This window comes from Pantoea wallisii, assembly GCF_002095485.1.
In the GTDB taxonomy this organism is placed as follows: domain Bacteria; phylum Pseudomonadota; class Gammaproteobacteria; order Enterobacterales; family Enterobacteriaceae; genus Pantoea; species Pantoea wallisii.
Genome location: NZ_MLFS01000007.1, coordinates 56,665 through 111,358 on the forward strand (window position 1 = coordinate 56,665; position 54,694 = coordinate 111,358).

Here is a 54,694-nt window from a genome sequence, read left to right on the forward strand (position 1 = left end):
CCACGTCGCAACCTTTGGCCATCTGTTTGGCCGGTTGTCTACGGTATTTGGCGTGAAAGTGGAGCTGCGCAAACCGGCCGAAGCGGCGCACTATGGCAACGCGATCTATATCGCTAACCATCAGAATAATTTCGATATGATCACGGCAGCGAAGATCGTGCAGCCAACCACCGTCACCGTGGGCAAGAAAAGCCTGCTGTGGATTCCGTTTTTCGGCCAGCTCTACTGGCTGACCGGAAACCTGCTGATCGATCGTGACAATCGCGCCAAAGCGCACGGCACTATTGGTGAGCTGGTAGGGCAGTTTAAAAAGAAGAAGATCTCATTCTGGATGTTCCCGGAAGGGACGCGCAGCCGTGGCCGCGGCCTGCTGCCGTTTAAAACCGGCGCATTCCACGCCGCCGTTGCCGCCGGTGTGCCAATCATTCCGATCGTGGTCTCCAATACCCACGGCAAAATCAAGCTCAACCGCTGGAATAATGGTCTGGTGATTGTGGAGATGCTGCCGCCGGTGGATACCTCACAGTTTGAAACCACGTCGGTGCGTAAGCTGGCAACCCACTGCCGCGAATTAATGTCTGCTAAGCTGGAAGAGTTGAACGCCGAAGTCGCCGAACGCGAAAAAAACGGTAAACTCTGAGCGGCCAAAACCCGTACGCAGGCCGCAGAATCTGTAGGGTGCGCCTTCAGGCGCACCAGGCCAAAAAATGTACAAAACGCGCATGCATGCGCACCGAATAGTAACCAGACACACAGCAGCCCATCCCGGGCGCTTCACACGATTAAAAAAACAACATGGACACGGCGTCTCTACGCCACGCTCAAAAGGTCTGAAGTTTTATGTCTTGCAGCAGACGTCAGTTTATTCAGCTTTCTGCCGGTGTTGCACTGGCTTCCAGTGCTATGCCTTATGCCGCCCGCGCCGCCGCGCCTTTGGGCGATGTGCCTCTGCCGGTACCGCCGCTGATTGAATCGCGTCGCGGCCAGCCGCTGTTTCTCACCCTGCAACGCAGCCACTGGTCCTTCAGCGGTACCGGCAGCAAAGTACCGGTATGGGGCATCAACGGCCTCTATCTTGGCCCGACGGTGCGCGTCTACAGCGGTGACGATGTCAAACTCATCTACAGCAACCGCCTGAACGAACCGGTTTCAATGACCGTCAGCGGCCTTCAGGTGCCGGGCGCACTGATGGGCGGCGCACCGCGCATGATGTCAGCGGGCGTTGACTGGGCGCCGGTGTTGCCGATTCGCCAGGGGGCCTCCACGCTCTGGTATCACGCCAACACGCCTAACCGCATGGCACCGCACGTCTATAACGGACTGGCCGGCATGTGGTTAATCGAGGATGAGATCAGCAAGGCGCTGCCGCTGCCGAAACACTACGGCGTGGATGATTTCCCGCTGATTATTCAGGATAAGCGCCTCGATAACTTCGCCACGCCGGTCTACAACCCGCCTTCTGCAGGCGCTTCCTCGGCGATACGCTGCTGGTCAACGGCGTGCAGAACCCGTTCGTTGAAGTCTCACGCGGCTGGGTGCGTCTACGTCTGCTCAACGCCTCCAACGCGCGCCGCTTCGATCTCAGCTTCTCCGATAACCGGCCATTCACGGTTATCGCCAGCGATCAGGGCTTCCTGCCGGCACCGGTTGCCGTGCAGACGCTGTCACTGGCGCCAGGTGAGCGTCGCGAAGTGCTGGTGGATATGTCACAGGGCGATGAAGTCTCGATCACGGCAGGCACGGCAGCAGGGATTATGGATCGCCTGCGCGGCCTGTTTGAGCCCTCATCGATTCTGACCAACACGCTGGTGCTGACGCTGCGGCCGACCGGGCTGCTGCCGCTGGTCACCGACAACCTGCCGATGCGCCTGCTGGCGGACCAGATTCTGGATGGCGTAGCGGTGCGCACGCGGGAGTTCCGCTTGGGCGATAGCGATCCGGGCATTAACGGTGCGGTGTGGGACATGAGTCGCATCGACACCACGGTACAGCAGGGCACCTTCGAGCGCTGGATTATTCACGCCGATCGCCCGCAAGCGCTGCACATTCAGGGCGTCATGTTCCTGATTAAGAGCGTAAACGGTGCGCAGTCGATGGGTGAGGATCGCGGCTGGAAAGACACGGTGTGGGTAGATGGCACTGTTGAACTACTGGTAAGTTTCCCGCAGAGCTCGTCGGATCACTTCCCGTTCATGTACTACAGCCAGACGCTGGAGCTGGCCGATCGCGGTACGGCAGGGCAGATGGTGGTCAATCCGGTTTCATAAGTAAAGGGTGCGCATTAATGCGCACCCTACGGCCCAACGGCGCTGATACCTGTAGGGTCGCCATTCATGGCGACCGCTGACACGCCGCGTTATCCGTTAAACTCTTCCGGATTTGGGCCCAACCGCTTGCCCTGATCCAGCTTCGCAATCTCGCTCACTTCGGCTTTATCCAGGCGGAAATCGAACACCTGGAAGTTCTCGTGAATTCGCGCTGGCGTAACGGACTTCGGAATCACCACCAGGCCGCTATCCAGATGCCAGCGAATCACAATCTGCGCCGGCGTCTTGCTGTACTTCTTCGCCAGCTGCTTGATCACATCCTGATCAAACACCCCTTCACCGCCTTGCGCCAGCGGGCTCCAGGATTCAGTCTGGATCTGGTGCAGCGCATTCCACGCGTGCAGCGTACGCTGTTGCAGCATCGGGTGCAGCTCAATCTGATTGACCACAGGCGTCACGCCGGTTTCATCAATCAGGCGCTTAAGGTGCACCTCATGGAAGTTACACACGCCGATGCTCTTGGCTAAGCCCTGCTGCTGCAGCTCAATCATCTTCTTCCAGGCATCCACGTAGGTATCTTTCTCCGGGCACGGCCAGTGCATCAGATAGAGATCCACCTGCTCCAGCTGGAGTTTCTTCAGGCTGGTTTCAATCGCCTGCTGCCCGTTCTGCTGGTCATCATTCCACAGTTTGGTGGTGATAAAGATATCGTCGCGCGCCACGTCAGTTTCCTGCAGCGCCTGACCGACCGCTTCCTCATTCTTGTAGATAGCGGCGGTATCGATGGAGCGGTAGCCGACCTTCAGCGCCTCAACAATCGCGTTGCGTGCATCGTCAATGCTCGCCTGCCAGACGCCAAGACCCAGCTGCGGCATCATATTGCCGTCGTGCAATTTAATAATCGGTTGATCTGCCATAGTTGCTCCTTATCTTTCGCAGTGACTTACCGTAGAAACGATGTGCTTAAGTCTAGACAACAAATGTAACCCACGGATCATTGTGGCAACCTCGTCGCCATTTTGCCTGCGTGATTTCTGCCGGAATCTTGCCTGATTCTCCTGGATGATGGAGATTCGCACAGCGATGCGGCACACTGTCTGCTTTGCCGCCGGGGAGAAAACCATGCCGCACGATGCCCTCTGTCGCCAGCTGGCGCAGCGCGTGATTGCGCTGATGAGCAGCACACATAAGCCGCTATGCGCGGTGGAGAATGTCAGGCTGATTTATGCCTGTGAAACGCTGCCGCGCACGCCGATGATGTATCAGCCCGGCATCGTGATCCTGTTTCAGGGGCGTAAAACCGGCTACCTCGGCAGTACGGTATTCCATTACGACGCTACCAAATATCTGATGCTGACCGTGCCGCTGCCGGTGGAGTGTGAAACCGATGCGACGCCGGAGGCACCGCTGGCAGGGATGTGCGTCAACGTGGATACCGCCAGCCTGCAGGATCTGCTGATGAGCATTGGCGATGACGATCAGTTCCAGCCGCAGCCGCAGACTTCCGGTATTCATTCGGCCTTTCTCAGCGAAGAGATGCTGTGCGCCGCTGAGCGCCTGCTGGATGTGATGGATTCGCCGCGGGATGCGCGCGTGCTGGGGCCACAGCTAGTGCGGGAGATTATTTACTATGTGCTGACCGGCCCGATTGGCGGCGCGCTGCTGTCGCTGGTGAATCGCCAGACGCAGTTCAGCCAGATTGCCCGCGCACTGCGCCGCATTGAGAATCACTTTGCAGAGAGTTTGAGCGTGGAGATGCTGGCCGCGGAAGTGAACATGAGCGTGTCGGCGTTTCATCACAACTTCAAAGCGGTGACGCAGACATCGCCGTTGCAGTATCTCAAGCGTTATCGTCTGCATCAGGCCCGGCTGATGATGCTGCAGGATGGCATGAAGGCCAGCACCGCCGCCGTACGAGTAGGCTATGAGAGCCCGTCGCAGTTTTCACGTGAATTTAAGCGCTATTTTGGCGTGACGCCGGGCGAAGAGGTCAACCGCGCCCGCCAGGCGGTGCCGCTGTTGCCGTTCGATGCCGCGTAAAAGATTGCGTCTGACGATCCGTCCGTGCTACGTATTTGGTAGTGGCGACCCGTCAGGGCCGCCAGGTATGCAGCGCCATCACGCCTTCTGGCGGCGCTTCTTCCAGATCACCACAATGCTCCCCGCCAGACCGGCAAACAGCAGCACGATCGGCAGCACCATCAGAATCGCCATCATCTGATCTTCATGCCGCTTAATAAACGGCACCTGGCTAATGCCGTATCCCATCGTCACCACAATCCCGACCCACAGCACGCCGCTCAGCCAGTTAAACAGCTGAAAACGGCCGTTCTGCAGACCGGAGATCCCCGCCATGGTCGGCAGCAGGGTGCGCACGAAGGCGAGAAAACGCCCAACCAGCAGCGCCATCAGACCGTGGCGGTTAAACAGGTGCCACGCGCGCTGGTGATACTGGGCGGGCAGGTGCATCAGCCAGCTCTTCACCAGTTTGGTATTGCCGAGCCAGCGCCCCTGCAGATAACTCAGCCAGCAGCCAAGGCTGGCGGCGGTGGTCAGGATCACCATCGTCGGCACGAAATCCATCACGCCTTTCGCGACCATCGCCCCCGCTAACAGCAGCAGGCTATCGCCCGGCAGAAATGAGGCGGGCAGCAAACCGTTTTCCAGGAACAGCGTCAGAAACATCACGCCGTAGACAATCCACACGACTTCCGGATTGGCCAGCGCGGCAAAATCCTGATGCCACAGCGCCTGGACAATCTCATGTAAAACACCCATCAGCTATCCCATCGAGTCACAAGGCTTCTATGTTAACCCTCTGGCGCGGCGTATTCGTTGATCTGCGATCGCCCGCGCCAGATGGTTTATGTTTTGTTTATTATTTTACGCTTTCAGGCGCGCAAAGCCCGCTTTCAGGTCATCCAGCAGGTCATCGACATGCTCCAGACCAATGTGTAAGCGCACCAGCGTGCCGTCAAAATCGACGCCGCCGGCCGGACGAATCGCCGCCAGCTCCTCCGGCTGGTTTGCCAGAATCAGCGACTCATAGCCGCCCCACGAGTACGCCATACTGAAATGGTGGAAGTGATCGAGATAATTTGCCAGCTGCTCGCGGCTAAGTTTTTCGTGCAGGATAAACGAGAACAGCCCGCTGCTGCCGCTGAAATCGCGCTGCCAGAAGCTGTGCCCTTTGCACTGCGCCAGGGCCGGATGGTTAACGCGCGCCACTTCCGGCTGCGCGGCCAGCCACTCTGCCACCTGCAGGCCGCTCTCTTCGTGCTGGCGTAAACGCGTGCTCAGCGTACGCAGGCCGCGGCTTGCCATATAGGCGGTATCGGCATCCACCATCTGGCCCATCAGGTAGGAGTTTTCACGCAGCTGTGGCCAGCAGCGCTCATTGGCAACGGCTGTACCAATCATCGCATCGCTATGGCCGATGATGTACTTGGTGCCGGCCTGAATAGAGATATCAATGCCGTGCGCCAGCGCGTTAAACAGCACGCCCGCCGCCCAGGTATTATCCAGCATGATGATCGCGTCCGGCGCCTTAGCGCGCACGGCGGCGACGATCGCCGGAATGTCCTGCACTTCCATGGTGATAGAGGCGGGCGATTCAAGAAAGACCACGCGGGTGTTGGGCTGCACCAGCTCGCCAATTTCGCTGCCGATGCAGTGATCGAAATATGTGGTGGTGACATTGAGTTTACTGAGGATTTTGCTGCAGAAGTCCTGCGTCGGTTCGTACACCGCGCCGCTCACCAGGATGTGATCGCCAGCCTCAACGAACGCCAGAATGGCATTAGAGACCGCCGCCGCACCGCACGGGTAGAGCGCACAGCCCGCGCCGCCTTCCAGTTCTGTCATGGCGTCCTGCAGCGAGAAGTGGGTGAGCGTACCGCGACGACCATAAAACAGCTCACCGCGCGCACGTCCGGCGGTGGCGCGTTTTTTATCCGCAACGGTATCAAAAACCAGTGACGATGCGCGCTGAATCACGCTATTAACGGAGCCCTGAGTGTAACGTTTGCTGCGTCCCGCGCTGACCAGCGTAGTATCAATTTTTTTCGTTGCCATCACTGCCTTTCCTGACACGTCTCACAAAGCAACCAACTTACCATGAATCGCGGCGCGGGGTTGAGCCTGTTTGCCGAATATCAGAGTGGCCCCAGGTCGCCATGAATGGCGACCCTACAGGTGCGAGAACGGGTTGGCCCTTCCAGGGTGCGCATTCATGCGCACCAGGCTACTTTGTAAATAGTAATGAGAACCACTATCACTTCGCTCACTTTTTTTGCTATGATCCGCCCTTCAATCGTGAACTGTGCAACAGAAGTTGGAGACGCAGCGTGGTAGCCAGTGACTTGATGCAAACGGACCTCTCCGTTTGGGGCATGTATCAGCATGCCGATATCGTGGTAAAGATTGTGATGATTGGCCTGTTGCTGGCTTCGGTCGTCACCTGGGCAATTTTCTTCGGTAAATTCGCTGAGCTGAGCGGGGCGAAACGTCGCCTGAAGCGCGAACAGCAGGCGCTGGGCGAAGCCCGCTCGTTAAACGATGCGTACCGCGCGGCCGAAAGCTTCAAATCCGGCAGCCATAGCGCTGTCCTGCTTGCCGATGCGCGCAACGAGCTGGAGCTCTCCGCCGGCACTGACGATCTGGCGGGCATTAAAGATCGCACCAGCTTCCGTCTCGATCGCCGCGTCGCCGCCTTCAGCCGTCACGCCGGTCGCGGTAACGGTTTCCTTGCCACCATCGGTTCCGTGGCGCCGTTTGTCGGCCTGTTCGGCACGGTATGGGGCATCATGAACAGCTTTATCGGCATCGCCAAAACCCAGACCACCAACCTTGCCGTTGTTGCACCGGGCATCGCCGAAGCGCTGCTGGCTACGGCTATCGGCCTGGTGGCGGCGATCCCTGCCGTGGTGATCTACAACGTCTTCGCCCGCATGATCGCCAGCTACAAAGCCTCGCTGGGTGATGTGGCCGCGCAGGTGATGCTGCTGCAGAGCCGCGATCTGGATCTCGGCAACGTTGATACCGCTAAAGAAGCCAACCGTCCGGCGGCGGCACAGAAACTGCGCGTAGGGTAAGTATTATGGCGATGCGTTTAAACGATGACTCGGTAGGCGATGGCGAAATGCATGAGATCAACGTGACGCCGTTTATCGACGTCATGCTGGTTCTGCTGATCATCTTTATGGTCGCCGCGCCGTTAGCCACGGTGGATGTCCGCGTTAATCTGCCCGCCTCGACCAGCGCGCCACAGCCGCGTCCGGAGAAGCCGGTTTATCTGTCGATCAAAGCGGATAAGCAGATCTACATCGGCAACGATGCGGTAACCAAAGAGACGCTGGTCAATGCGCTGACCGCGCAAACCGAAGGCAACAAAGAGACCACCATCTTCTTCCAGGCCGACAAATCCGTTGATTACGAAACGCTGATGTCTGTAATGGATCAGCTGCGTGAAGCCGGTTACCTGAAGATTGGTTTGATGGGCATGGAGACGGTGAAGAAATAGTTTCGCCGGCGTAAACCCAGCCACTTTATCCGCAAGGTCGTCATTTATGACGACCTTTTTTATTGCGGCGGCCAGAGCAGGCCGCCATCTTACGATGCGGTGCCGAACCGCAGTTAGACCAGATTCACCGTTACACCGTCCTGCACCAGTAGCTCCGCGTCACCGTGGCTGAACACATGATACAGGTTGCCAGCGATGGTTACGGTGCCCGCCAGCTGCGTCCAGCCGCTGACCGCGTCGTCTTCCGGCAGGATGTGGCTGAGTTGCACGCTGTCGCCGACCTGGCCGCTGACGCACAGCTGGATTTTGCCATCGTCAATGAACAGGCCTTTGCTGCCTTCGCTCAGCAGCTGGTGCAGCGAAAGCGCGTCTGGCTGGGCTTCATCCTGTACTTGCTGATCGAATGCGACGTCAGGGCTGACGTCGAGCACAAATTTGCTGCTCCAGTTGCTCTTCATCTCGCCGGTTGAGGCGCGCGCCTGATATTCCCACACGCCAGGCTGATGCAAATACGGAGAGGTGAAGCTCCACTTGCCGTCGGCATCGACCAGCACACTGCCGGCGTGGCGCAGGCCTTCGCCCTGCACGCCAAACTTGATCTCAATCACCTGGCCCGGTGTGCCGCTGCCGTGCAGCGTGGGCGTGGTGTCATCGGTTGAACCCTGCTGATAAACCGGCCCCTGCAGCGGGCCCGCGTTGTCCCAGGCGTAGTCGATGGTCGGTTCCAGCGGCGCGCCAGGGATCACCAGCAGCTCGAACTTATCGCTCCACGCACTGGCCTTGCCATCCGCAACGCCGCGTGAGCGGAAACCCCATTCGCCAAAATAGGTCAGTTCAAAGCCGGCGAACTGCCAGTTGCCCTGGGCATCGACCACCACGCTGCCCGCGCTGTGCCAGCCGCTGTTACTCAGGTTGTACTCAATCTCAACGATGCTGCCCGGCGCACCGCGACCCTCCAGCACCGGCGTTTTATCGTCGGTGGTGCCGCGATGGTACACCTGGCCGGTATGGGCACCGGTATTGTCACGCGCAAAGTCGATAGCCGGACGCAGATTTTCCAGCGCCGACAGGTTAAGGCTGAAATCCGGGCGGTAGTCGTCTTTGCTGTTCTCGTAGGAGGCATGGAAGGTGTAGATGCCGTCACCGCTGATCATCGCGCGCGACTGAATCATCCAGTCGCCGTTGGCATCGGTTTTAACGCTGCCTTTATAGCCGATGCCGCCGTGATCGTTCTGTGCGAACAGATAAACGATGCTATTCGGCTCCGCGCGGCCCACGATCAGCGGCGAGAAGTCGTCGGTAGTGGAACCGTTGGCGAGCTGGCCCTGCACGGTGCCGACATCGTCAATGGCGTAGCTGATGGTCGGCGGTACCGGTCCGCTCTCCACCACAGTGATGTCGAAGTGTTCAGAAGGTTCGCTGACGCGGCCAAACTCGTCGGTCGCAGTGACGGTTAGCTGATGCCTGCCCGCACTCAGCAGCGGCTCCAGCGACCATTCGCCGCTTTTACTGACTACGGTGCTGCCAATCAGCTTGCTGTGATCGTACAGCCGCACCGTGCTGCCCGGCTGCGCATAGCCCTGCACGTTGGGCGTGGTGTCATCAATGGTGTGGCCGCGTCCGACCGGGCCGGTTTCGCTGCCGACGTCATCAAACAGCGCGGTGATCGCTGGTTTGTCCGGTGCCGAGAGCGCGACGTCTACAGAGAACGGATGCGGTTCGCCGCTATCGCCGATGCGCGCCACCATGTCATGGCTGCCTTCGCTCAGCGAGAACGGCGGCTGAAATGACCAGCTGCCGTCGGCAGCTATTCTCGTACTGTAGCGGTGATCGTTGATAAGGAATGCAATGATTTCATCGGCCTGCGCTGGCAGGCTGCCGCTCAGCACGGGATAAGGTGTTCCCACTCGTAAGGTATTAATGGATGAAAAGGGGTCAAAGCTGAAAGGTGTTAGCACAAGTATTCTCCACCAAAATCAGCAACGGCGTGATTACCGTTGCCAGCCCAGCATAACGGGGGAGAGGATGGCACCATGTACCAGAATCGTCTCGTTTCTAAGACTGATCTTAATAAGTTCTGCTAATTAAAAAGAGATTAAAAACAGCAAGATAATGCTCATGGCATTTCTCGATGAGGCTTTATGTAGCTGAAGTTATGCCACTGGAAAGGTCGATAGCTGTCCCGCAGCGGCAACCGGAAAAGCCCAGTATAATTAACTTTTCTCATAAGCTGATTGGATTAGTCATGTTAATCTTTTGTTACTTTTGGTATTGCGATTGTAAAGTGCAATGGTGATTGCGATCACATCTATTCTTGGCATGGCAGGCTACAACTGCTCAAAAACCTGGAAGGATACTATGAGCACCCATTCATCTTTACAAAAGCCGGCCAGAAGTGGGGCCAAAACCATCTTTAGCGTTACCAGCGGTAACTTCCTTGAGATGTACGATTTCATGGTGTTTGGCTATTACGCCACGGCGATAGCCAAAACCTTTTTCCCCGGTGACGATCCCTTTGCCTCGTTAATGCTCACGCTGATGACCTTCGGCGCGGGCTTCCTGATGCGTCCGCTTGGCGCCATCATTCTGGGCGCCTATATCGATCATCACGGTCGCCGCAAAGGCCTGCTGCTGACGCTCGGCCTGATGGCGCTGGGCACGCTGACCATCGCCCTGGTACCGGGCTATGCCACGCTGGGTGCCGCAGCGCCGATTCTGATTCTGCTTGGCCGTCTGCTGCAGGGCTTCTCCGCCGGCGTGGAGCTGGGTGGCGTCTCGGTTTATCTCGCTGAAGTGGCGCCAAAAGGGCGCAAAGGCTTCTACGTTAGCTGGCAGTCCGGCAGCCAGCAGGTGGCGGTGATCTTCGCAGCACTGCTCGGCCTGGCCCTGAACCATCTGCTGGCGAAGGATGCCGTTACCGAGTGGGGCTGGCGTATTCCGTTTGTGGTCGGCTGCCTGATTGTGCCGTTCCTGTTCTGGATCCGCCGCATGCTGGAGGAGACCGAAGCCTTCAGCCAGCGCAAATCACACCCGTCAATGGGGCAGATTGTACGTTCGGTCGGGCAGAACTGGGCGCTGGTGCTGGCCGGGATGCTGATGGTGGTGACCACCACCGTGATGTTCTACATGATTACCGCGTTTACGCCGACGTTCGGTAAGACGGTGCTGCTGATGAGCGATAAGCAGAGCTTCCTTGTGACGCTGTTTGTCGGCATCTCCAACCTGTTCTGGCTGCCGGTGATGGGCGCGCTGTCGGATCGCATCGGCCGTCGTCCGCTGCTGATCGTCTTTACCATTTTGATGATCCTGACCACCTGGCCGGTGCTGCACGGGCTGGTGGGATCGCCCACCTTTGCGCATCTGGTAGAGGCCGAGCTGTGGCTGTCGTTCCTGTACGCCAGCTATAACGGCGCGATGGTGGTGTATCTGGCGGAGATCATGCCAGCGGAGGTGCGGGCATCAGGTTTTTCGCTGGCGTATAGCCTGGCAACGGCGCTGTTTGGCGGTTTTACCCCGGCCATCTCCAGTTATCTGATTCACGCCACAGGGGATAAAGCGATGCCGGGCGTTTGGCTGTCGTTTGCCGCGGTGTGCGGCCTGGCAGGGACGTTGTTGATCGGCCGGATGGTGAAGCAGTATCAGGCGCAGCACACCGCAGCGCCGGTCGGTGCTCCGCTGTAAATCCAGGTGCGCATGAATGCGCACCCTACAGGTATGTGCCTGTTACATGCCAGGTGCGCACCCTGGAATTGACCGTGCACGACCCGGCCCGCCACCTAAAACGCCACATCCACCACCACGTTATCGGTGTAATTCCCGGCGGCGGGCGTGTTCTGCGTGGTCAGAATGCGCGCCGTATAGGTAAAATTGCGCGTCACGGTATCGGCGTTCAGCGAGGTCGAGGTGCTGCTGCTCCAGCGGTCGGTGCCGGTCGGTCCCCAGCGTGTTGTCGTGGTGGTGCCCTTATAGATATCGTATGCCAGACGGTTGGTGCCGCTCGCCATCTGGCGCGTGGTGCCGCTGTAATAACTGCCGTTGCTCAGCCCCACCGTATAGGTGCTGCCTTTTGAACACACCACATTGATGGTCTGCTGCACGGTGGAAAAACTGCCGACCAGTGGCGCGCTGCCAAAGCTCACGTTGGGCGCGGTGATGGTGGTGCAATCATTGGTAATCACCATATTCACCGTAATCGGCATCGCGGTGCCGGTGCTGCTCTGCACCGTTCCCACGCACAAACCCGCCACGTTCAATCCGGCACAGACGTTATAACTCACCGTCAACGTAATGGTGGTGGTATAGGTTCCGGCGGCGATCACCTGGCCCGGCACGGTGCGGAAATAGAGCGGAATATTAAAATTAAGGCTATTGCCCAGCCCCAGCAGGCGGATGAGTTCCAGCGATAGCTGCCGCCCTGCTGCAGCTCGGTGGCGCAGGCGCTGTCAATACAGAGCTCAATCGGCACGTTATCGGTACCGGCCGCTGTGGCCTTCATGGTGGCGCGCGTGCCGGTCAGATAGCTGGCGGTGGTAAAGGCGTAAGCGATGTAATCCGTGCCCAGCAGGTTAAGCGTGCCGGTGCCGCAGTTCACGTTGGTCGTACTGGAGGTCGGGACCACCGTAGACTGCACATAAAAGGTGGTCTGCGGGCCAAAACTGGCGGCGGGCGCAGAGAGCGAGCATAGCGCATAGCTGCTGCCGGGCAGCAAAATCAGCAGCAATAACAGAATTTTTCTCATGGTGAGATCCCTGACTGTGAAGAGGTTGCGCCGGGCGTTGCCGCGCCAGGCGGCGCCGGTGGCAGCGGGCAGGTGAGCGGTCCATAGGTCTGCAGGGCTTTTGGCTGGCCATTCTCAATCGCCAGCGTGGTTTCGCACTGGCGTCCGTCCGGCGTCACCACGCGTATCGGGTTACTGGCGCCCAGATCCTCCATCCACACGATGCCGTCCCAGCCGACGTATTCAGTGGCCCGATCCGGCCGCAGCACCTGGCTGGAGACCGGTAGCGGCTGGCCGTCGCTGTCGTGCAGCACCACGCTGGCGGCGCGCAGTCGCTCCACCGGGAAATTGAGCAGATAGCCGCTCTTGCGCTTCACCGCAAAGCGCTGCTCCACTTTCGGTGCGGTCATATCGGCGGGCAGATCGAGCGTATCGATATCGTACTTCGCGCCGTAATAGCTGCTGATCGAGGGCACCAGCAGATAACCGTCGTTGTCCGTGCGGCCCATTGACTGGTTCTCATAACGCACCGTCACATCCGGATAGTGGGTTTTCACCACCACAAATGCATCGTTGATGTCGTTCGCAGCAAATACGCGGTCATCCATCAGCACCAGCGCACCGGTGAAGTCGGCCCACTGCGTGGTGTTGTCATCATCCCCGTAAAAACCGGCGGAAGTGTCGATTTTGTTGTTGCGATAGCGCAGGCTGCCCTGGCGATAGTCGCCGCTGTCACCGCCCTGGCGGGCCCATGAAGCGTCATAAGCAAAGCCGCCGTCGGTTGGCATGGCGCGCGACACGTACAGGCGCTGATTGTTGCGGCCCTGCTGGTCGCGTTCAATGCTGACGGAGGCGCTGCTCTGCTCGCCAAACGGGATGATCAGTGAGATCGCGCCGCTCCAGTCGCCCTGTTCCCGATCGCGGCTGGCGGAGATATAGAGGCTGCTGTTGCCCCACAGGTTTTTGCTCCACGAGAGGTTCCACAGCCGGGTGCGATCGCCGGCGCTTCCGGCGATATCCAGATACGCCAGGCCAAGACTGCCGTAGCGATCAAGCGAGACGCTGGCGGTGTACTGGGCGCTGCGGCGCGCCAGCGAGTAGCTGGTATTGGCGCTATCGCCGCGGCTGCTCACCAGCGCGAGGTTAGCGAAATCGGCGCTACGCAGCGTGTGCTGCGTGCCCAGGCTGAACCAGCTGTTGTTGTACTGATAGCCCCAGCTGTACTGCGTGCCGGGCTTGCCCGCCATCTGGCTCTGCGCCAGTGCACCGTTCACTACGCCCAGGCTACCCATCTTCACCAGCCCGCCGGCCCCGCCCATCGCCACGTCGTTGCTGCCTTCGGCGTGTGACTCCAGCGTCAGCCAGTCATTCACGCCGTAACGCCAGGATCCGCTGGCAGCGGCGGCGCCATAATCGAAGTTCTTCACGCCGTAGTTTTCACGAATCGCCCCGGCGGAGAAGGCGTAATCAGAGAGCCCTTGCTTCAGCAGGCTGCTGGAGACGTAGAACGGCAGGGTGGTGGTCACGCGGCGACCTACCGCATCGGTGGTGGTGATCACCGCATCGCCGGCGCCGTTAACGAACGGCACATTGGTCAGCGACCACGGCCCCGGCTGCACATCGGCCTGGGCGCTGCGGTAGCCGTTAATAAACAGATCGACAGAGGAGGGCACCGCCGCCTGGCCATTAAAGGCGGGCAGCGGATAGGTGACCAGATCGGGCCGTACGCTGAAGTCACGCGCAATCTGCACGCCGCCAAGGCGCACGCTGTTGCTCCAGCCCAGCGCATCGGTAATCACATCCCCGGCGCGCCAGCTCAGCGCCGCGTTTTCGTTCTCATTGCTCAGCCAGGTATCGTAACGGATATAGCCCTCCTGCTGGCCGCTGGCGCCCCCCTCCAGCTGCTGCGTATAGACGCCGTTGGTAGAGAACTGCCCGGCCGGGCCAAACAGGCGCAGCTCGTTCCAGCTGGAGAGGCGCGAGCCGGCGTTATCGGTGCGCGTGGCGTAGAAGTCGTAGTTGAGCAGCGCACCGTTGCTGGCGCGGCCGGGATAGCGCGGACACTCTGCGCCTGGCCGATGGTCTGCTCCGGCAGCCAGGCCGGCGGCACCGTCAGCAACAGGCGCTGGCGCCGCTCGTCATACTCCACTTTCACGCCGCTCAGCTGGCTCACCGCAATCTGCTGGCCCTGCAGCTTCTCCGCCGGAATACCGGCGCGCTGCAGATCGCCGCTGCGCAGCCAGAAGTCGCCGTTCTTACGCTCCACCGGCACGATGTTGCCGCGCTCGCCCTGATTCACCACCAGCTCCAGCATATATTGCTGACCGCTGGCGCTGTTCTGCAGCGCAGGCGGGGGCGGCAGCTCGGAGAAGGTCTCCGCGCTGCTGCTAAAGGGGAAGAGTGACAGCGCGCTGGCAATCGCCAGCGCACACGGATGCGGCGTGCGTTTCATCAGCGCGCGGCAGCGCTGCGCCAGTGGCCTTTGTTAACGTCGGCCGCTAGCTCACCGCTCACGTTGCTGGTCAGCGGCCAGCGGTAACGGCTGTTGGCCAGCACGTAGCCAAACAGGCCGTTGCCAAGTGCGCGCCCGCCTACCGTCACATTGCTCAGGCGTGCATGCCCGTTGCCGCGGTTGGTCAGCTCCAGCCAGCGTTTGCCGTCGCTGTTCACGGTTTGCCAGCTCAGATCGGCTTTGGCGCTCGCTTTGGTTAAGCCGTTGCCGTAGACAAACAGCGGCACTGAGTAGCGCATCTGGAAGGTCAGCCCGGCCTGATTATCGCCCGGCGTGCGCGGCGTCGGGATCTCATCCAGCACCACGCGATACGCCATCTCGCGCCCGGCTTCTGGTGGCGTCTGCTTGATTAAACGCACCAGCTGCTTCTGCCCGGGTTCCAGCCGCACCATGGGCGGGCTCGCCACCACCTGCTGTTGGGTTTGATACTGCTCCTGGCCGTTCACCTGCTGCCAGTTAAAGATGCGCACCTGCATGATGGTGGACGCATTGCCCCGGTTCTCCAGCCACAGCTCGCTGGCTTTCTCTTCCGGATCAATCGCCGGATCGATCGGCCAGATCATCAGCGAGTTGGCGGCGTGGACGGCGGGCGTCAGGGCCAGCAGAAACAACAGACACAGGGCGCGCAGGCTCATCATCATTCATCCTTTTTAAGTACCACCGTCACCAGCTCAGCGTGACGGTTAATGTATCGGTATAGGTCCCGGCGCGCGTCGGGCCGGGCAGGGTTAACAGGCCGTAGATCGGCAACACGATGTTATTGGCATTGGTGTAGCTCAGCGCCACGGGCGAGTTCACGGGAATCGCCGTGGTGTGCGCCGCGTTGGTATAGAGGCTATACGCCACGGTATTAGTGTTACTGGTGTGCTTGAGGTTGCGGCTGGAGGCGTAATTAGCACCGCCGTTGATGCTCATGCTCACGGCGGTGCCTGGCGTACAGGCGAGGTTGATGGTGGTGCTCTGCACGTAGCTGGCGCTGACGCTGCTCCTGGAGACGCCAGACTGCGTACCGAAATTAAGCGTGCCGAATACCCCGGTATTGGTACCGGAGACAACACAGCCTGCCACCACTGACGCAGAGACCTGGAAGGATGCCGTTGGCAATCCCCAGGCAGAGACGCTCCCTATCAGCAGGGCGAGGCCGCCTGCGCGGTGCACCCAACATTGCACTGCGGCCACCCTGATTACCTTAAAGCTGGCCTCAGTAGTTCACCGCCACGTTGATGACATCCGTGTAGGTGCCGGCCGGTATCAGCGGGTTAAAGCCGCCGCCCACCACGCGACCATAGATGGCGTAGTTGGTGCCGAGCGTAGGGTCCGTAGTGCCGCTGGCGGCGATGTTGGTATTGTTGGCGATCGCGGTCGTAAAGGCATTGTCGCTGTAGAGGGTGTACGCGATGCTTGGGTGTTATCGGAGCCTAGCACCAGATAGCGCGGCTGGCCGCTTACCGTACCGTAGACCGTGGCCGGCGCCGTGTTGCTGCTGGTCACCTGCACGTTAAAGGTCTGTCCGGTGGTGCAGCGCACGAAGATACCGTTCCCGGCGGCGCCCACTAAGGTGGCGTTTAGCGTGTCAAACGTGGCCGCGCTGCTACCAAAGTTCAGGGTACCGAAGTTAACGCCGGTGGTGGCAGACTGACCGTTCACCAGGCAGCCGGTGGTTAAGGTCAGCGTGGCATTGATGGTTCCCGTTGTGGTGGCAGCAAAAGCAGCAACCGGGGCGAGCGCGGCGCTCAGGCTGGAAGCCAAAAGAAAAAGCTTGAATTTCATAATCATTCCTTACTGATTATAGGGAGTCAGTGCTTTTTCACCTGGTAGTTTATTTATGAAATGAACCCAAAAGTACGAAGGTGCCGCGAACGGCCAACAAACGTAATGCCCCGCCCGTAAAGAGAATCACCGGAGCTGGAGTTAGTGATTTATATCAGTTTTCTTTACTATAGAACACCATTTTGCCGGTTGTGCAGTTGGGCGCGGATTTTTCACTAATCAATTCACACTTTTTGCCGATAACGCAGTAACAACAAGGGCTAACGAGCTGTTAAAAAAACTAAACGGCGAGTGATTTCACCCTCTACCGCGGCCAGCGGTTCAATGCTATGTTCATGCATTAATCAGATAACATTAATTTTCCGGCCGCGAAAGACGATGAAAATAACAGTACGCCGTGCCGCGTCACGCATGGTCATTACGCTTTGATCGCTATTTTTCCCTGTTTATTTGACGATACAGCACCTGCTCCGCAGCGGGTTGAGTTGAGGAGCGCACATGTTGCTGGTTACCTGGGATAGCGTTCTGATTGCCGTTTCGCTTATCGTCGTGTTTATTGCCGCCTTTACCGCCCTGGATACTGCCGGGCGCGTCGCCGTCTCACGTGGGCTGCTGGCAAAACTGTGGCTGGTGGGCGGCGGCACGGCAATGGGCATTGGCGTCTGGGCGATGCACTTTATCGGCATGCTGGCGATGATGATGCCGATGTCCATGCGCTACGACATCCCGCTGACCTCGCTCTCGCTGCTGGTGGCGATTGTCACCAGCATTATGGCCTTTGCACAAGCCGTGCAGGGCAGCCATCTGACCCGCCGCCGGCTGGTGCGCGGCACGCTGATTCTGGGCAGCGGCGTGGTCGCCATGCACTACATCGGCATGAATGCACTACTGATTGAGCCTGCCATCGGCTGGAACAGGTCGCTGGTGGCGCTCTCGGTGTTCATCGCCTATGCGGCGTCCGGCGCGGCATTGTGGCTGGCGTTTCACCTGCGCCAGGGCGAAAACCTGCTGCTGATGCGCGCCTGCGCCGCGCTGGTGATGGGCATTGCCATCGCCGGCATGCACTACACCGGCATGGCGGCGGCGCAGTTCACTATGCCGGGCAGTATGCAGCATCACGGCGTCAGCAGGATGGGCTGGCGGTATGGGTGACCATCATCACGCTCTCTATCCTTGGGCTCACGCTGCTGATCTCGATGCTGGATGCGCAGCTGCGCGCCGCGCGGCTGGCGGCGAAGCTGCGACACGCCAACAGCGAACTGCGCCAGCTGGCGATGCACGATAACCTCACCACCTTGCCGAATCGCGTCATGCTGGAGCAGCAGCTCCAGGCGCAGATCAAACACGCCACGCTGCACAACGAAACCTTCGCGCTGATGTTTATGGATCTTGACGGCTTCAAGGCGGTCAATGACACCTGGGGCCATCACGTGGGCGATCGCCTGCTGATTGCGGTGGCCGAACGGCTGCGCAGCCAGCTGGACCCGGAGATTCTGCTGGCGCGCCTCGGCGGCGATGAGTTTGTTATGCTCTGCCCGCACTACATCACCCAGCAGGCCGAAGCGCTGGCGCAGCGGCTGGTGCACGCCATTGATGCCGCCTTTGAGCTGGACCGCTACTCGCTGCGCGTGTCGCTCAGCATCGGTATTGTGATCTTCCCGGAGCACGGGCGCAGCCAGCAGGAGATGATGTTCAACGCTGACTCCGCCATGTACCACACCAAACACTGCGGACGTAACGGCTTTAGCCTGTTTGAGCCGACGATGAGCGCCGTGGCGCAGCATCAGCTGGCGCTGGCGAACGATCTGTGGAACGCGCTGGAGTTCCACGAGATGCGCCTGTTCTATCAGCCCAAATTCCGCGCCGGCGGCACAGTGCTGATGGGCTTTGAGGCGCTTCTGCGCTGGCAGCATCCGCGTCGTGGCCTGCTGATGCCGGATATGTTCCTGCCGCGCGCCGAAAAGACCGGCCAGATTGTGGCGCTGGGCAACTGGGTAATCAACGAAGCCTGCCGCCAGCTGCGCCAGTGGCACGACGAAGGCCACCTGTCGTTGAGCGTCTCGGTCAACTTGTCCGCCCTGCAGTTTCATCAACGCGATCTCATCGAAACGTTGCGCCAGGCGCTACAGCGCCATCAGCTGCCGGAAGCGTCGCTGATGCTGGAGATCAGCGAGGTTATCGCCATGCGCGATCCGCAGTTCAGCCAGCGGCGCATCGCCGAGCTGCACCAGCTGGGCGTGCGCGTGGCGATCGATAAATTTGGTATCGGCTACGCCAATCTGCTGCACCTTAAACATCTGGAAGCCAGCGAGCTGAAGATCGATCGCGCCTTTATCAACAGCCTGCGCGCCGACAGCGAAGATGCCACGGTGGTGACCGCCATGCTGACGCTGGCGCAGAGCCTTAACCTGCGCATGGTGGCCGAAGGCGTGGAGACGGAAGAGCAGCAGCGGCTGCTGACCGGCCTGGGCTTTGATACCCTGCAGGGCTATCTGCTGGGTAAACCTACGCCGGCTGAGCGCATCGGCGAGTTCACCGCGCCGCCGCTGACCGGGCATTTTCCAGACAGTGCCTTACCGCTGACCAGCGCGTGACCAGCAATTTTAATATTCCTCCGCATCGGAAGCTTTCATCGTTCAGTGACTCACATCGGCAGCGCGTCTGCCGATAATTTCCACTACAAAACCAATAACACTCCGTTAAATCTCACAACACCACAGCTGACGTAACACAGCTTTTATATGGGAAATCACTATGTTAGTGACTTCGTACGATTCGTTTACCGTTATCGTCTCGATTTTGGTAGCGATGCTGGCCTCCTTTACCGCGCTGGATATGGCGGGGCGCGTGGCCTCGTCCACTGGCCGGGTGGCATTGGCCTGGCTGTTCGGTGGCGGCTTTGCCATGGGCGTGGGCATCTGGGCGATGCACTTCATCGGCATGCTCTCAATGAGCCTGGAGATGGTGATGAGCTACGATCCGCTGCTTACCGCCATCTCAATGATTGTCGCGATCTCCGCCTCGATTTTTGCTTTGTGGCTGGTCTGCTCCTCCACCCATTTATCGTGGCGGCGGCTGCTGGGCGGCGCGCTGATATTGGGCTCCGGCGTGGTGGCGATGCACTACACCGGCATGGCGGCGCTGGTGTTTACGCCGGGCATCAGCTGGAACTGGGGCTGGGTGGCGGTCTCGGTGCTGATTGCGCTGGTGGCCTCCTGCGCGGCGCTGTGGCTGGCGTTTCATCTGCGCGAAGGGCAGGGGCGCGTCACGCTGTTGCGCCTGGGCGCCTCGGTGATCATGGGCTGCGCCATCGCCGGCATGCACTACACCGGCATGGTGGCGGCGAACTTTCCGATGCACAGCCACGGCGCACACAGCGGCGTCAACAGCGAGTGGCTGGCGATTCTGGTGACCGTGGTCACGCTGGCGATCCTCGGCATTACGCTGCTGGTCTCCATGCTGGATGCGCGCATGCAGGCGCGCACCACCATTCTGGCGCACTCGCTGGCGGAGGCGAACCGCGAGCTGGCGCAGCTGGCGCTGCACGACAACCTGACGCGACTGCCGAACCGCATCCTGCTGGAGGACCGCCTGGAGCAGGCGATCAACAAATCCAACCGGGAGAAGTCTCAGTTTGCGCTGATGTTTATGGATCTCGACGGCTTCAAAGCGGTCAACGACGCCTTTGGTCACCACGTGGGCGACAACCTGCTGATTGCGGTAACAGAGCGCATGACCGGCATGATGAAAGGGCACTACACGCTGGCGCGCATGGGCGGCGACGAGTTTGTGCTGCTGATTGAGATTGGTGACCCGAACGATGCCGCAGCGGTAGCGGATATGCTGGTGAAGGCGGTGGATCGCCCGTTTAATATCTCCCGCTATGAGCTGATGGTGTCACTGAGTATCGGCATCGCGGTCTATCCTGGCGACGGCAACGATGAGCGCGAACTGATGTTCAACGCCGATGCCGCCATGTACCACACCAAGAACAATGGCCGTAACGGCTACAACTTCTTCCAGCCCTCAATGAACACGCTGGCGCAGTCGCAGCTGCAGCTGAATAACGACCTGTGGCAGGCGCTGGACAATCAGGAGCTGCGCCTGTTCTACCAGCCAAAGTACTGCGCGCCGAGCGGGCCGATTCTTGGCTTTGAGGCGCTGCTGCGCTGGCAGCACCCGACGCGCGGCCTGCTGGCCCCGGACATCTTCCTGCCGATTGCCGAGAAGACCGGCATGATCGTCAACATCGGCAATTGGGTGATTGATGAAGCCTGCCGCCAGCTGCACATGTGGCATCTGCAGGGGCATCCGCACTGGTCGGTGGCGGTGAACCTCTCGGCGGTGCAGTTTGAGCAGAGCGGCCTGGTTGAGACGGTACAGGCGGCGCTGGCGAAGCACCAGATTCCCGCCGAGCTGCTGACGCTGGAGGTCACCGAAACCACCGCAATGCGCGATCCGGAAGAGAGCGTACGCATCCTCACCGAGCTGACGCGCATGGGGGTCAAAGCCTCGATCGATGATTTCGGTACCGGCTACTCCAGCCTGCTCTACCTCAAGCGCCTGCCCGCCAGCGAGCTGAAAATCGACCGGGCATTTGTGAATGAGCTACAGGCGCACTCGGAAGATGCCACCATTGTCTCCGCCATCGTCGCGCTGGCGCAGTCGCTGAATCTTAAAGTGGTGGCCGAAGGGGTCGAGACCGCCGACCAGCAGGCCTTCCTCACCGGCCTGGGTTGCAACACCCTGCAGGGCTACCTGCTCGGCAAACCGCTGCCGCCGGAGCGCATCAGCGAACTGCCGAACTTCGTCGACGCAGCCGACGCGCTGGCACAGCTGTAACGGCAACCCTCCCGGCCTGGCAACGGCAAAAAACGTGGTGGCGCAATTCATTGCGCCTTAAACCTGTGCTGGTTTCAAACACCTCTGCACGCTGCCTGGCCGCCCTGCGGGACGGCCACTACCAACGGCAAAAAAAACGTAGCGGCGCAATTTATTGCGCTTCAAACCGGGGCCGGCCTCCAAACTGCCGAACGTCGTCGACGAAGCCGAGGCGATGGCGCAGCTATAGCGGCAACCCTCCTGATCTCCGGAGTGGCGACCCGAAGGCCGTCAAATGCACCGCACCCGCGCAATACATTGCGCAAATCCCCAAACCGCACCCACAAAAAAGCCGCAGCATCTCTGCTGCGGCTCTGTTTCACTGTTCTGTTTTACCCGGTCCGCATTAATGCGGAACCTGGAGTATACGAGGCATCATTGCGGACCCCGATTTATCATACCAGCTCAGTCTTCACCCCTTCCTGCACCAGCAGCTCGGCATCACCGTGGCTGAAGACGTTGTAATGCACACCCGCGATGGTGACGGTGCCGGCCTGCTGCTGCCAGCCGGTGAGGTCATCGCCTTCCGGCAGGATATCCGCCAGCTGTACCACATCGCCCGCATCGCCGTTGACCACCAGCTGGGTTTTGCCGTCGGTGATAAAGATATCCTTACCGCCGTGCTCCAGCAGGTTCTCAACGTTCAGGCGCAGCGTGTTGTCGCCGCTGCCGGTGATGTCAAAAATCTCCACTGAAGAGATCTTATGGCTGACGTTGTTGAGATCCAGCAGCTGGTTCTCACCGGTGATATAGAGCGTATCGATGGCTTTCTCATGACCAAACATCGAGACGGTGTTCAGCTCCTCCACGCCCATCAGCGTCAGCGCATCGTTCTGCAATGGCTGATCGAACAGCTGTGGCGGCTGCTCGTCGTGATAGCGCACGGTGATGTTATCGATATAGGTGCCTTTGGTCTTCTGGATCACAATTGAGGCAACATCTTCACCGTTAGGGGCATCGAAGCGCACGCCGGCGGGATCGGTGCCGGCAGTGACTTTTTTGCTGCCTATTTTAACGCCGGCGGCGTTATAGAAATCGATCACGGAGTCTACGTTGGAGATGTCAAAATAGACGTAGCTGGTTTTTTTCTCAAATTCTATTTGAACGTTTGTACCATTTTCGGCATATAAAGAATCTGAGTTTTTGAGCTCTTTATATTGCGTTAGCTTAACGCTAAGGATCTTTTGATTGTCTGCAGATAATTTCACATCCCCATATCTGATAAATGTTACAGGCGTTTTTACGTTAAGCTCATCAAAGTTATAGATCATATCTGCATTGCGCTCATGCTCACCCTTACTTTCCCAATTAATATTGTCCAGATAGAAGTTTCCAATATTTTTCATTTCAACCAGCCCAATGGGTTCCCCGTAATTCCCGCTGAATATGAATTTTTCTAAATTGTTTTCGAGCAGATTTATTGTGTATTCTCCAATAAGTTTATGATATATGTCATAGACGCTTATACTGACTCGAGAGGTGTTTCCTGATTTACTCAGCATGTCAAAGGAAATTTCACTTGCACCTTTGAAATCAATTGAGAAGACACTATCGGTCGGAATGCTCAACGATCTTTTTCCTATTAGGGAAGATGGCGAATTTGATGATACGCTTTCTAAAAATATATTAGTTCCATTTAAGTTATTGAGTGCTACACCATCTTTGATATAGTAGTTTCTTCCCGTGGAAAACACCCCTACTGGGAGAGATGGTAGTATATTTTCAAAATCAACTTTATATACGGGAGGTTGAGTGGGAGCATCCCATTCAATACTGGTTAGACCGAAGCTATTATTATCTCCAGTAGTTAGTGTAATGTACTCAGCGGAGTACCTCTTATCAATAAAATATTCATAGTTGACGCGAGTAATCGCAGAGCTTGGTATTTCCTTTCCTAAACTATCATAAGCTTTGAAAGTATATGCGATAGTTTGTCCTGGACTTACTAGCTGAAATGAGAATTTAATATAGTTCGCACCATTCAACTCGAGCTTTACGGTCTCATTGTTTGAGACATTGAAGTACGGTTTTAAAAATGGTTGAGCTGTCAGGAATGGCGAAAAAACTAGCGCTTTATTTTTATTTGATATCTTCAATCCACTATTGAATTCAAGTGTTGTTAATTCTCTTATAACCGTATATTCAATGACTTCAGAGAAATTGCAGAAATTACTCGACCGTCCCTCACCATCAGCTACAATATCCAGCTTATACTCCGGGCCACCTTTCCCGCTCTCATTTACCGGCCTGAAAGTCCAACGTCCCATATCCAGTGCCGGTGGCGTAAACGTCCAGTTACCGGTGCTGTCGGCTTTTGCCGTACCAATGCGCGGCTGGCTTTCGCCCTCCTGGCGGTACTCGATCATGATAGTGCTGTTGGCTTCCGCCTTGCCGCACAGGGTGGGCGTGGTGTCGTCGGTCTGGCCGTTGTCGATGCGGCCCTGGCGCGGTCCCACGTCATCCCAGGCGCTGTCGATGCGCGGCGCGTAGCTGCCCGGCGCCACCAGGCTCAGGTTAAACAGGTTGCCGGTGCCGGTGTAGAACGGCGTGGTGCCGGCGGTGAACTGGTAGTTGCCATCCGCCAGTTCAGGCGCTTCATACTGCCACTGACCATCTGTGCCCGCCTGCACGCTGCCCAGCACTTCCCACTGGCCGTAGCCGTTACGGTAGTGCAGGTAAACAATGGCGTTCGGCGTTGAGCGGCCGTGCAGGGTTGGCGTGTGGTCGTCGGTGACCGCGCCGCTGCCCAGCATGCCGGTGAAGTGGCCGGCATCGTCCCACGCGTGAGTGATTTCGGCCTGGTCATCAATACTGTCGCGAATATCCAGCCCGAAGGTGTCGCTCCAGTTGCCTGCTGAGCCGGCGCGGAACTCCCAGTTGCCCTGGCCCAGCGCCGGGTTCGGCGTCCAGCTCCATTCAGTGCCGATCATCGTGGCCGTGCCGCCGCTGACCCACTCGCCGCCCGCGTTGCGGTACTGCACTTCTACCACGCTGCCGCGCGGAGCAGAGCCGCGCAGCTCCGGCGTGTGGTCATCGGTGAATGCGCCATTGCTCAGGTTACCGGTTACGCTGCCGGCGTCATCCACTGCGTAATCGATGCTCACGCTGTCCGGGCCCGGCTGGCTGCCGTGGTGCTCAATCGTCAGATCAAAGCTATCCGACACCACGCTGGTGTGACCAACCCTGTCGGTGCTGGTAACGGTGAAGCTGTGTGTGCCGTTATCCAGCGCGGTTTCCGGGGTGATCTCCCAGCTGCCGTTGGCATTCGCGACTACGCTGCCAATCAGCTTGTCGCCGTCGTACAGCTTCACTACCGAACCGGCTTCTGCGCTGCCGCTGAAGGTTGGCGTGTTGTCATCGGTTTTGGCGTTCGGTGAAAGCCAGCCCTGCTCGCTACCTTCGTTATCCACCACGCGGGTAATCTCCGGCTTGTTTGGTGCGGTGGTGTCTACGTGCATCAGCAGCAGGGTGGGCGAGCCCATGTTACCGGCGCGGTCGATAATACGGACGCTGATTACGTGCTCGCCTTCACTCAGCGCTTCCGGCGGTGTCCACTCCCACTTACCGTCCACCACGGTGACGCTGTAAGTTTTGTTATCCACCACGATCTCGACGGTGGCGCCGTTCTCGCCCGGCGCGTTGCCAGTGAAGGTGCGTTGCGGATTGGTAGTCCAGAACTCTTTGGCGTTGGTCAAAATATTCATCAGATATTCCATCATTCAGTGTTGTGTAAAGTGTTCAAAATCATCAGCAGCGTCCGGCGTGACAGCAGGGCGGTGATGTATCGGCAGGGGATGTTAGAGGAAGCGCTAAAGGGCGCAGTACAAGACATGTCTGTAAGGAGGAAAATTCTGAAATTACCGGTCAATACTGCGGTCAGGTGGCTGGCTGCACAGTATGTCAGCATGACGGTATCAGCATTTTTGCCTGTCACGAAAGGTATGTACTGCGATTCAGGAGTCGTTGTTTTTTACAGCAGATTAACCTGCACGGCGGCGCTCTACAGAGCTGCCCGTATTATGAATTGCACCCGCCCCAAACAGCGGAGCCCCGTTCCGGGCGGCCCTGGCGGGTCGCCCCTCCCAAAATCTCCGCGCCGATTCCATCAACCGCACCCGCCCCGCACCGCCCCGTCAGAATTGCCCCTCGCGGATCACCGCACCTACCCGGCTACGATACCTGCCCGACAATCTGCAGATTCGCGTCGTCTGGCACTTCGTTATACGAAAGCACATTCAGCCCCTTCGCAAACAGCCGCGCGTAGCGCGCAATCAGCGGACGCAGCTGTGGCGTCACCAGCAGCACCTGCGTCAGGTTCTGCGCTTTCAGCTGCTCCATCATCACCGGCAGCGTGCTCTGCAGCTGGGTCAGGATGTTCGGATCAACCGGGAAGCTGTCGAGCGCCACTTTGCCGCCCTGCTGCGCCTGGTTGAGCGCCGCCAGCAGCAGGTTCTCCAGGTTGCTCTCCAGCGTGTAAGCCGAAAGCGGTTTGCTGTCCGGCGCAATTGCGGCCACCATCGCCCGGCGCAGCGCGTAGCGCACATCGGAGGTCAGCAGAATCGGATCTTTGGTCACCGCCACGCTCTCCAGCAGCGTGGTGGCGATGGTGGTGATGTCCTTGAGCGACACCTGATCGTTCAGCAGCAGGCGGTACACCTTGAGTTGCAGGCTGTAGTTCACCGCCGCGTTCACATCCTCAGAGAGCTTCGGCGCCACGCCCGCCAGGCGCTGGTGCAGCTGGGTGATGTCGTCGTAGTTGAACAGCTCCGGCAGGTTCTCGCGCACTACTTTATTCACGTGCGTGGCGATCACGCTGGCGCAATCCACCACCTGATAGCCGAGGTTGAGCGCTTTGGCTTTCTGCTCCGGCAGGATCCACGTCACCGCCATGCCGTAAGCGGGATCGGTATCCAGCAGGCCGTCGATCTCGCCATACTGATCCGGCGTCGGGATCGCCATCAGGCGATCGGCATGCACTTCGCCCACCGCGGTGCGCACGCCGTTGATCTTGATGGCGTACTGCGCCGGCTTAAGGTGGAAATCCTCGCGCAGGGCGATCTCCGGCAGCAGCACGCCGCTGGTCTCGGAGACCACCTGGCGCACGCCGCGCATGCGCTGGGTCAGCGGCGCGCCTTTGCCTTTATCCACCAGCGTCACCAGCTTGTAGCCCAGGTTGAGGCCAATCGGCTCCACCATCGGGATGTTGTCCCAGCTGATGGCGGGCTGATCTTCCGGCTGCGCCAGCGCCTGGTTGATCGCTTCCATGTCTACATGGCTCTGCGTCGGCTTCTGCACCGCCCGGCTCTGGCGCCATGCGGCGAACAGCAGCAGGGCGGTGAAGGCGAGGAATACCAGGTGCGGCATGCCCGGCACAATCGCCAGCACAAACATCACGCCGGCGGCGGTGAACAGCGTGGCCGGTTTCGCCAGCAGCTGTGATTTCACCTCTTCGCCGATATCCGCGCCATCGCTGATGCGCGTCACGATAATCGCTGCCGCCGTCGAGAGCAGCAGCGACGGGATCTGCGCCACCAGGCCGTCACCGATGGTCAGCAGCACATACTGCTCGAACGCCTGGCCGGCCGGTAAGCCGTGTTTGAACACGCCGATCAGGATCCCGCCGAGCACGTTGATCAGCAGGATCATGATCCCGGCAATCGCATCGCCGCGCACGAACTTGGAGGCGCCATCCATCGCACCGTAGAAGTCAGCCTCGTTACCGACATCCTGGCGGCGCACGCGCGCCTGCTCCTGATTGATCAGTCCGGCGTTGAGATCGGCATCGATCGCCATCTGCTTGCCCGGTAGCGCATCAAGGGTGAAGCGCGCCGAGACCTCAGAGATACGCTCGGCCCCTTTGGTGACGACCACGAAGTTGATCATTAAGCGGGCCGCGCGTAAGGCCCATCACAGTGCCCACGGCGGCGCGTGGAAAGTGGCCTTTGCCGATTTTACCCTGGCGATGATGGCGCTGTTTATGGTGCTGTGGATTATGGGATCGGTCAGCGAGGATGAGCGGAAAGAGATCGTCGCGCAGCTTAACGGCACCTCCGTGTTTAACGGTTCGGGTTTTAATCCTTTTGATGTGGAAACCGGCCGGGGTAACGCGCTTATCGGCGAAACGCTGGCGATAGCGCCGCCCACCCAGGGGGCGACGGTCAGCGAATCCACCGTGGAGAGCCACGATAATAGCCTGAGCGCCGGTACCGATAAGCAGGAAGATCTGGATAGCGTACTGTCGCGTTCAGATGCCGAACTGGCGCAGCTGCGCCAGCTTATCCAGAGCATTATTAACAACCACAATGCGCAAAATCATCTGTCGCTGGAGACGCTGCCGCAGGGGCTGCGCATCCTGATCCAGGATGATCGGGATCGCATGATGTTTCCGCGCGGCAGTGCAGTGCTGACGCCGTTTTTCCAGCGCCTGCTAACCGAGCTCGGGCCGGTGTTTAATCGCATCGATAACAAAATCATGATCAGCGGCCACACCGATGCCGCGCCTTATAGCGGCAGTGCCGCTTATAACAACTGGAATCTCTCCGGTGACCGTGCGCTGGCCGCGCGGCGTGCGCTGGAGCGCGGTGGGCTGGAGAGTGCCCGCGTGTTGCAGGTCAATGCAATGGCCTCACGTATGCCGCTGGATAAAGCGGACCCGCTGAGCGCACGCAATCGCCGTATCGAAATCATGGTGTTAACCGATGCGGCGGCCGAAACCCTGTTCCAGTTTTATGGTCGCGAAGGGGAGAACGTTGTGAAACCCATTGCGGATCGCCTCCGATAACCTGTCAGTGCCTTTGAATCGCGTTTTTGATTCGACCGGTGGCGAAATCCACCGGCTTTTTTTTGCCTGATATTCTGCGCCGGATTTTTGGCGGCCCTGGCCGCCGCTGCGCGCCCCTCCCATAGCGCCACCAGCCGCTGCGGTTTAACGCTTTGGCACCTGTGAAAACGCAATGGCACGTAATGTTAAATATGTTAATAACTAATTTGGCTTTAGTAAGCTAAATCACTCTTTTATGTGAATTTTGTTGGCATGCGCACATTGCAATGGCGCCCGGCTTTGCCACAATTAGACAACGTGGCTTTCCGGAGAAAGAGTATGACTGCCCAACATTCCAGCCTGCTGTTACTGATGTCTTTCGCCGCTGGCACCTTTTCTGCAGGTGCATCCAGTAACCCGCAGCATCTGATGCTGTCGCTGCCCTCAGGCGGCGTGCCCAACAATCCGCTGCCGCTGATCATCTGGCCGCAGGTGGTGCCAGACGAAGAGGAGGACAGTGCGGCCTGGTTTGAAAGAACCTTTACCGCCAGCGGCTGGCCTGCAGCCTGGCGCGCGCCGATCTTTCCCTGGACACATTACCACCCGAACACCCATGAAGTGCTGGGCGTTGGCGCTGGCTGGGCGGAAGTGCTGTTTGGCGGCGACAGTGGCCGAATGGTAACGCTGCGCGAGGGCGATGCCGTGCTGATTCCCGCCGGCGTCGGTCACAAGCAGGTGTTTGCCTCCGAGGAGTTCTTCACCGTCGGCGCCTATCCGCACGGCATGGAGCCGGAGACAGTACGCGACGAGCCTTCCCGGCTGCGGATGTCAAAACAGCAGATCCAGCAGGTTCCACTGCCGGATCGCGATCCCTTTACTGGCGGTACAGGCGCCATGACGGATATCTGGCTGCCGGTGGCGCAGCAGTTATTGCATCAGGGATAGAAGAGGGTCGCGGCGCTGTCCGGCCGCGACCGGGTTTGTGTTATACCAGCCCATTCTCCTTCGCCGCCGTATTAATTCCGCTAATTCCTTTCAGGCCCAACTTTCGCAGAATTTTAATTTTATAGGTGCTCACCGTTTTACTGCTCAACTGCAATTGTGAGGCAATCTCTTTATTACTCATTCCTGAGGCCAATTTGACTAATACCATCAGTTCACGTCGCGTCAGGCTCATCAATTTTTCGCTGCCGATCAAATCATGCGCATCCGCAGGCGTATGGGTAACCGGATAAAAACGTTTACCGCGTTCAACCTCTTTAATTGCCACCAGCAGCGTATCCAGATTGCCACGTTTGCACACATACCCTTCAACGCCTAACTGCAGGCAACAGCGTTGATAAAAAAGACTTTCCGAGGCGGTAAATACAATAATCTTTTGCTGCGGCAGGATGCGTTTAATATCGGCTATCAGCGGAATGCCGGCCCGGCCCGGCATTGTCAGGTCCAGCAGCAGCACATCCGGCTGAGTATGATTCAACTCACTCAGCAGAAAATCGCCCTTGTTCGCCGTACCCACTATCGAATAGTGGTAAGCGCTAAGGAATGCCTGAATACCTGCGCAGATTAATGGATGGTCATCAACAATAAATACCGAATGAATCATATGCGTAGTCCGAAAATAAACGAAAAAAATGCAGGAAATAAACTCCAGGAAAATTTTCATAAGCGGAGGTGTGACCAGATTAATTCATGGGTATTACTGAGAAGATTTAAGTCCTGTCTGGAAATGGCTGATTTAATGTGTATTTGATGCTTTTATGCGCCAGAACATGGCGCTGGGTATTTTTTTCCGATTCATCTTTGCGCTGGTCATAAATCTGAAAACATGCCGAATTAACGTCGAGGCAGAAAATCACTGCGCATAAAAGGTGAATAATGTTTTCTGTCGATCAGCTTCTCACGACCTATTGGCCTGGACATCAACCGGCGAGCTGGCAAAAAAGTCTGCTCAGGTGGGCGGTGCGTGAACAGGAGTTTCAGTCATTTGCTGCCCGTTACCCGCATCTGAAAGGGGTGGATATGGTTGAACAGGTGCTGGAACACCTTGATGTGCGCTGCGAGCTGAGCGAGCGCGATCTGGAGCAGATTCCGACCCACGGCCCGGTCGTCATTATCGCTAACCATCCGCTGGGCGCGCTGGATGGTTTGGCGCTGTTGGCCGCCGTATCACAGGTGCGGCGCGATGTGAAAATCGTCGCCAACCGCATGCTGATGATGCTGGAGCCCATCAACAATTTGATGCTGCCGGTGGATAACATGGGTAACCGAACCAGCCGTGAGCAGCTCGCACGTATGCAGCAGCATCTCAACCACCAGGCGCGCTGATTATCTTCCCGGCGGGCGAAGTATCCCGCCTCTCCAGCCGTGGCGTACGCGACGGCCGCTGGCATCACAGCTTTCTGCGTCTTGCTGCCCGCGCCCGCGCGCCGATTGTGCCGGTGCACGTCGCCGGACGGAACAGCATGGCATTCTATGCGGCAGCCAAACTCGCCGCACCGCTGGCGCTGTTGATGCTGGTGCGTGAGATGTTCCGCCAGCGGGGGACCCGCATCAAGCTACAGATTGGCGAGCAGATCCCCTTCGCCCACTGGCACGATGGCCATACGCCGGGGAAAGCGCTGGCGAAGCGCCTGCGTAAACACCTCTACCGCATCGGCCAGGGACGGCGCGGCCTGTTCCAGACCGAAGCGGCTATCGCCCGGCCGGAAGATCGCGCTGAACTGAAGAGAGCCCTGCTGGAGAGCGAGCGGCTGGGCACGCTGCCGGATGGTAAGCAGATCTATCTGTGGCGACGTAACGGTGCCAGCTGGGTGCCGCTGCTGCGTGAGCTGGGACGCTTAAGAGAGATTGCTTTTCGTGCCGTTGGCGAGGGCAGCGGTCGCCGGCGCGATCTGGATAAATATGACGACGACTACTATCACCTGATCCTGTGGGATGACGATGCGCTGGAGATTGTGGGTGCCTACCGGTTTATTCCCGGCGCAGAGCAGCTGGCACGGCGTGGCCTGGAGGGAATTTACAGCCACAGCCTGTTCCATTATGACGAGCGTATGCTGCCAATTATCCAGCAGGGACTGGAGCTGGGTCGCAGCTTTATCCAGCCGGCTTACTGGGGCAAACGCGGTCTGGACTATTTATGGATGGGCATTGGCGCGTATATCGCGCGCTATCCGCAAACCCGCTACCTGTTTGGTCCGGTTTCGATTTCCGGTGGCATGCCGCTGGCCGCACGCGATCTGCTGGTGACATTTTATCGTCTCTATTTCCCGACGGAGCTGCCGCTGGCAACTTCGCGCCGCCCTTATCCGGCCTCGCTGCCGGAGGTGCTGGCGCAGTTCACCGGCGATAATTATGCTGCCGATTTGTGCCGGCTGAAGCACCTGCTGGCAAATCTCGGTACGGCGATTCCCACCCTGTATAAGCAGTATTCAGAGGTCTGCGAGCCCGGCGGCGTGCAGTTTATCGACTTCGGCAGCGATCCCGATTTCAATAACTGTGTTGATGGGCTGGTGCTGGTTGATCTGTCACGCGTAAAGCCATCGCGTTATGCGCGCTATATCGGCATGCATCTGCAGGCAGAGAGCAAGGATAAAGCGATGGGGGAGGAGCAGGCATAATGAGAGCGGTCACGGCTGCAGGGATCTGGTTGATTAAAATAAATAGTGGTCCGAATTGCTAAGGTCGATTGATAGCAAAAATTCTGCTATATCTGCCTGCTATCAGATTTAAGCAATTTAGGGATGAAGGTTATGCTGGTCAGTGAAGAGGAGTTATTACGTTCTGGCTTCAGTTCTGCCGAATTGCAGGCAGTTAAAAACAACGTCGAAAGTTATGGCGGGACGCTTGAGCAGGCAATCCACGATCTGGCAAGGCGATTTAGCAGAATGATCTGGATAGCGGCGATTTTTCTGGCAATTTTTATTATCCTGGTGCTATTCAGTTCAGGGATTAAAATAATCGCCGGTGGCATATCTCTCGTGCTGGGTATTGGCTTTATGCTACTGGCCCAACCCCCAGTACTTTGCTACAAATCATGGCGATACTGGCGGGCGGTTCAGTCTTAGTGCGGTGAGTTATCGACCGTGAGCAGGTCAAAAACGACTTTTGCTTTGAGCCCATAGCCAGCAATACGCATAGTCAGCCTGGGCTTACTCATGCTATCTACTTTGCGATAATAGTCTCTGGGCATCCATCTGAACAAGCGCCATGCACCGGCTTTTCTTGCCGCGCCCAAAATACCGTAAACGCTGGCAGATAAAGTGGCCGCATTATACAAAGCCAAACCTGTCTCGGGCTTGAATCCTAGAAATTCTGCACCAACCATGGCCGCGTCACCGAAGATCCCTTCAGAATGAGCATCATCCGGAGGTGCAAAATTGTTTATGATTTCCTGAGAAAGGCCATTAACGCCATCGCTTACCAATATAGCGCCAGCTAACATACCGATTGGCGGCATTGAAGTTATCATCGCAAGCCCGGTGAACAGAGCGATGCCCGATATGGCAATATGGACAGCTGAGAGGGTGTAACCAACAATTTTATTATTCTGCCTGACAAACTCTACCTTCGCGTACAGTTGCGCCGTCTTAATCCTTAGCAGCCTGTCTTGCTCAACCAGATTCTCTGACTCTTCGCGAAGATTCTTTATGCAGCCAATGCACTCTTCGTCACTCTTTGCCCGCCTGGCGATCGAGAACTGACCTTCAATTACGTCCCTTATTTCCTGCACAAACTGGAGACGTGTAAGTCCATCCCTGATGTGGAACCCGGCTACACGGTTAGCTGTTTCAATCAGTTTACGGGCTTCAAGATTTATCATCGTTTCTGCCCAAGCCTTATTGCGTCCATGTGAGCGCATCATAGCGAGTAGAGCTTCATCCATTTCATCGTTCCTTTGATTGGCCAATAATTTGATAATACTTAATCAGGTCCATCTGTAAATGGAGAAAACAATCAGGCCGCTGGTTTACATATATTCAGTTCCCTAAGCGTTATGTTGAGCGTCAGAGCATCCCGTGTTCTGTATGACACGTAGCAGCATGGTGGTACCGGAGGGTTCCACATCTCATCCTTAAGTCGAACGACATTGGTATACGACTGAACATTTTCTCGCCACTGCCGATAACCTAACTACCAACTTTAGTCTGCCAGCGATTTACGCTTGTAAGCCGTGCGCTTTTGCGTTTAAGTCTGCCAGGCAATTAAGAATTTTCTGAATCGCTGAACATTACCAGGCCAGAATAGGCGAATAAAAATGAATAATAACTCTGACGTCATGTATCGGCTGCTGGTACAGAGCGTGGTGGATTACGCCATTTATATGCTCAAACCTGACGGAACCGTGGCGAACTGGAATACCGGCGCGCAACGCGCTAAAGGGTATACGCCCGATGAGATTGTCGGGAAAAATTTTGCGCTGTTTTACAGCGAAGAAGATCGAAAAAACGGCGCGCCGCAGCGGGGATTATCCATTGCGACGGCGGTGGGGCGCTTTGAGACCGAAGGCTGGCGCTACCGCAAAGATGGCAGCGCGTTCTGGGCGCATGTGGTGATCGACGCCATCCGCGACGATTACGGTGAGCTGCTCGGCTTTGCCAAAATCACCCGCGACTGTACGCAGCAGCAGGCGTTACAGCGCAAGCAGCGTGAACAGGAGCAGCGTTTCCGTTTATTGGTTGAAGGCGTAACGGACTACGCCATCTATATGCTGGATCTGGACGGCAACGTCGAAAACTGGAATGCCGGCGCGCAGCGCGCCAAAGGGTATGTGGCCGAGGAGATTGTGGGGCAGCACTTCTCCCGTTTTTACAGCGCGCAGGATCGGCTTAATCACATCCCGGAAAAGAACCTCAACACGGCATTCAAAACCGGCCGTTTCGAAGATGAGGGCTGGCGTTACCGTAAAGATGGCAGTGCGTTCTGGGCTCATGTCATTATTGACGCCATCCGTGACGACGCCGGAAAGCTCATCGGCTATGCCAAAATCACCCGCGACTGCACTGAACAGCAGGCGCTGCTGCGTAAACAGCGCGAACATGAAAAAACCTTCCGTCTGCTGGTGGAGGGCGTTACCGATTACGCCATCTACATGCTTGATGTACAGGGGCGCGTCGTCAACTGGAACGCCGGGGCGCAGCGCGCGAAAGGCTACCTGGCGGACGAGATTGTGGGACAGCACTTCTCGGTGTTTTACGGGGCGCAGGATCGGCAGGCGCGCACGCCCGATGCCAACCTGGGCATCGCCCTGAAAACCGGCCGCTTTGAAGATGAGGGCTGGCGTTACCGCAAAGATGGCAGCGCGTTCTGGGCGCATGTGGTGATCGACGCCATTCATGACGAAGCGGGTAAAATGATCGGCTTTGCCAAGATTACCCGGGATGTGACCGAACGCCGCGAGAATGAGCAGCAGCTGCTGCGCGCGCGCGACCTCGCACAGGCGCAGAGCGCCAAAATGTCAGAGCTCTCCGGCTTCCTCGATACCGTGATCAGCAACATCCCCTCCTGTGTGATCGTTGAGGACGCCATCAGCCGCGAAATCCTGATGGTCAACGACAAAGCGCAGCAGCTGTTCGGCGTCAGTAAGTCGTTGCTGCTGCACAAGCGCCCGCATGAGTGTATGTCAGCGGAGCTCAGCGACTACTTTAATAGCCTGGCGGATATCGCCCTGCGCAGTGAAGGTATTCATGCGCGCGAACAGCTGATGCTGACGGCAGGCGGTGAACGCGTGCTGCACACCCGCGCAACCACCATCAGCGGCAAAGACATGCGGCAGAACTATGTGATGCTGATTGTCGAAGACGTCACTGACCAGCGCGAAGCCGACGCGCGCATCCACCATATGGCGCATCACGATAACCTCACCAGCCTGCCGAACCGCATTCTGTTCCGCCAGAAACTGAGTGAAGCGCTGCGCGTCGATAGTCAGCACAACCAGCTGAGCGCCACGCTGTGCCTGGATCTTGATAACTTTAAAAACGTCAACGATGCGCTGGGCCACCAGATTGGCGACGAGCTGTTACGCGTGGTGGCAAAACGCCTGCGCAGCGTGCTGCGCGATCACGATACGCTGGCCAGGATTGGCGGCGATGAGTTTGCCATCGTGTTGCCCAATATCCGGCTGGCCGATGAAGCGGCGGTGGTGGCGCAGCGGCTGATTGAAGCCATCCGGCCGCCGATAAATGTTGAAGGGCACAACCTGTCGGTCGGGCTGAGTGTGGGCATTGCGCTCACTTCACAAACCACCAATACGCCGGAGCACATGCTGCGCTGCGCCGATATGGCGCTGTATGAAGCCAAGCGCAACGGGCGCAATCGCTATGAGCACTTCACGCTGGAGATGGATGACCTGGCGCGCAGCCGTCGCGTTATTGAGAACGATCTGCGCGATGCCATCACCGGCCGCCAGCTGAAGCTCTACTATCAGCCCATCACCAGCGAAAGCGGCATCATCGGCTATGAAGCGCTGATGCGCTGGCACCACCCGATAAAGGGGCTGATCATGCCGAATGACTTCATTCCGATTGCGGAGGAGACCGGGCTGATCCATATGCTGGGCGCCTACGCGCTCTACGAAGCCTGTCGGGAAGCGCAGAGCTGGGGCACCGAACAGTCGGTGTCGGTTAACCTTTCGCCGCTGCAGTTTAAGAACAGCTCGCTGGTATCGGTGGTTGAGGGCGCGCTGCGTGAATCGGGCCTGGCCGCGCATCGGCTGGAGGTGGAGATTACCGAATCGGTGTTGCTTGACGATACGCTGGGCAATATCCGTACCCTGCAGAGCCTGAAAACGCTGGGCGTGCAGATTGCGCTGGATGATTTCGGCACCGGTTACTCCTCGCTCAGCTATCTGCGCTCCTTCCCGTTCGACAAGATCAAAATCGACAAGTCATTTATTAATGACATGGGCGACAGCCGCGAGGCGCTGGCGATCATCCGCGCGATCACCGGCATGAGCCGCAGTCTGGATATCCAGATAACCGCTGAAGGCGTTGAGAACAGTGAGCAGTTTGCGAAGCTGCGGGAAGAGGGTTGTACGCTGTTCCAGGGCTATCTGTTTGGTCGTCCGCAGCCTTCGGAGTTACGCCTGAAAGTGCTGGAGTGAGCGCCAGACGCTGTGCAGACATAAAAAACGCCCGACAGAGTCGGCGTTATGCATTTTGCTGTGCGTAATCTTTTATTATTTTTTTACTGGCCGTGGCCTTCAACATTCATGCGGCCCAGATCTTTATCCACCAGGAACAGACCTTCGCCTTTGTCACCCACCATCGCCAGTTTATCCAGCACGGTTTTGAACAGTTTCTCTTCTTCATGCTGCTCGGCAACATACCACTGCAGGAAGTTGAAGGTAGAGTAATCCTGCGAGGTCAGTGCGTTATGCACCAGCTCATTGATTTTTTTGGTGATCAGCTGCTCGTGCTTCATCGCCTCTTCCAGCACATCGTTCAGCGAATTCCAGCTGACCGCCGGCGCGGCAATGCTGCCCAGCACCGGCAGTGCACCGGCATCGCTAACGTAATCGAACAGACGCTGCATGTGCTCCATCTCTTCGCGTGAATGCATCTTCAGGAAGGAGGCGGCACCTTCAAAACCTTTGTCGCTGCACCAGGCGCTCATCTGCAGATAGAGATTGGCCGAGAAGAACTCCAGGTTCAGCTGGTCATTCAGGCGTGAGGTCATTTCAGCAGTTAACATGGCTGAGTCCTTATTAATTTATCAGGTGAAGTGAGGCGAATTATGCATCAATCTATACTTTTTTGTGAAGGCTTTTCCGCAAAAAAGTTGAATTTATCTTATTGATTATAAATGGAATTGTTTCACTTGTTGAATGCGAAGGATTCTCACTTTTGATTAATTTTCATTCATAGCGGATTGCTTCTCGCTGCGCATCGCGCAATGCTGGCGCTTGCCTTTACTTCTCAGGAGCTTAGCGGTGTCGAACGTTTTAGCGCATTACCACTATTTGCATGAAATCCCGGAGCTGGGCTTTCAGGAGTTTAAAACCTCGGCCTATATTGCTGACCAGCTGGAGCGGGCCGGCATTCGCGTAACGCGGGGCGTGAATAATACCACCGGTATTGTGGCGGAGATCGACAGCGGCGTGCCGGGGCCGGTACTGGCGCTGCGCGCGGACATGGATGCGCTCGGGCATGTGATTAACGGCATCGCCTGCGCGCGCCACACTTGCGGCCATGATGGTCACTCGTCGGTGGTGCTGACGGCGGCACAGGAGCTGCTGCAAGAGGGCGCCATCAAAAAAGGGCGGCTGAAGTTGCTGTTTCAACCGGCGGAAGAGCTGGGGGCCGGCGCGCTGGAGATGATTGCAGGCGGTGCCCTGGACGATGTGGAGATGATTCTCGGTTTCCACGTGCGGCCGCTGGATGAGTGCCGTGTCGGGCAGGCAACGCCTGCGGTGATTTATTCCGCCTGCAGTACGCTGGAAGCCACCATCAAAGGTGTGCCGGCGCATGCTGCGCGGCCGCATCTGGGCGTCAATGCGCTGGATGCCGCAGTACACGCGGTGCAGGCGGTGAACAGTATCCATCTGGCGCCGGGATTGGCCTGGAGCGTAAAAGCCACACGCTTCCTGTGCGATGCGGGCGTAACCAACTCCGTGCCCGATGAGGCGCGCGTGGTATGGGATCTGCGTTCGCAGGAGAACGCGCCGATGGAAGTACTGAAGCAAAAAGTCACGCAGGCGATCCAGCACAGCGTGGCCGCGCTGGGGGCAAGTGCGGAAGTTACCGTGCTGAAAGAGATGCCCGCCGCCGAACTGCACGATGAGGCCACGGCGCTGCTGCGTGCGGCGATCGTGGACGTGCTGGGTGAAGAGGGACTGCTGGATGCCAAAACCACGCCGGGCAGCGAAGATTTCTTCTTCTACCCGGTGCAGCGGCCACAGGTCAAGGCGGGATTCTGGGGATTGGGGACGGATCTGGTGCCGGGCCTGCATCACCCGGAGATGCGCTTTGATCTGACTGCGCTGGAAATTGGCGTAAAGATCTTCAAAGCGGCAGTAGTGCGCGTGCTGGGCCAGGCGTAACGTCGCATCCTTACCCATGCCCCTGCGTGGGTAAGGGCATGGCCGGGCGGCATCGTACGATTTCCCCGTCTGCTGAAATATTGTATGCTATGCCGCCTCAAAGTTAACTGGATAGCGGACCGCCGCCAATGTAGATCGCACACCTTCTGCTGTGAACCGACGCCACTGCGTCGCCATTGGTTCCGTTATCCTCCGGAGACGCTCCGGCACGATTTATCCGCAGCGCGCCGCCCGTGCGTTGCCCTGAAGAAGAATTCACTCATGTCTATTGCTCCCTTTTTAGAAGAAGTGGCGCGCCGCCGTACTTTTGCGATCATCTCGCACCCGGACGCCGGTAAAACCACAATCACCGAAAAAGTCCTGCTGTTCGGACAGGCGATTCAGACCGCCGGCACCGTCAAGGGGCGCGGCTCTAACCAGCATGCGAAATCTGACTGGATGGAGATGGAGAAGCAGCGCGGCATCTCAATCACCACGTCGGTCATGCAGTTCCCGTATCGTGAAAGCCTGGTCAACCTGCTGGATACCCCGGGGCACGAAGACTTCTCGGAAGATACCTACCGCACGCTGACGGCGGTGGACTGCTGCCTGATGGTCATCGACGCCGCCAAAGGCGTTGAGGATCGTACCCGCAAGCTGATGGAAGTAACCCGCCTGCGTGATACGCCCATCATCACCTTCATGAACAAACTTGACCGTGACATCCGCGATCCGATGGAGCTGCTGGATGAAGTGGAGAGCGAGCTGAAAATTGCCTGCGCGCCCATCACCTGGCCGATTGGCTGCGGCAAACTGTTTAAGGGCGTCTATCACCTCTATAACAACGAAACTTACCTGTATCAGAGCGGCAAAGGCCACACGATTCAGGAGGTGCGCGTTGTTAAAGGTCTGGATAATCCGGAGCTGGATGCGGCCATCGGTGAAGAGCTGGCGCAGCAGCTGCGTGATGAGCTGGAGCTGGTGCAGGGCGCCTCGCACGAGTTCGATAAAGAGCTGTTCCTGAGCGGCGAGATCACGCCGGTATTCTTCGGTACCGCGCTGGCAACTTTGGTGTGGATCATATGCTGGATGGCCTGGTCTCCTGGGCGCCGGCGCCAATGCCGCGTCAGTCTGATACCCGTACCGTCGAAGCCAGCGAAGAGAAGTTCAGCGGCTTCGTGTTTAAGATTCAGGCCAACATGGACCCGAAACACCGCGACCGCGTCGCCTTTATGCGCGTGGTGTCCGGTAAATATGAGAAAGGCATGAAGCTGCGCCAGGTGCGCACCGGCAAAGATGTGGTGATCTCCGATGCGCTGACCTTTATGGCGGGCGACCGTTCGCACGTGGAAGAGGCGTATCCGGGCGATATCATTGGCCTGCATAACCACGGCACCATTCAGATTGGCGATACCTTCACCCAGGGTGAAACCATGAAGTTCACCGGTATTCCGAACTTCGCGCCAGAGCTGTTCCGCCGTATTCGCCTGCGCGATCCGCTGAAGCAGAAGCAGCTGTTGAAAGGGCTGGTACAGCTCTCGGAGGAGGGCGCGGTTCAGGTCTTCCGTCCGGTGCACAACAACGATCTGATCGTGGGCGCGGTGGGTGTGCTGCAGTTTGACGTGGTGGTTGCGCGCCTCAAGAGCGAGTACAACGTTGAAGCGATCTATGAAGCGATCAACGTCTCCACGGCGCGCTGGGTTGAGTGCAGCGACGCGAAGAAGTTTGATGACTTCCAGCGTAAGAATGAGGTCAACCTGGCACTCGATGGCGGTGACAACCTCACCTACATTGCCCCGACCATGGTTAACCTGAATATCACGCAGGAGCGCTATCCTGACGTGACCTTCCGTAAAACGCGCGAGCACTGATTTCGCCGCGTCAGTAGGGTCAGCGCTTTTCACTGGCCCTGTTTTCTTTGTTACAGACTCCTCCTAATTGCGCTACGTTTTTCTCTTTTTGGCGATATATCAACCACAAGAGCCAGCAAAACCGCCAAACCCTACTATGATTATCCTGTCGGACGAAGAAACAGCTTAGGGCTGATTACGTCCATCAATGCAGCAACGCGGTTCGTTGCTGGCGCATCTGCGTTTGCGGATGAGTTAACTGATAGAAGGATGATATCGATGAATAAGACTAAGATTGCTAAAACCCTGATTGCTGCCCTGGCCGGTACGGCGTTGCTGAGCGGCGCGGCGTTTGCGGCAGACACCAGCAGCACGGGTTCCAAAATCGATAGTTCTATGCAAAAAGTCGATGGTTTTATGGATGACAGCGGCATCACTGCCAAAGCCAAAGCGGCGCTGGTGGATGATGAAGCCATTAAAAGCACGGATATCTCCGTCAAAACGCAGCAGGGTGTGGTGACGCTGAGCGGTTTTGTCACTTCACAGGATCAGGCTGAAAAGGCTGTTGCTCTGGTGCAGAAAGTTGAAGGGGTTAAATCCGTCAGTGACAAACTACACGTTCGTGACAGCAAACAGGGTTCATTGAAGGGGTATGCGGGTGATACTGCAACCACCAGTGAAATCAAAGCTAAACTTTTAGCGGATGACATTGTGCCATCGCGCAACGTTAAGGTTGAGACCACCGACGGCGTCGTGCAGTTGTCAGGAGAAGTGGCGAACCAGGCGCAGTCCGATCGTGCCGAAAAGATCGCCAAAGCCATTGAAGGCGTGAAAAGCGTGAAGAATGACCTCAAGGTAAAATCTTAACGCGTCCGCCCTGACATCTTTCCGATGCAGGGCGTATTAAAACAGTGATGTGAAGAAATAAGCAGTTCGATTTTCACTATGGTAAAGGAGAGGCTTATGTTTCGTTGGGGTATTATCTTTCTGGTCATCGCTCTGATTGCTGCGGCATTAGGATTTGGCGGTCTGGCGGGTACGGCAGCATGGGCAGCTAAAATTGTCTTTATTGTCGGTATTATTCTGTTCCTCGTAAGCCTGTTCACCGGGCGTAAACGACCCTGACCCACTGCGTTAACATGGTTAACCCGCGAGTTACGTAAAGCGGAGGCCAGTCATTTGCGGCATAATGGTACGCCGCGTGACGATGTTTCACTGTCGTCGGTCAGGGAGTGACAATGACTGGTTCTCCGGGATGCTTTTATGGCGGGCTCCCTCAGAGCAATAATACTTACTGAGGGACATCCATTGGGCATACGCATCCCGGTGTCGCTGGACACCTTTGAGCCACTGGCGCTCACCCCCTTTAAATCCAAAAAAATAGCGTTAGTCTGCGAAGGCGGCGGCCAGCGCGGTATCTTTACCGCAGGCGTGCTCGACGAATTTCAGCGCGCAGGTTTCAATCCCTTTCAGCTGATGCTTGGCACTTCCGCCGGTGCACAAAATCTCTCTGCCTTTGTCTGCGCGCAGCCCGGTTATGCGCGTCGCGTTATTACGCGCTACACCACCAGCAAACTCTTTTTTGATCCCCTGCGCTTTGTGCGCGGCGGGCACCTGATCGATCTTGACTGGCTGGTGGATATCACCCGCCAGGAGTTTCCACTGGCGCTGAGCAGCGCGCAAAAGCTGTTTGCGAACGGCAGCGAATTCTACATGTGCGCCTGCCGCAGCGATGATTTCAGTGCGCAGTACTTCAATCCGACCGATCTCACCTGGCATGACATCATTAAAGCCTCCAGCGCGATTCCGGGCTTTTACCGCAGCGGCGTGCTGATGGATGGCGTCAGTTACCTTGATGGCGGGATCAGCGATGCGATTCCGGTGCGCGAAGCGGCGCGCCGTGGGGCGGATACCATCGTGGTGATTCGCACCGTGCCGTCGCAGATGTCCTACACGCCAAAGTGGTTTAAACGCATGGAGCGCTGGCTGGGTGACAGCGCGCTGCAGCCGATGATCAACGTTCTGCATCACCATGAAGAGAGCTACCGCGAGATTCAGCAGTTTATCGATCAGCCGCCGGACGATCTGCGCATCATTGAGATCTATCCGCCGAAGCCGCTGGCAAGTATGGCGCTGGGCAGCCGTCTGGCGTCGCTGAATCAGGATTACCATCTGGGACGGCGCAGCGGGCGTTACTTCCTCGCCACGCTGGGGCAGTGGCTGAGCGATGCGGAACCGCTGATGCGTCCGGTGCGGGTGACGCCGCCGGCGGCAGTGGCTAACGAACCGGACATTCGCCCCGTCAACACGCCGCCGCTGGCGGATAATGACGCCGATCTGGATGCGGGGTCGCTGGCATGAAGTTTATCGATACCCACTGCCACTTCGATTTCCCGCCGTTCGTGGATGACGCGGAGAACAGCATTGCGCGCGCCGCTCAGGCCGGTGTGGAACACATCATTGTGCCGTGCGTTGATGCCAGCCGTTTTGCGCTCGTCAGCCAGCTGGCACAGCAGCATGCGGCCCTCTATGCTGCGCTCGGCCTGCACCCGATCAACATCGCGCAGCATCAGGAGGATCACCTCGATCGGCTGGAGCAGCATCTGCAAACCGCCGATGCGAAACGCGTGGCGATCGGCGAGATCGGCCTCGATCTCTACATGAACGATCCGGACTTTGACAAACAGACGCGGCTGCTGGATGCGCAGCTTAAACTGGCGAAACGCTACGATCTGCCGGTGATCCTGCATTCGCGCCGTACGCACGACCAGCTGGCGATGCATCTGCGCCGTCACGATGTGCCGCGGCGTGGCGTGGTGCACGGCTTCGCCGGCAGCCAGCAGCAGGCGGAGCGGTTTATCCAGCTTGGCTATGCAATTGGCGTCGGTGGCACCATCACCTATGAACGCGCCAGTAAAACGCGCAACACCATCGCCAGCCTGCCGCTGGATGCGCTGCTGCTGGAGACCGATGCGCCGGACATGCCGCTGCACGGCTTTCAGGGCCAGCCCAACCGCCCGGAGCGCGCGCGTAACGTGTTTGAGGTGCTGTGCCAGCTACGCAGCGAACCCCCGGCAGAGATTGCCGATGCGCTGTGGCACAACAGCCTGCGCCTGTTCGCGCTCCCCGCCTGACTCTCCTTCCGGACGCCATATCGTCACGTATTCACTACGCTTAATGCAGTAAGCGATACACATTTACGCTGCTATTTGTGATAATAATCACAACGCCTTTTTCCGTCCTGATGCGGTCTTGCCGGCGTTATTTGTGATTTTTGTCGCTATTTAATGGTATGTAAGCAGCAAATTTTCTTTTTCAGTGTGACAGAAGCCGCAATTTGCTCAGGCAGGAATTGTTAGAATTGTCACATTTCCGGGCAGTCCGCTGCCGGTTCGACTTTTGGAGAGTACCATGACCGATCTCAACGCTGCCGCGCAGCGCGCACTGCAACTGATGGACCTGACCACCCTGAATGACGATGACACCGATGAGAAGGTGATTGCCCTGTGTCATCAGGCCAAATCGCCGGCCGGCAATACCGCAGCCATCTGCATCTATCCACGCTTTATTCCGATCGCGCGTAAAACGCTGCGCGAGCAGGGCACGCCGGAGATCCGTATTGCTACGGTAACCAACTTCCCGCACGGCAATGACGACATTGATATCGCGCTGGCAGAGACCCGCGCGGCTATCGCCTATGGCGCCGATGAAGTGGACGTGGTGTTCCCGTATCGCGCACTGATCGCCGGCGACCGCGACACAGGTTTTGCGCTGGTCAAAGCCTGTAAAGAGGCCTGCGCGGCGGCTAACGTGCTGCTGAAGGTGATCATCGAAACCGGCGAGCTGAAAGAGGAGGCGCTGATTCGTGCGGCTTCCGAGATTGCGATTGATGCCGGTGCCGATTTCATTAAAACCTCCACCGGTAAAGTGCCGGTCAACGCTACGCCGGAAGTGGCGGCGATCATGATGCAGGTGATCCGCGACAAAGGCGTGCAGCAGCAGGTTGGTTTCAAACCGGCGGGCGGCGTACGTACCGCGGAAGATGCGGCGCACTATCTGCAGCTGGCTGACGATATTCTTGGTGCCGGCTGGGCCGATGCGCGCCATTTCCGCTTTGGCGCGTCCAGCCTGCTGGCCAGCCTGCTCAATACGCTGGGCCATGCCACAGCGACCAGTAAAGCGGGTTATTGATTTGCTGGCGGTCGCCATTAATGGCGACCCTACGAGATCCCTATCCTGTTGTAGGGTGCGCATTCATGCGCACCTGGCCAATGTCATTTGATAACTTATTGCTCTTCCGGGGAGACAACCGTGTTTCTGCCACAAGAAATTATTCGCAAAAAACGCGACGGCAAGCCGCTGAGCGATGCGGAAATCCGCTTCTTCATCAACGGCGTGCGCGATAACAGCGTCTCTGAAGGGCAGATCGCCGCGCTGGCGATGACCATCTATTTCCACGACATGAACCTGCAGGAGCGCGTGTCGCTGACCATGGCGATGCGTGACTCCGGCACGGTGCTCAACTGGCAGTCGCTCAACCTCAACGGCCCGATTGTGGATAAACACTCCACCGGCGGCGTGGGCGATGTCACGTCGCTGATGCTCGGCCCGATGGTGGCGGCCTGCGGTGGCTATGTTCCTATGATCTCGGGGCGTGGGCTCGGCCACACGGGCGGCACGCTGGATAAGCTGGAGGCGATTCCCGGCTTCGATATCTTCCCGAGTGACGATCGCTTCCGCCAGATCATCAAAGAGGTCGGCGTGGCGATTATCGGCCAGACCAACTCACTGGCACCGGCGGACAAGCGGTTTTACGCTACGCGCGATATCACCGCGACCGTCGACTCCATTCCGCTGATCACCGCGTCGATTCTGGCGAAAAAGCTGGCGGAGGGGCTGGATGCGCTGGTGATGGACGTGAAAGTGGGATCCGGCGCCTTTATGCCAACCTTTGAGGCCTCCGAACAGCTGGCGCAGGCGATCGTTGGCGTGGCGAACGGTGCAGGTTGCAAAACCACCGCGCTGCTCACCGACATGAATCAGGTGCTGGCCTCTGCCGCCGGTAACGCGCTGGAAGTGCGTGAAGCGGTACAGTTCCTGACCGGCGAGGTGCGTAATCCGCGCCTGCTGGAGGTGACGATGGCGCTGTGCGCTGAGATGCTGATCTCCGGCAAACTGGCGGCGAACGATAGCGAAGCGCGGCAAAAACTGCAGCAGGTGCTGGATAACGGCAAAGCGGCAGAGGTGTTTGCCCGCATGGTGGCTGCACAAAGCGGCCCGACCGATTTTATCGAGCGTATGGACAGCTATCTGCCTGCGCCGACGCTGAGCAAAGCGGTGTATGCCGATGCGCCTGGCGTGGTCAGCGCCATAGATACGCGTGCGCTGGGTATGGCGGTTGTGGCGCTGGGCGGCGGCCGTCAGCGCGCCAGCGACAGCATCGACTACAGCGTTGGTTTAAGCGATATGATTACGCTGGGCGAACAGGTGGATACGCAGCGCCCGCTGGCGATAGTACACGCGTCATCGGAAGCGCAGTGGCAGCAGGCTGCTGCTGCGGTAAAAGCCGCCATTACGTTAAGCGATCGTGCACCGCAGGCCACGCCGGTGGTGTATCGCCGCATCAGCGAATAGTGGCGTAACTGCGTGCCAGGCAGCGGCCGTTCGGGTATACTGATCTGATCGCTTTTTTTTGACTTGTCATCGCGCTGAAGCGCAGGAGACTTGCATGAAACGTGCTTTTATTATGGTTCTCGACTCCTTCGGGATCGGCTCCAGCAAAGACGCCGATAAATTCGGTGATGAAGGATCGGATACGCTTGGTCATATCGCCGAAGCGTGCTTCGAAGGCCGTGCCAACGAAGGGCGCGAAGGGCCGCTGCATCTGCCGAATATGACCGCGCTGGGCCTTGGCAAAGCGGCGGAACTCTCCACTGGCCGCTTCCCGCCGGGGCTTGATCCGGATGCGGAGATCATTGGCGCTTACGCTTATGCCAGCGAGCTCTCCTCCGGGAAAGATACGCCATCCGGCCACTGGGAGATCGCCGGCGTGCCGGTGCTGTTCGACTGGGGCTACTTCAGCGATAAAGAGAGCAGCTTCCCGCAGGAGCTGCTCGATACGCTGGTAGAACGCGCTAATCTGCCGGGCTACCTCGGTAACTGCCACTCCTCCGGGACGGTTATTCTCGACCAGCTCGGTGAAGAGCACATGAAAACCGGCAAGCCGATCTTCTACACCTCGGCGGATTCGGTGTTCCAGATTGCCTGCCATGAAGAGACCTTCGGCCTTGATCGCCTGTATGAACTGTGCGAAATCGCCCGTGAAGAGCTGACCAACGGCGGCTACAACATCGGTCGTGTTATTGCGCGTCCGTTCGTGGGTGACAAAGCGGGTCACTTCCAGCGTACCGGTAACCGTCACGATCTGGCGGTTGAGCCACCTTCGGCCACCATGCTGAAAAAGCTGGTGGACGAGAAGGGCGGCGAAGTGATCTCGGTGGGCAAGATTGCCGATATCTACGCGGAGCAGGGAATTACGCAGAAGGTGAAAGCTACCGGTCTGGATGCGCTGTTTGATGCCACCATTGAGCAGATGAAAAAAGCGCCCGACACCTCGATTGTGTTCACTAACTTCGTTGATTTTGACTCAACCTGGGGCCATCGTCGCGATATCGCCGGTTATGCCGGTGGGCTGGAGCTGTTTGACCGCCGTCTGCCGGAGCTGATGGAACTGGTGAAAGAGGGCGATATTCTGATCCTCACCGCGGACCACGGCTGTGACCCAAGCTGGCGCGGCACCGAACACACGCGTGAGCACATTCCGATTCTGATCTACGGCCCGAATATCAAGCCAGGTTCGCTGGGTTATCGCGATACCTTTGCCGATATCGGCCAGACCATCGCCAAATATTTTGGCCTGTCCAGCATGGACTACGGCAAAAGCTTGCTGTAAAACAGCGACCAATTTTTCATAAGGAATAACAACAATGGCAACTCCTCATATTAATGCCGAAATGGGCGATTTCGCGGACGTGGTGCTGATGCCGGGCGATCCGCTGCGCGCAAAGCACATTGCTGAAACCTTCCTCGAAGACGTCGTGGAAGTGAACAACGTGCGTGGCATGCTGGGCTTTACCGGTACCTACAAGGGGCGCAAAATCTCCGTGATGGGCCACGGTATGGGCATTCCCTCTTGCTCTATCTACACCAAAGAGCTGATCACCGATTTTGGCGTGAAGAAGATCATCCGTGTGGGCTCCTGTGGCGCAGTGCGTGCCGATGTGAAACTGCGTGACGTGGTGATTGGCCTGGGCGCCTGCACCGATTCCAAAGTGAACCGTCTGCGTTTCAAAGATCACGACTTCGCGGCAATCGCCGATTTCGACATGGTGCGTAACGCGGTGGATGCGGCAAAAGCGCTGGGCGTTGACGCACGCGTGGGCAACATCTTCTCTGCGGACCTATTCTATACGCCGGATCCGCAGATGTTCGACGTGATGGAGAAGTACGGCATTCTGGGTGTTGAGATGGAAGCGGCCGGTATTTACGGTGTTGCCGCCGAGTTCGGTGCAAAAGCGCTGACCATCTGTACTGTGTCGGATCACATCCGTACCCACGAACAGACCACCGCAGCGGAACGTCAGACGACGTTCAACGATATGATTAAGATCGCGCTGGAGTCGGTGCTGCTGGGCGATTGATGCTGGCTGTAGTCAGGTGCGCATCCACGCGCACCCTACGACAGCATTTGCAGGTGCGCATGCATGCGCACCTGTACCATATCGGGTGCGCCCGGCCGCCATTTCGGGTGACCTGATAATCCCACCGTAAACATCTGACACACTTTTGCCCAGGCTTGTGCATCTTCCCGCTGGCTATGGTGCGCTCTCCGCTTATCATTAGCGTGATAACGAAGAGACTAAACGCCCCTGATGAATTTCCGAAATTTCGAAGCCGAAGAGAGACTGTTTGCCCGCCGCGCCCTTGTTGCCTTTGTCCTGGTTGTCATCTGCTTCACCATTCTTGGCATCAACCTGTATCACTTGCAGGTCGAACAGCACAGCTACTACCAGACGCGCTCCAACGAAAACGACATCAAAATGATCCCGATCGCGCCCACGCGCGGGCTGATTTACGATCGCAACGGTATCCCGCTGGTGCGCAACGTAACCTGGTACGACATCCTCATTACGCCTTACAAAATCAGCAATATGCAGGAGACGCTTAACGCGCTGGCGCCGATTGTTGACCTGACGCCCGAGGATATCGACACCTTCCGGCATGAGCTCAAACAGAGCAGCCGCTATAAACCTGTGGAGCTGAAAGCCGAGCTGACCGATGAAGAGGTGGCGCGCTTCTCCGTTAACCAGTTCCGCTTTACCGGCGTCACCATTGATACCTATCAGGATCGTGAATACCCCTATGGCGCTGATTTGGCGCACGTGGTCGGTTACGTCTCGAAGATCAACGATAACGACTACAAACGCTTAAACGAAGAGGGCGCAGGTGAGAACTACGCCGCTGACCACAACATCGGCAAGCAGGGCATTGAAGGCTATTATGAATCCCTGCTGCACGGCAAAACCGGCTATCAGGAAGTGGAAGTGGATAACCACGGTCGTATCGTGCGCGTGCTTAAAGAGGTGCCGCCGGTGGCCGGTAAGAACATCTGGCTCACGCTCGATCTGCATCTGCAGCAGTACGTTGAGCGCCAGCTGGCCGGTCAGCGTGCGGCGGTGCTGATTGAGGATCCGCACGACGGCGGCGTGCTGGCGATGGTCTCTGCGCCCAGTTACGATCCCAATCCGTTCGTGAAGGGCATCAGCTATAAAGCCTATAAAACCTTGCTGCAAGATAAGAATCTGCCGCTGATTAACCGCGTGACGCAGGGGCTCTATCCGCCGGCGTCTACGGTGAAACCCTACATGGCGATGTCGGCGCTGCTGACCAAAGTGATTACGCCCGGCACCACCTTCTTCGGCGCACCGAGCTGGACGCTGCCGGGCACCGACCGCAAATACCGCGACTGGAAAAAATCCGGCCACGGCATGCTGGATGTCACCAAAGCGATTGAAGAGTCTGCGGACACCTTCTTCTATCAGGTGGCATTTATGATGGGCATCGATCGCATTCACAAGATGCTCAGCCAGTTTGGCTACGGCAAAGATACCGGTATCGATCTCAACGAGGAGTACGCGGGCCTGCTGCCGAGCCGCGAATGGAAGCAGAAGGTCCATAAACATGCGTGGTATCAGGGAGATACCGTCTCTGTCGGTATCGGGCAGGGCTACTGGATTGCCACCCCGATTCAGATGGTGAAAGCGATGGTGGCGCTGATCAATAACGGCCGCGTGATCAACCCGCATCTGCTGGAAAAGGCGCAGCGCGGCAACTGGCAGCAGCCCTATCAGCCGAAAGATCCGCAGCCGCAAATTGGCGACCCCAAATCGCCTTACTGGTCACTGGTGCGCCACGCGATGTTTGGCATGGCGAATGCGCCAAACGGCACCGGCTACAAGTATTTCCATACGGCACCCTACGGCATTGCCGCCAAGTCCGGGACCTCGCAGGTGTTCAGCCTGAAACAAAACCAGACCTACAACGCGAAGATGATTCCGGTACGCCTGCGTGACCACATCTTCTATACCGCTTTCGCCCCGTTCAACGATCCGCAGGTCGCGGTCGCGCTGATCCTGGAAAACGGCGGCAGTGAGGGCATCACGGCGGCGCCGGTTATGCGCAATATTCTCGATCACATCTTCCTGCCGCCGCCGTCAGAGGCCCCGGTAATGCAGACGGCCAGCGCCGCCGTGGCGCAGTAATCAGCGGAAGAATACCCGGTTACGACCGTGATGTTTGGCGTCATACAGCGCGGCATCGGCGTTGTTATACAGGGTTTCAAAATCGGAACCCGGCTTGCCGTAGCTGACGCCAAGGCTGGCCGTAACCAGCTGGCCGGGCAGCACCGCCAGCGGCGAGGCGTTGAGCGAGGCGTGAATGGCACCCGCGACAATCACCGCATCGGAAAGCCGGTAGTGCGGCAGCAGGACGGTGAACTCCTCACCGCCAATGCGGCCGATGCTGGCGGCGTCCGGACAGTGCGCCTGAATACGCGACACTAACCCGCAGATCACCCTATCGCCCATCGGGTGACCGTACTCATCATTGATCTTCTTGAAGTGATCGATATCCAGAATGATCAGGGCCGCCGGGCCGTGGATCAGCGTGTTGCTGATACGCTGGATAATGGCGCCGCGGTTCCACACGGCGGTAAGCGGATCGTGGCTGGCTTTGTACTCCAGCTCCTGCGCCAGCTGTTGTAACTGCTCATTCACGCGGTTCAGCTCGCGCTCAGCGCGATCGCTGCGGGAGATCATCCGCCAGGTTTCACGCATCAGCCGCTGATAATGGCGGTTAAGCATCAGCAGGGCATCACGATAATCCTCAGCGCTGAGCGTGGTCTGAGCCGCCACATCCTGTGAGCGAGTGAGCACTTCGCTCTCTTCGCGGAACAGCTCATGCAGATCGATCATGACACCATTTCCGCCCGCAGTTTCACCTGTAACGCGGTAAAGTCCAGAGCCAGCTCCTGGCCGAACTCCTCTGAGACATCATCTTCAGCATCAAAAAACCAGTTCAGCACCACGCTCTGACCGCGCTGCGCCAGCTGGTTAAACAGATCGAACAGGGTGAATAACATCTTGGTGCTGGAGCTATTGAAGTAGCGCAGCGCGATGTGCACTTCAATCGCACCGGACTGTGCCGGTTGCCAGCACTCCAGCGCCGTAAGAAGCGGGCGATAAAACGCCGCCGCGTTCTCCGGCCAGGACTCGCCGCGCAGCGTAAACTGCCGGGTTTCAAAATCAAAATTCACTTCCGGGGTGCTCTCGGTGGCGGCAACAGCAAGGTTTTGCATAGCAAGGTTAATCCTGGTGAATGGTGGCTTTGAGCCAGAAGGTGGCGTAACCGCGTGATGCCAGCGGACGCAGCTCATACTCGAGCGGTTCGCTGACGTCACGGGCCAGCGTCAATAAACCAATATTGGCCCCTCTGCTGGTAGCGGGGCTCTCAGTGCGCAGGCCAGCGCGGTACGCCTGCTTAATCTCTTCATTGCTCATTGTGCGCAGGACATCAAGCCAGTGGCGCAGCTGCTCGCAGGCGGCTTCATCCACCTGATTGCTGCTCTCCAGTACGTAGTTATCGCCCTCCATGTGCAGCGTCACGGTGCCGAAGCGGAAATCCTGATCGGCGTGGATCATCGCGCGGCTATCCTGCGAATAGCGCAGGATGTTCTGCACGATCTCGACAAAACTGGAGAAGAGACGGCGGCGTACGCTGACGGGAGCCTGCTGATTTTCCAGGAACGCTTTGATCACTTCACCCATTGCGGTGATGTTGTGCGCGGAGAAAAAGCCGGTGTAGTGTAGCGCCACGTTGTCGGGCAGAAGGCGGCGCGTGCCGGAGCCTGGGTTCATAACATGCTCGTTAATAGCGGAAGCCGAACCAGGTCACGTCATCGCGACGCGGCTGGTTGCCTTGCCAGTGGAGAAATTCCTGCTCGAATGCCGTGGAGAGTGCGGACATCGGCAGCGTTCTGTATTGATTGATCAGCGCCTGAATACGCTTCTTGCCAAACATGATGTGGCGGTCGCCGCCGGGCTGATCGGTTACGCCATCGGTCATCACCAGCAGCATATCGCCGCGCTGCAGCGTGCGCTGCTGCTGCGGCCAGAGGTAATCCTGCGGTGTATCGGTGTAGCCGATGCCAACGCGATCCGCCTTAAGCGACTCTGCCGGGCCCTCTGCGCACTGCACTAACGCGTGCATACGGGCGCTGGCCCAGCTCAGCTGGTGCGTTGCCGTCTCCAGCCGCAGCGCAATGGCATCGCAGCCATCGTTGGAGAGCGACGTCTGCTGCGTGGCATTGAGCTGGCCGAGGGTTTGTTTGATATGGCGGTTAAGCGCCTGCAGCAGGTCGGACGGCGTGCAGCGCTGATTCTGTAATGCATTCTCCAGCGCCGACTGCAGAATCACCGTCATAAACGCACCGGGAATGCCGTGCCCGGTGCAGTCGGCAATCAGCGCCAGCCAACCCTGCTCGTCGCGGTGAAAAGCGTAATAGTCGCCGCCTACGCCGTCGCGCGGTTGCCAGTAGAGGCACCAGTCGCTGAGCTGCTGCCTCATCTGCTGTGTAGAGCGATCGAGCATCGCGTCCTGAATAACGCGCGCGTAATCGATACTTTGCAAAATTTGCTGATGCTGCTGCGCCTGGAGATCTGACACGGTCCGGATCAGGTCGATGCCCAGCCCAATGCCAATGTAACGCCCCTGTTCGGTGACGATAAAACCGTCGGTGACCGATTTATCGCCGCTGGCGACCACCTGCTGCGCCACCTGATCGAGCCCGGTATCAGCATCAATCACCAGCGGCTCTTTATCCATGAAGGCGATGCAGCTTTTGCGATCGTACAGCTCGCGGAAAAAGGGGCGTGCCATCTGTGACAGAAAGATGTGACGGTTGATCATGCCAAACGGCGTACCCTCTTCCACAACCGGCAGGCCGATCAGATCTTTGTGCTCGGTGAACAGTGCCATGACCGCTGTGTTATCCATCGCCGGGCTGACAAACGGCACCGCAATGCACAACGAACGCGCGCGTGCACGGCTCGCCAGGGAGGTAAGCCCTGCACGTAAATCAGGCAGCTGCATAGGGTGGTTTCTGGTATCGATTAAGAATAATCTTAGATTACGGCACGGCTGTGACACTTTTATGTCATGGCGCATTGATGGCCGGGTCGCGGGAAGCGTCTGTTCCGGGATTTTGTCGATGGCTAAAAGCCCGGCACCTTGCCGATTTCGGCGTGGCGACCCACGTGGCCGCCAGCCGCAGCGCAAAGACGTTACTCCTCTTTCAACGTCTCAGTCACGTGGCCGATGGCGCGTACCACGTCATCGGAGCTGCCGCGAATCCCGGCGATTACACCGCCGGCCTCCTGCGCGAGGATCACGCCCTGATCGGCGCGTTTCAGGTTTGATTCAATCCCTTTCAACGCTTTCTCAGCCAGCGAGTGGTTGTGGCGCACTCTGTTTTCGATCTCGGTGGTCGCACGGTTGATATTGGCGGCCAGCGTGCGCACCTCATTCGCTACCACCGCAAAACTGCGGCCATGCTCGCCGGCGCGGGCCGCTTCCACTGCCGCATTCAGCGCCAGCAGATTGGTTTGATCGGCGATGCGGCGAATGCTCTCCACGATCGCACCGATACGGTCGGAGGAGTCGCTCAGGTTGCTGATATCGCCGGAAATACCGTGCAGCTCACCGGCCAGCGCGCTGATTGTCTGCACGCTATTCTCAATCACCGTGGCGCCCAGCCGCGTGCTCTCACTGGTTAACAGCGCCGTCTGGTACGCCTGCTGCGCCGCATCGCGCTCCAGCTGGCTTTTCTCGACCTGCGCCGTCACATCGGTGGCGAACTTCACCACTTTGTACAGCTCGCCGGCTTCATTGAACACCGGATTGTAGGTCGCGCGTAGCCAGACGGTTTTGCCCTGTTTATTCACACGCCGGAACTGGCCGGAAATATACTCGCCCTGATTCAGCTTGTGCCAGAAGCGACGATACTCCTCGCTGTGCCGCATATCGGGCGGGCAGAACTGGCTATGGTGGCCACCGATAATCTCACCGGCGCGGTAACCCATGGTTTTGAAAAAGTTATCATTTGCCATCAACACTTCGCCTTTAAGGTTGAAGGCGATCACTGCCATGGAGCGGTCGATGGCGGTGGTCATGGCGCGCTGCTCCTGCGCATCCATAATGTGTGCCGTGATATCGCTCGCCAGCTTGACGATCTTAATCACCCGGCCGCTACGATCCTGCACCGGGACATAATTGGCTTCCAGCCAGACAGGGCGGCTGTGGTTCGCTACGCGCAGAAATTTATCGCTGAAGCTCTCACCGCGATTGAGCCGCTGCCAGAAATCGCGATAGCCCGCTGACTGCACTATATCGGGCGTACAGAACATACTGTGATGCTGCCCGACAACGTCCGCCAGACGATAGCCCATGCGGTCCAGGAACAGTTCATTGGCGGTGAGAATGTTGCCTTCGGGTGTAAACTCCACCATAGCGATGGCGTCCTGCAAAGAGCTTAGCGTAGCGGAGCGGGTGCTGCGTTTCTGCCACGCAAGACGTGACAAAATACCTGATGTAATGGTGCTAAACATGGTTGGCCTTTTTATTGGTATACGTTCGCACCACGGTTATCGGCACAAGCGATTAGAAATCCACCGCCAGAATTAGTAGTCAGCGGTTCTTTTTACCAGTTGGTCCGAACGTTGCTGCAAAAGGCATCAGTCAGCCGATTTTTGCCGAAAAGCGTTTGACGGTGCGGCCTGAGTAA

37 protein-coding genes and 7 pseudogenes (1 of these 44 cut by a window edge) are annotated in these 54,694 nt (G+C 57.8%); 24 read left to right on the forward strand and 20 right to left on the reverse strand.

Translation table 11 applies throughout. The features are described 5' to 3' along the window. Together HA48_RS04215 and ftsP are read left to right on the forward strand one after the other, a co-directional pair. A protein-coding gene (locus HA48_RS04215) for a 1-acylglycerol-3-phosphate O-acyltransferase (RefSeq protein WP_128599924.1) crosses the window boundary here: on the forward strand, positions 1-640 show its 3' portion. 98 nt of this gene lie to the left of the window's left edge; 640 of the gene's 738 nt are visible here — the last part of the coding sequence; its start codon lies off the left edge, out of view; its stop codon occupies positions 638-640. Positions 641-840: 200 nt separating this feature from the next. After that, positions 841-2,267, forward strand: a pseudogene (gene ftsP / locus HA48_RS04220) (cell division protein FtsP). A gap of 89 nt (positions 2,268-2,356) precedes the next feature. Here ftsP and dkgA read toward each other — a convergent pair. Beyond that, entirely contained in the window at positions 2,357-3,184 is an 828-nt protein-coding gene (gene dkgA, locus HA48_RS04225) for a 2,5-didehydrogluconate reductase DkgA (RefSeq protein WP_128599925.1), read from the reverse strand. A gap of 205 nt (positions 3,185-3,389) precedes the next feature. On the opposite strand from dkgA, the gene HA48_RS04230 reads away from it, so the two are divergent. Then, a complete protein-coding gene (locus tag HA48_RS04230) occupies positions 3,390-4,307 on the forward strand; it encodes an AraC family transcriptional regulator (protein WP_128599958.1) in 918 nt (305 codons plus the stop codon). A 78-nt stretch (positions 4,308-4,385) separates the two neighbouring features. Here the strand turns inward: HA48_RS04230 and HA48_RS04235 are convergent, their stop codons facing one another. Beyond that, positions 4,386-5,045 (reverse strand): DedA family protein, encoded by a 660-nt coding sequence (locus HA48_RS04235; protein ID WP_128599926.1) that lies wholly within the window; start codon positions 5,043-5,045, stop codon positions 4,386-4,388. A 105-nt stretch (positions 5,046-5,150) separates the two neighbouring features. Next, positions 5,151-6,341 carry a cystathionine beta-lyase gene (gene metC, locus HA48_RS04240; protein ID WP_128599927.1) on the reverse strand — a complete coding sequence of 397 codons (1,191 nt, stop codon included), beginning with the start codon at positions 6,339-6,341 and terminating at the stop codon, positions 5,151-5,153. Positions 6,342-6,631: 290 nt separating this feature from the next. Between metC and exbB the strand changes: the two genes are divergently transcribed. Beyond that, a complete protein-coding gene (gene exbB, locus HA48_RS04245; protein WP_208613103.1) occupies positions 6,632-7,360 on the forward strand; it encodes a tol-pal system-associated acyl-CoA thioesterase in 729 nt (242 codons plus the stop codon). A gap of 5 nt (positions 7,361-7,365) precedes the next feature. Continuing rightward, entirely contained in the window at positions 7,366-7,788 is a 423-nt protein-coding gene (gene exbD, locus HA48_RS04250; RefSeq protein WP_128599929.1) for a TonB system transport protein ExbD, read from the forward strand. A gap of 113 nt (positions 7,789-7,901) precedes the next feature. Here exbD and HA48_RS04255 read toward each other — a convergent pair whose 3' ends face one another. Then, positions 7,902-9,746 carry an Ig-like domain-containing protein gene (locus HA48_RS04255; protein WP_244182795.1) on the reverse strand — a complete coding sequence of 615 codons (1,845 nt, stop codon included), beginning with the start codon at positions 9,744-9,746 and terminating at the stop codon, positions 7,902-7,904. 400 nt (positions 9,747-10,146) lie between these two features. On the opposite strand from HA48_RS04255, the gene tcuC reads away from it, so the two are divergent. Further along, on the forward strand, positions 10,147-11,469 hold the full coding sequence (gene tcuC / locus HA48_RS04260) for an MFS transporter (protein WP_128599930.1): 1,323 nt from the start codon (positions 10,147-10,149) through the stop codon (positions 11,467-11,469). Between the two features lie 95 nt (positions 11,470-11,564). Here the strand turns inward: tcuC and HA48_RS22860 are convergent, their stop codons facing one another. The 6 genes and pseudogenes from HA48_RS22860 to HA48_RS04285 form a co-directional block, all read right to left on the reverse strand. Then, positions 11,565-12,107, reverse strand: a complete 543-nt coding sequence (locus HA48_RS22860) for a Csu type fimbrial protein (protein WP_341864964.1) — start codon at positions 12,105-12,107, stop codon at positions 11,565-11,567. Further along, positions 12,104-12,526, reverse strand: a complete 423-nt coding sequence (locus tag HA48_RS22865; protein WP_341864965.1) for a spore coat protein U domain-containing protein — start codon at positions 12,524-12,526, stop codon at positions 12,104-12,106. Before HA48_RS22865 ends, HA48_RS22860 begins: the two co-directional genes overlap by 4 nt. Next, a pseudogene (locus HA48_RS04270) lies at positions 12,523-14,957 on the reverse strand (fimbria/pilus outer membrane usher protein). The gene HA48_RS22865 and the pseudogene HA48_RS04270 overlap by 4 nt, the downstream one beginning before the upstream one ends. Continuing rightward, on the reverse strand, positions 14,957-15,655 hold the full coding sequence (locus HA48_RS04275; RefSeq protein ID WP_208613104.1) for a fimbrial biogenesis chaperone: 699 nt from the start codon (positions 15,653-15,655) through the stop codon (positions 14,957-14,959). Before HA48_RS04275 ends, HA48_RS04270 begins: the two are co-directional and overlap by 1 nt. Positions 15,656-15,680: 25 nt before the next feature. Beyond that, entirely contained in the window at positions 15,681-16,196 is a 516-nt protein-coding gene (locus HA48_RS04280) for a Csu type fimbrial protein (protein WP_128599931.1), read from the reverse strand. A 22-nt stretch (positions 16,197-16,218) separates the two neighbouring features. Next, positions 16,219-16,787 (reverse strand): annotated as a pseudogene (locus HA48_RS04285) (spore coat protein U domain-containing protein). Positions 16,788-17,285: 498 nt separating this feature from the next. Here HA48_RS04285 and HA48_RS04290 point away from each other — a divergent pair. Together HA48_RS04290 and HA48_RS04295 are read left to right on the forward strand one after the other, a co-directional pair. Continuing rightward, positions 17,286-19,381: pseudogene (locus HA48_RS04290) on the forward strand (putative bifunctional diguanylate cyclase/phosphodiesterase). Between the two features lie 160 nt (positions 19,382-19,541). Beyond that, positions 19,542-21,629, forward strand: coding sequence for a putative bifunctional diguanylate cyclase/phosphodiesterase (locus HA48_RS04295; protein ID WP_128599932.1), 2,088 nt, complete (start codon positions 19,542-19,544; stop codon positions 21,627-21,629). A 434-nt stretch (positions 21,630-22,063) separates the two neighbouring features. Here the strand turns inward: HA48_RS04295 and HA48_RS04300 are convergent, their stop codons facing one another. Both HA48_RS04300 and HA48_RS04305 read right to left on the reverse strand, forming a co-directional pair. Continuing rightward, positions 22,064-25,372, reverse strand: coding sequence for an Ig-like domain-containing protein (locus HA48_RS04300; RefSeq protein ID WP_158086955.1), 3,309 nt, complete (start codon positions 25,370-25,372; stop codon positions 22,064-22,066). A gap of 466 nt (positions 25,373-25,838) precedes the next feature. After that, positions 25,839-27,554 (reverse strand): annotated as a pseudogene (locus HA48_RS04305) (flagellar biosynthesis protein FlhA); the annotation flags it as partial. On the opposite strand from HA48_RS04305, the gene lafU reads away from it, so the two are divergent. After that, positions 27,529-28,449: a putative lateral flagellar export/assembly protein LafU gene (gene lafU / locus HA48_RS04310; protein WP_244182796.1), complete on the forward strand. Its 921-nt coding sequence runs from the start codon at positions 27,529-27,531 to the stop codon at positions 28,447-28,449. The pseudogene HA48_RS04305 and the gene lafU overlap by 26 nt on opposite strands. Before the next feature lie 318 nt (positions 28,450-28,767). Beyond that, positions 28,768-29,373 (forward strand): hypothetical protein, encoded by a 606-nt coding sequence (locus HA48_RS04315; RefSeq protein ID WP_128599936.1) that lies wholly within the window; start codon positions 28,768-28,770, stop codon positions 29,371-29,373. Positions 29,374-29,413: 40 nt separating this feature from the next. On the opposite strand, the gene HA48_RS04320 is transcribed toward HA48_RS04315, so the two are convergent. Next, the gene (locus tag HA48_RS04320; protein WP_128599937.1) at positions 29,414-30,034 is read right to left on the reverse strand and encodes a response regulator; all 621 of its coding nucleotides are present in this window, start codon (positions 30,032-30,034) and stop codon (positions 29,414-29,416) included. Positions 30,035-30,306: 272 nt separating this feature from the next. On the opposite strand from HA48_RS04320, the pseudogene olsF reads away from it, so the two are divergent. Continuing rightward, positions 30,307-32,048: pseudogene (gene olsF / locus HA48_RS04325) on the forward strand (bifunctional ornithine lipid synthase OlsF). 132 nt (positions 32,049-32,180) lie between these two features. Beyond that, a complete protein-coding gene (locus tag HA48_RS04330) occupies positions 32,181-32,495 on the forward strand; it encodes a hypothetical protein (protein WP_128599938.1) in 315 nt (104 codons plus the stop codon). Here the strand turns inward: HA48_RS04330 and HA48_RS04335 are convergent. Continuing rightward, a complete protein-coding gene (locus tag HA48_RS04335) occupies positions 32,492-33,313 on the reverse strand; it encodes a DUF4225 domain-containing protein (RefSeq protein WP_128599939.1) in 822 nt (273 codons plus the stop codon). The two genes, HA48_RS04330 and HA48_RS04335, sit on opposite strands and share 4 nt — an antisense overlap. A 372-nt stretch (positions 33,314-33,685) precedes the next feature. Between HA48_RS04335 and HA48_RS04340 the strand changes: the two genes are divergently transcribed. Further along, positions 33,686-36,529 carry a bifunctional diguanylate cyclase/phosphodiesterase gene (locus tag HA48_RS04340; RefSeq protein ID WP_128599940.1) on the forward strand — a complete coding sequence of 948 codons (2,844 nt, stop codon included), beginning with the start codon at positions 33,686-33,688 and terminating at the stop codon, positions 36,527-36,529. Positions 36,530-36,612: 83 nt separating this feature from the next. On the opposite strand, the gene ftnA is transcribed toward HA48_RS04340, so the two are convergent. Then, positions 36,613-37,119 carry a non-heme ferritin gene (gene ftnA, locus HA48_RS04345; RefSeq protein WP_128599941.1) on the reverse strand — a complete coding sequence of 169 codons (507 nt, stop codon included), beginning with the start codon at positions 37,117-37,119 and terminating at the stop codon, positions 36,613-36,615. 238 nt (positions 37,120-37,357) lie between these two features. On the opposite strand from ftnA, the gene HA48_RS04350 reads away from it, so the two are divergent. The 11 genes and pseudogenes from HA48_RS04350 (at position 37,358) to mrdA (ending at position 50,117) form a co-directional block, all read left to right on the forward strand. Then, positions 37,358-38,467 (forward strand): M20 peptidase aminoacylase family protein, encoded by a 1,110-nt coding sequence (locus tag HA48_RS04350; RefSeq protein WP_128599942.1) that lies wholly within the window; start codon positions 37,358-37,360, stop codon positions 38,465-38,467. Between the two features lie 261 nt (positions 38,468-38,728). Beyond that, positions 38,729-40,317 (forward strand): annotated as a pseudogene (gene prfC, locus HA48_RS04355) (peptide chain release factor 3). A gap of 258 nt (positions 40,318-40,575) precedes the next feature. Beyond that, complete coding sequence (gene osmY / locus HA48_RS04360) at positions 40,576-41,163, forward strand: molecular chaperone OsmY (protein WP_128599943.1); 588 nt, start codon at positions 40,576-40,578, stop codon at positions 41,161-41,163. Between the two features lie 96 nt (positions 41,164-41,259). After that, a complete protein-coding gene (locus HA48_RS04365) occupies positions 41,260-41,421 on the forward strand; it encodes a DUF1328 domain-containing protein (RefSeq protein ID WP_007893192.1) in 162 nt (53 codons plus the stop codon). A 183-nt stretch (positions 41,422-41,604) separates the two neighbouring features. Then, positions 41,605-42,657, forward strand: a complete 1,053-nt coding sequence (locus HA48_RS04370) for a patatin-like phospholipase family protein (RefSeq protein ID WP_128599944.1) — start codon at positions 41,605-41,607, stop codon at positions 42,655-42,657. Beyond that, positions 42,654-43,430: a TatD family hydrolase gene (locus tag HA48_RS04375; protein WP_128599945.1), complete on the forward strand. Its 777-nt coding sequence runs from the start codon at positions 42,654-42,656 to the stop codon at positions 43,428-43,430. The genes HA48_RS04370 and HA48_RS04375 overlap by 4 nt, the downstream gene beginning before the upstream one ends. A gap of 277 nt (positions 43,431-43,707) precedes the next feature. Further along, the gene (deoC, locus tag HA48_RS04380; RefSeq protein WP_128599946.1) at positions 43,708-44,487 is read left to right on the forward strand and encodes a deoxyribose-phosphate aldolase; all 780 of its coding nucleotides are present in this window, start codon (positions 43,708-43,710) and stop codon (positions 44,485-44,487) included. Positions 44,488-44,607: 120 nt separating this feature from the next. Beyond that, positions 44,608-45,930, forward strand: a complete 1,323-nt coding sequence (deoA, locus tag HA48_RS04385; RefSeq protein ID WP_128599947.1) for a thymidine phosphorylase — start codon at positions 44,608-44,610, stop codon at positions 45,928-45,930. A 94-nt stretch (positions 45,931-46,024) separates the two neighbouring features. Then, complete coding sequence (deoB, locus tag HA48_RS04390; protein ID WP_128599948.1) at positions 46,025-47,248, forward strand: phosphopentomutase; 1,224 nt, start codon at positions 46,025-46,027, stop codon at positions 47,246-47,248. Positions 47,249-47,282: 34 nt separating this feature from the next. Then, positions 47,283-47,996, forward strand: a complete 714-nt coding sequence (gene deoD, locus HA48_RS04395) for a purine-nucleoside phosphorylase (RefSeq protein WP_128599949.1) — start codon at positions 47,283-47,285, stop codon at positions 47,994-47,996. A 231-nt stretch (positions 47,997-48,227) separates the two neighbouring features. After that, positions 48,228-50,117 (forward strand): penicillin-binding protein 2, encoded by a 1,890-nt coding sequence (mrdA, locus tag HA48_RS04400; protein ID WP_128599950.1) that lies wholly within the window; start codon positions 48,228-48,230, stop codon positions 50,115-50,117. On the opposite strand, the gene HA48_RS04405 is transcribed toward mrdA, so the two are convergent. The 5 genes from HA48_RS04405 to HA48_RS22765 all read right to left on the reverse strand — a co-directional run bounded on the left by HA48_RS04405 (position 50,118) and on the right by HA48_RS22765 (position 54,518). Continuing rightward, the gene (locus HA48_RS04405) at positions 50,118-50,828 is read right to left on the reverse strand and encodes a GGDEF domain-containing protein (protein ID WP_128599951.1); all 711 of its coding nucleotides are present in this window, start codon (positions 50,826-50,828) and stop codon (positions 50,118-50,120) included. Beyond that, positions 50,825-51,211 (reverse strand): DUF1987 domain-containing protein, encoded by a 387-nt coding sequence (locus HA48_RS04410; protein WP_128599952.1) that lies wholly within the window; start codon positions 51,209-51,211, stop codon positions 50,825-50,827. Before HA48_RS04410 ends, HA48_RS04405 begins: the two co-directional genes overlap by 4 nt. A gap of 7 nt (positions 51,212-51,218) precedes the next feature. After that, on the reverse strand, positions 51,219-51,770 hold the full coding sequence (locus HA48_RS04415; RefSeq protein ID WP_128599953.1) for a SiaB family protein kinase: 552 nt from the start codon (positions 51,768-51,770) through the stop codon (positions 51,219-51,221). 10 nt (positions 51,771-51,780) lie between these two features. Beyond that, entirely contained in the window at positions 51,781-53,004 is a 1,224-nt protein-coding gene (locus HA48_RS04420; RefSeq protein WP_128599954.1) for a PP2C family protein-serine/threonine phosphatase, read from the reverse strand. Between the two features lie 191 nt (positions 53,005-53,195). Next, positions 53,196-54,518 (reverse strand): methyl-accepting chemotaxis protein, encoded by a 1,323-nt coding sequence (locus tag HA48_RS22765; protein WP_128599955.1) that lies wholly within the window; start codon positions 54,516-54,518, stop codon positions 53,196-53,198. Positions 54,519-54,694 lie beyond the last annotated feature (176 nt).

Coding starts and splice junctions, on each gene's coding strand:
- dkgA (WP_128599925.1), bottom strand. CDS start 3,184: ATGGCAGATCAACCGATTATTAAATTGCACGACGGCAATATGATGCCG.
- HA48_RS04230 (WP_128599958.1), top strand. CDS start 3,390: ATGCCGCACGATGCCCTCTGTCGCCAGCTGGCGCAGCGCGTGATTGCG.
- HA48_RS04235 (WP_128599926.1), bottom strand. CDS start 5,045: ATGGGTGTTTTACATGAGATTGTCCAGGCGCTGTGGCATCAGGATTTT.
- metC (WP_128599927.1), bottom strand. CDS start 6,341: ATGGCAACGAAAAAAATTGATACTACGCTGGTCAGCGCGGGACGCAGC.
- exbB (WP_208613103.1), top strand. CDS start 6,632: ATGCAAACGGACCTCTCCGTTTGGGGCATGTATCAGCATGCCGATATC.
- exbD (WP_128599929.1), top strand. CDS start 7,366: ATGGCGATGCGTTTAAACGATGACTCGGTAGGCGATGGCGAAATGCAT.
- tcuC (WP_128599930.1), top strand. CDS start 10,147: ATGAGCACCCATTCATCTTTACAAAAGCCGGCCAGAAGTGGGGCCAAA.
- HA48_RS22865 (WP_341864965.1), bottom strand. CDS start 12,526: ATGAGAAAAATTCTGTTATTGCTGCTGATTTTGCTGCCCGGCAGCAGC.
- HA48_RS04275 (WP_208613104.1), bottom strand. CDS start 15,655: ATGATGAGCCTGCGCGCCCTGTGTCTGTTGTTTCTGCTGGCCCTGACG.
- HA48_RS04295 (WP_128599932.1), top strand. CDS start 19,542: ATGTTAGTGACTTCGTACGATTCGTTTACCGTTATCGTCTCGATTTTG.
- HA48_RS04300 (WP_158086955.1), bottom strand. CDS start 25,372: ATGAATATTTTGACCAACGCCAAAGAGTTCTGGACTACCAATCCGCAA.
- HA48_RS04315 (WP_128599936.1), top strand. CDS start 28,768: ATGACTGCCCAACATTCCAGCCTGCTGTTACTGATGTCTTTCGCCGCT.
- HA48_RS04320 (WP_128599937.1), bottom strand. CDS start 30,034: ATGATTCATTCGGTATTTATTGTTGATGACCATCCATTAATCTGCGCA.
- HA48_RS04330 (WP_128599938.1), top strand. CDS start 32,181: ATGCTGGTCAGTGAAGAGGAGTTATTACGTTCTGGCTTCAGTTCTGCC.
- HA48_RS04335 (WP_128599939.1), bottom strand. CDS start 33,313: ATGGATGAAGCTCTACTCGCTATGATGCGCTCACATGGACGCAATAAG.
- HA48_RS04340 (WP_128599940.1), top strand. CDS start 33,686: ATGAATAATAACTCTGACGTCATGTATCGGCTGCTGGTACAGAGCGTG.
- ftnA (WP_128599941.1), bottom strand. CDS start 37,119: ATGTTAACTGCTGAAATGACCTCACGCCTGAATGACCAGCTGAACCTG.
- osmY (WP_128599943.1), top strand. CDS start 40,576: ATGAATAAGACTAAGATTGCTAAAACCCTGATTGCTGCCCTGGCCGGT.
- HA48_RS04365 (WP_007893192.1), top strand. CDS start 41,260: ATGTTTCGTTGGGGTATTATCTTTCTGGTCATCGCTCTGATTGCTGCG.
- HA48_RS04375 (WP_128599945.1), top strand. CDS start 42,654: ATGAAGTTTATCGATACCCACTGCCACTTCGATTTCCCGCCGTTCGTG.
- deoC (WP_128599946.1), top strand. CDS start 43,708: ATGACCGATCTCAACGCTGCCGCGCAGCGCGCACTGCAACTGATGGAC.
- deoB (WP_128599948.1), top strand. CDS start 46,025: ATGAAACGTGCTTTTATTATGGTTCTCGACTCCTTCGGGATCGGCTCC.
- deoD (WP_128599949.1), top strand. CDS start 47,283: ATGGCAACTCCTCATATTAATGCCGAAATGGGCGATTTCGCGGACGTG.
- mrdA (WP_128599950.1), top strand. CDS start 48,228: ATGAATTTCCGAAATTTCGAAGCCGAAGAGAGACTGTTTGCCCGCCGC.
- HA48_RS04405 (WP_128599951.1), bottom strand. CDS start 50,828: ATGATCGATCTGCATGAGCTGTTCCGCGAAGAGAGCGAAGTGCTCACT.
- HA48_RS04410 (WP_128599952.1), bottom strand. CDS start 51,211: ATGCAAAACCTTGCTGTTGCCGCCACCGAGAGCACCCCGGAAGTGAAT.
- HA48_RS04415 (WP_128599953.1), bottom strand. CDS start 51,770: ATGAACCCAGGCTCCGGCACGCGCCGCCTTCTGCCCGACAACGTGGCG.
- HA48_RS04420 (WP_128599954.1), bottom strand. CDS start 53,004: ATGCAGCTGCCTGATTTACGTGCAGGGCTTACCTCCCTGGCGAGCCGT.
- HA48_RS22765 (WP_128599955.1), bottom strand. CDS start 54,518: ATGTTTAGCACCATTACATCAGGTATTTTGTCACGTCTTGCGTGGCAG.